Raw genomic sequence first — 57,671 nt, forward strand, 5'->3', positions numbered from 1 at the left:
TTTCGTTCGCCTCTTCCATTATTTTTTTGTGGCTTCCTCCCTGGTATCCGCAGTGAGCGATTCCCCCTGCATACCCCCTTTTACCCAGCGGCTGATATTTGGAATAGCCTGCAAGCTTTTCTGCAAGTTCTCTTGTATCTGTCATTGGAACCATAACGCCTGTAGCCCCCTGATCCAGCGAACGGGAAATCCATTCTTTTGTACCTTCCGGCACCCTGAGAAAGTTTTCAACGCCTGAGAGCTGACCGGAAAGAAAAAGATCGTGAAGCATGGACATATCGTAATCCGCATGTTCACAGTCATACATCACAAAATCCAGTCCGCAGTTTTTTGCCAGAAAATTAATCGCCGGATTCCGGGAAATCCGTATCATCGTCCCATAAATTTTTTCACCGCTTTTCAGCTTCTGTTTTAAATTCATAAATTGTTCCTCCATTTTAAAGTTTTCCAATCACTCAGATATGATCAGTGTAGAACATCTTTTAAATATAGGGAAATGCCTTTTTATTATCGGCCGGCATGAAAAAAACTTATGGCTGAAGATTCTTCAGAAGCGCAGCCAGCTTTTCGAGCTAGTTTTTCGTCCTTTTTATTCGTTCGATATAATATTTTTCTCCGTTGAAGCATTCCATCGCAAATTCCAGGAACGAATGAATCGTTCCGATCTGCTGCATATCCGGCCGGTAAATCATATAATGTTTTCGCAAAACGGGTTCTCCGCTTTTATATACCATGGGAATTTTGTACAAATCCGTCTTATCTGCAATAAAATCCGAACTGAGAAAAATCCCATATCCAAGTCCGTTTTTTACCATTTCATAGCAGGTATTTCCGGTTTTGACTGTCATTGCCACGTAGGGCGGCCGGTTAAAATTTTCAAACCACCAGCGGTCGATAATCGCATTTGCCGTCTGGTCCGCATAAAAATCAATTCTCGGCAGGCCGGGAAGCTCGTCCAGCGAAAACGGCCTTGTATAGACGATCTGGGCCTGATCCATACCTATAAAATACTTTTCATAAGGCCAGTCATGTTCTCCTCTTATAAACCCAACCTGCGCCTTCCTCTCCAATACAAGCCTGGTCACATGCCTGCTCAAATTAGAAGATACGTCAAAATTGATCAGAGGATATTTTTCTTTATACTCTCTCAAAAGGGTGGGAAGGAGATATTCCGTCAGCGAATACGAAGCTGCAATCCGCAGCGTACCTGCCACCTGCTTTTGAGACATCGCAAGCATACTGGTCAGCTCTGTAAATTTTTCCTTCATTTCCTTTGCATACTGAACGACCAGCTCACCCTGAGGAGTAAATTCCACGCCTTTTGCATTTCTTAAAACAATCGTGATCCCCAGTTCCTCTTCCAGCTGATGTATCCTTCTCGTCAGCGCCGGCTGCGTAATAAAAAGCAGCTCCGAAGTTTTTGTTATACTCCTGCATTCATACAGCGTGCATATAAGATCCCAGTCCCCCTGTTTTATCAATCCGATTCCTCCTCTGTGCTTTTGCATAGCCGCTCTGCATGTTGTGTCATTCTCTTTATAAATAATCATACCATAATCCCCGTCCGATTGATTATAATAATTTCGTATGGTTACTGATGTTTAAACGGCATTTCTGTTTTTTCAGAAAATATGCAATGATAATGGTACAATAAATTTCAGACTTTTCAAGGAGGATAACATGAAAATTGGTGTTTTAAAAGGAAATGGCATTGGGCCTGAAATTGTACAGGCCACGCTGCACGTAATCGACGCCTGTGGTCTTGATATTGAATGGATGAATATTCCAATTGCGGAGGAAGCCATAGAAAAATACGGCCACCCTGTTCCCAGCGAGTCCATTCAGATGTTGAAGGACGTAAAAATTGCAATAAAAGGTCCCATTACCGTAGAAAAGGGGAAAGGCCGGGTCACTTGCATTCATGAAGACGAAAGCGAACACATCTACCCATCCTTTAATAATGCAATCCGCAGAGAACTGGAACTTTTCGTATGTCAGCGGCCTTCCCGCGGAATTCCGAACATATCGGGGACCCACGAACATATGGACGTAATCATCATGAGAGAGTTAACAGAAGGTGTATACAGCGCGATCGAGCACAGAATCGATAATGTGGCTGCAGAATGTACAAATCTGGTGACGCGCAAAGCCACGGAGCGGCTGGCTCATTACAGCTTCCAATATGCCCGTAAAAACAACCGCAAAAAAGTAACCTGTGTCCATAAGGCGAACGCAATCAGCATTACCGACGGATTTTTCCTGGAATGTTTCCGCGATGTGGCCGCTCAATATCCTGATATCGAATCGGACGACTATTTTGTCGATGCAACTACTTATTATCTTTTAAAGAAGCCTGAAATGTTTGATGTGATCGTAACGACAAACCAGTATGGCGACATCCTTTCCGATCTGTGCGCCGGCCTTTCAGGCAGCCTGGGACTGGGTGCAGGGGCCAATATCGGTCATGATAAAGCCGTTTTTGAAGCAGCTCATGGGTCTGCTCCCGATATCGCCGGGCTGGGAATTGCCAATCCCACCTCTCTGATTCTTTCAGGCGCCATGATGCTTCGTCACATCGGTGCTCCCAGACAGGCGGATCTCATAGAAAACAGCGTCAGAACCGTTCTCTCTGAGGGCCGTATTCTGACCCGCGACCTTGGAGGTACAGCTTCCACCATGGAGTTCGCCGAAGCCGTTGCAAAGCTGGTTAAAAAAAATAACGCCGGATAAACGCTCTGACCTTACTTATTTCTAATCCTTATTTTACTGATACTTAAAACTATATGCAGCATGTACGAATGGAGGGTGCTTTATGCTTGTAGTGATTGGATTTCTATTAATTGCAATTCTTATGTACGTTTTAATCCGCGGGAAAATGACCCCTATCACTGCGTTCATCGTTCTTCCTGTAATCGCAGCGATCTGCGCAGGATTCGGCGCCGACAGATAGGTGAATTTATTAACAGCGGACTTAAATCCATGCTCAGCACAGCCGTGCTGTTTACATTTTCAATAACTTTTTTCAGCATTATGTCTGACATCGGGCTTTTTGATCCCATGATAAACGCCCTTACCCGCAGGGGAAAAAACAACGTTTTTCTTGTCCTTTTATGTGTCACGGGCGCTACATTCATCGCTCATCTGGACGGTTCCGGAGCCACTACCTTCCTGATTGTAGTCCCGGCTTTTCTGCCCGTCTGCAAGCGGATTAATATCCGTCCGGAAGCTCTGCTCTGCACCATGTGCGGCACTTACGCAGTCAATAATCTCCTGCCATGGGGCGGCCCCACCATGCGCGCCGCTTCCGTTATAGAAATGGAAGTCGGCAGCCTTTACCGCTATATCGTTCCGTCTCTGGCCATTATTTTAGTACTGGCTGTTGCCCTTGCATATATTGTTTCCAGAATCGAAATCCGCAACGGCGCCGGAGCGGTTTCTGTAACGGTTCCCCAGGAAACCGTTTCCGGCAGTATGCCAAACCCCGAAAATGAGAAACTTGCTGTTTCAAAGACGATGTATTTCCTGAACGCCGTTCTCACCGTTTTCATCCTCGTAACCCTGTTTACAGAAGTACTGCCCACATACGCCTGCTTCATGCTCGGAAGTGCAGTCGCTCTGCTCCTGAACTTTCCTAACGCCAAAGAGCAGTCGAAGCGAATCAAATCCTATGCGGCACAGGCCATGGTTATGACCATGACCCTCTTCGCAGTCGGTATTTTCCTCGGAATCATGAAAGACGGTGGTTTCATCGACGCCATGGCAACTTGGCTGATCCATCTGATCCCGGCCGCTCTGGCGCCTCACACTCACTGGATTCTGGCAATTTTATCCGTACCGCTGATTATGATGCTCTCTACCGACGCATTTTATTACGTTTTGCTTCCAATTGTGCTCGGTGTAGTAGCGCCTTATGGACTCACGCCTCAGTCCGTCGCCGCAACGTTTCTTGTTACCGCAACCTTTGGCACTGCAATCAGCCCGGGCGTTGCTGCCGTGTATGTAGGGCTTGGCCTTGCAGATGTGGATATCGGCACACATATCAGGTATTCCTTCCGGCTTCTGTGGCCCCTGAGCCTTATATGCCTGGTGCTGTCTACCTTGATCGGAGTGATTAAATTCTAACATTTTAATTCTTAAATATCTTAAATTCATCTAAGAAGAAAAAAAGAAAGCGCCGCGATGGGAATCATTCGGCGCTTTCTTTTTATGTAAAATTACAGTATCGGGCAATCGCCACTTCGTTCATACCTAAAATTTCAGCTTTTGTCTTTTTTCCATTCACGGTTTCTTCTATCATCCGAAACAGCTGTCTGCCCATCTCATCCGCCGTCCTCTCTCCCATGATAACCGGACTGGCGTCAAAATCCATGTTGCATTCCATCTTTTTATACGTTCCCCTGTTTCCCGTAATCTTGATTACCGGCATAACCGGATTTCCCACAGGAGTTCCCCGGCCCGTAGAAAAGACCGAAACGCAGGCGCCTCCCGCGGCCATGGCGCAAAGGGAAGCCGTATCGTTGCCCGGCGTATCCATAATCACAAGTCCTTTTGCTGAGATTTCTTTCCCATAGCCTATCACGTCCTGAACTGTGGTTGTTCCGCCCTTATAGATACATCCAAGAGACTTTTCTTCCAAAGAAGAAACGCCGCCTTTGATATTGCCGGGAGATGGATTAGACTCTCTCAGGTCCGTCTTCAGCACTTTCATGTAATTCTCCCACTCCCTGACAATCGATAGGATTTTCTCTGATATTTCAGGCGTCGCGGCCCTGGCCGCCAGAAGATGTTCCGCCCCGATAAATTCAGGAGTTTCACTCAGAATGACCGTCCCGCCCGCCTTCACCAGCAAGTCTCCGGCAGCCCCAATCACAGGATTCGCCCCAATACCGGAAGTAGCGTCCGTTCCGCCGCATTCCGTGCCCAGAATAATATCCGACCACTCCACCGGCTCCCTATTTACACGACTCGCTTCCTCTGCCATTAAAAGAGCAGCTCTGGAAGCTTTTTCAATCGTTCCTGCAGTTCCTCCGTCTTCCTGAATGACGAATTCTGCCAGCGGCTTGTTCGTCCTCTGTCTGATTAATTCCCCAATCCTGGCAGCAGAACACACTTCACATCCAAGTCCTACCAGAATCGTCCCAAAAACGTTTGGATTCGCGGCAAATCCCACCAGGGTATCGATCGTATACTGCACATCCCTGTTTGTCTGGGAGCAGCCGTTCTGGTTCGTAAAGCTTACCGCGCCTTCCACCATATCCGCTACTTTTTTGCATGTTTCGGAGGAGCAGGCACATGTAGGCAGAATCAGCACTTTATTTCTGATCCCCACTTTTCCGTCGCTTCTTTTATATCCCGTCAATCCCATCCTGTCAGCTTCATCCTTTCTCCCTTTCCTCCATACGGCCCAGATTATGTATATGAATATAGCCGCCGCAGCCTACGTCTTCCAAAAGCCTTCCGATCGCTTCCCCGTACTTGATCACGGACTCGCCCTTTTTCATGTCCCTCAGACTGATCTTGTGATAGGCGGGAATATCCTCCAACGCAGGGATTTCCAGGATTTCACTGCCTCTCCTGCAAAGAACCACATCTCCTTTTTTCACCTCTTCAGCGACAACCGCCGCCGTATCCTTATCCTGATTGATAATCAATCCCGTGACCGTCATAATCTACCTCTCCATCCAGTCTAAATATCATACCCGGCCAGCCGGATAGCAGATCTCATATTCTCCACAACCATACCTTCACTGCTCCTGTTCGGCCGGTAAGGTTCACCGGGATTTAATCCCATCAGGTCAGCCATATCCTTTGTTCCCACAGGGAAACTGGCCTTATCCATCTGCAGCCGGATCGGAGTCAGCCGGTACTGTTCTTCCAGCGCTCCCTTATAATCTCCTGAGCAGCATTTATCATAAATGGACACGACAAGTTCAGGAAACATATTCGCCGTAGTAGCCACACAGCCGTCCGCTCCATATGCCATCGCCCCATAAATCAGAGAATCCTTACCGCCTAAGACCTTAAATTTCCTCCCCCGCGCCTGACGGATAAACTCCGATGTCATGGTCATATCACCGCTGGAATCTTTGATTCCCACAATATTTTCACATTCGTCACAAAGACGCATAGCCAGAGAAACGCTGATATTATATCCCGTTCTGGCCGGGTTGTTGTAAAGAAGCACCGGGAAATCAGGCACTGCGCCTGCGATCGTCATAAAATGATCATACAGCTCGTCATCATTTGGTTTAATAAACATGGGCTGTAGCACCGAAATCCCGTCCGCTCCCATCGCCCTGGCCATCCGCGCAAGACGGACTGCCTGTTTCGTCGTATACTGCCGATTCCCATGTATACGGGGACGCGTCTGTCGGCCTGATCTACGATGATCTTCAGACCTCTTTCCATCTCCTTTTCTTCCACGCCGTAGAACTCCCCGTTGCTGCCATACGCCAGAATTCCATGGACGCCCCCGCCGATCACGTGGTCCACCATCATCCTCAGCTTTTTCTCGTCTATGTTCTCGTTTTCATCGATAGGGGTCAGTATCGGAACGATAATTCCCTTAATAAAATCAATGTTCATGCCAGCCTCCGCATCATGCCGCGGCTTTTTTCAGCCCGGCTCTTTTCTTTTCTTTTTTTACGGTCAGTGTAACCGAAACAATTGTTATGAGCCAGAATACAGCTGCTATGGGGCTCGTAATAAACGGCAGAAAATCCCCCTGGGAATACTGCATTCCTCTCATCAGATTCGTTTCAATGGTAGTCTCCAAAATAAATCCCAGAAGCATAGGAGACAGGGAGAAACCGAATTTTTTCAGCCCATAGCCAATCAGGCCAAAAAACAGCACCGTCCACACATCGAACATTCTGCTATTGGTTCCGTATGCCCCCACGCAGCATAATGCGATTACAACAGAGAGCAGAATCCATCTGGGAACCGACAGCACCTTAACAAACGCCCTCATTCCCAGGTATTCGAAGATCAGCATAGCCACAGTAGCCACGATAACCGCTCCAAAGATGCTGTAGACCAGCACTCCGTTTGTCTTAAACAGCAGAGGCCCCGTAGAGATTCCTTTAATCATCAGCGCGCCCAAAAGCATGGCTGTCGCCGTATCCCCAGGTATTCCAAGAGTCAGGAGGGGAATCAGCGCGCCTCCGATCGATGCATTATTGCTGGTTTCAGAAGCGATAATGCCGTCAATACAGCCTGTGCCGAATTTTTCCGGCTCTTTGCTGGAATTCTTTGCCGCCATATAAGCAATCATATTAGACGTTCCGCCTCCGATGCCCGGCAGAATTCCGATTCCTATGCCGATTGCCGCCGACCGGAACATATTTCCAAGCTGTTCTTTAAATTCTCTCCGGGACAAGCCGATCCCCTTCATTTTATACTGTCTTGTGTTTCCCTTGTCCGCGCTTATGCCCTCTTCCGCCGCCAGGAATACTTCCGTGACCGCAAACAGGCCGATCAGCACCGGCAGGAGTGCAAAGCCACTGTCAAGCTGATGGTTTCCAAAGGTAAACCGCAGCGCCGACGTAAGAGGCGCCGCCCCTACCTGGGCCACACACAGCCCGATCGCGCAGCTGGCAAGACCTTTAGCCACGGAGCCGGACACCAGGCTGCCAACCATGGTAAGCGAAAACACGCCAATAGCAAAATATTCATACGGCCCGAATTTAATCGTCCACTCCGCGATCGTCGGCGCCAGGAAAATCAGCACCGCCACAGACAGCATAGTGCCGATGAACGAATAGAATACGCCGATTCCAAGGGCTCTTCCTGCCTCGCCCTTCTCCGCCATGGGACCGCCGTCAAAGGTTGTGGCGATGGATGAGGGAGTACCGGGGATTTTCAGCAGGATTGCCGAAATCAGTCCTCCTGAAATTCCTCCGATATAGAGCCCCATAAGCAGGCTTAGACCTTCAATTGTATCAAGCGTATATGTGATCGGCAGGCACAGCGCGATCGCCATTGTGGAAGTCAGTCCCGGCAGCGCTCCGAATATAATACCTATCACCGTGCCTGCGATGATCAGCCCCAGACAGGCGGGGTTCGCGATCGCTGCAAATCCTTCTAAAATCATATGTCTCCTCCTCGCTTATCCCAAAAACTTCAAAATTCCTGCCGGAAGCATCAATACGAAAACATTTCTGAAGATATAGTAAATAACCGCTGATGCGATGATTCCGACTGCCGCAAACTTTGCCAGGTTCCGTTTTTCCCTGGGAGCCAGTACCATTGTCTGCGCCGTAACATACAACGCGGTCATAATGACAAATCCTACCGGAACCAGCAGAAGCATATAGAAAAACAGCATTCCTATGGAGGCCAGCAACGCTTTATAGTGCTTTGTTTCCGGCTCCGTTCCATTTTCTTGAAAGGTTTTGGCCGACCGCGCTCCATTCCACATGATGAATAATCCCAGTACTGTCATAAGTCCGCATGTCACTTTAGGCATAAAATCAGAACCAATGGTTACGGCCGCCCCCCGCGGTACGCTGAAAGATGCTGCAAAAAGAGCGGCTCCCAGGATGAGTATGAACGCTCCTGCGTATATATCTTTATATTTTTCTTTATGCATGTAAATTCATCTCCCAATTATTTTATTTCCCTTGAAACTGCGCCGTATATTTTACGATTTCCTCCCGTGATTCATCCAACAGCTTCCTGCCTTCTTCTCCGTCAAAGTAAGTAGGAGACTGCATATAGGCATCTCTGATTGCGTTCGCGTACTCCTCATTATTCTCAATGATATTTTTCATAGCCGCCGAAACCTTCTTCGGCAGTTCCGGATCGGTTCCCTTAGGGAATGCAATAAAGAAATAAGTGGGGAACGCCACGTTAAAGCCCTGTTCTTTCAGACACGTATAATCCGGAATATGTTCAGCATTAGAAGTTCCCGTAAGCCCAAGCCCTACGAAATCTCCTGATGCGAGATAGTCTTTTACCGAGCCGTAAGCGTTGATAATTACGTCTACATGGCCTCCCAGAAGAGCCGCGATCCTGTCGGATGACCCGCCCGCGTCCACAAGGGTGGCGTCCACGCCCGCGTCGAGAATCTGCAGCGCGATCGCGTGCGTCGTAGCGCCTGTGTTATAAGCCATTTTCAATTTCCCCGGATTCGCTTTTGAATAGTCGATCAGCCCCTGAAAATCAGCAATTCCAAGGTCCTTATTGACACAGATGATATTTCCCGGATTTTCCGCGCAGATACAGGCAAATTCAAATTCGTCGAGTCCAAAATCAATGGCCCCGCTCAGCTCGTTGGTAATAAACGCACTGGATGAGATCAGCGCCGTACTGCCGTCGTTGGGCGCGTCCTTTGCCGCCCTGGCCCCTACGGCCCCTCCGTTGCCATCCGTGTTTACCACTACCACGTCGATGCCCAGTTCCTTTGTCAGATACTGTGCCGCCCACCTGGCATTGGCATCGCTGTCGCCTCCTGCCGCAAATGGGCAAATGAGCTGAAGCGTCTTCGTCGGCCACGCAGTGTCGGTTGTCTTACTTCCTCCTGCCTCTTCTGCTCTCTCCGCTTCCGTCTTGGCCGCCTCTGTTTTTCCAGCCTCCGCCTTTGCGCCGCCTTCCGTCTGCGCCGGTCCGGAACATCCCGTCAATGCCGCTGTAAGTAATAATGCTGCTGCCATAACCCCAAAATGTCTTTTCATGTAATTTCTCCTCCTTTATTTTGAACCTTTTTTGTTTTCAAACACGTATTTCTGTACCGTATGGGCATCCAGCCAGTCCCAGTCGTAGGCGACTCCCAGACCAGGGCCGTCCGGAATCGCAATCATGCCGTTTTCATCAATGGAATCCAGTTCATCCTTATAGCCGTCCGCGTAACAAGGCGGGATAATATTTTTGAGCTTCGGCCCTACCTCCGCCAGCTCATAGTAATTCGTGTTCCTGATCGCTCCAAGCACTTGTCTGTGCGCCGGGCCGCATGCATGTACTTCCACATCGACGCCGAAGGCTTCCGCCATTCTCGCGGTCTTAATCACTCCGGTGATCCCCATATCGTACTCAGGATCGGCGCGGAGGAAATCGGTTCCTCCTGCGCGCAGGAAGTCACATTTCGCTTCCAGCGCCCTTACGTGTTCTGTGATCAGAAGGGGCGTTTTTATCATGCCTCTCAGTTTATTATGTGCAAATGCCGACATAGAATTATCCCTGTAAGGATCTTCATACCAGAACAACCCCGCATCGTCACACGCCTTACCTACATAGAGGGCATCCGCGAAATTGTTCAGGTCGGAAGCGCCGTCATACATCAGCACCATCTCATCTCCTACCGCTTCTCTCAGTTTTCTGATCAGAGTCGCTTCCGCTTTTGCATCTCCGTCAAACCATCCGTGATGTTTAAAGGCTTTATATCCCATATCCCTGCACTGGACGGCAAAGTCGCAGAATGCCTCGTAAGAATCCAGCATACCTGTATGGTCTCCATGAAACGTACTGGCGTATGCAGGAATTGTTTTTCTGAACTGGCCGATCATCGCCGCTATGGATTTCCCTGCCTGTTTTCCGGCCAGATCCCAAAGGGCGATGTCCACCGGCCCGTAACCCATATGGTCCATATGGCAAAGCCTTCTGTTCGCTTCATTAAACAGGGCTTCCCTCATATCGGAATCTTTTCCCGGCAGGTCGCTCACTACCATCAGCGTCTGCGCCAGCGCAGGCTTCGTGCCTCCCCAGTGCGTTACATATTCTCCTCTGCTTCCATCTTCACATTCGATTACAACTGCATATTTTGACATGGGCAGCACTCCGCCCTTCAAATACCCCACGTGATTATGGGCGTTCTCTACCGCCGCTCCCATATCTTTCAGCTCATACTTAAAATCAATTACTTCTACTTTGCTTATTACGGCCATCCTTATGCCTCCTCCTTTATTCTGTTTGATTATATATAAAGCAAAGTCTGTGCCAACTTTCCTCACGGCCGAAACAGGCAAAAAAAGCGCTTTTTTGTTTAAAACTTATCTATTATGTTCAAAAAAAATGTTCAATACGTTAAATCCAGGCTGAACGCCGAACATTTAACGTATTGAACACTCTTAACAATTCCAAATTTCATATGGCCTTCTTCTATTTATCATCCAATCCCAATTCCTTGAGATACTTCCATAACGTAGTCCGGCTGATCTGAAGCTCTGCAGCCGCCTTTGTACGGCTGCCTTTATATTTTTTCATCAGCTCCCTCAGCTGTTCCTCAGAGACCTTTTTCTTACTCCCGGCCAAAGGTTCCCTGCTGCCGGACGATCCGTCCTTCCTCCCTTCTGCTGCCGGAGACATATCCAGCTGGTCAAAGGAGTAGCTGCTTCTGTAATTCTCATATATAAAATCAGCATCCGCTTCTCCGTCAGGACAGACGGCGCTGATACGTTCGCAGAAATTGCGGAGCTGTCTGATATTGCCGTCCCATTCCAGCTGTTCCATGGCTTCCTTTGCCTCTTCCGAAAGCCGGACCTGTTTCGAAAACTTCTGATTATATCCCTTTATAAAAAACTCCGCCAGCAGGCCCACGTCTCCCTGCCGTCTCCTGAGCTCAGGCAGCTGGAGAACCAGCACGCTCAGCCTGTAGTACAGGTCTTTCCGGAAGCGCTGTTCCGCCACCATCTGTTTCAGGTTCGTATTACATGCGGCTATGATTCTGACATTTACCGGAATCACCGTATCAGAGCCTACCCGCCTCACCTGCTGTTCCTGAATCACCCTTAAAAGCCGGACCTGCCCCTGAAGACTCATCTCCGATATCTCATCCAGGAAAATCGTGCCATTGTGGGCCAGTTCAAAAAGCCCCATCTTTCCACCCTTTTTCGCTCCGGTAAACGCGCCGTCCACATATCCGAACAGTTCGCTCTCAATCAGGCTGTCTGGAATTGACCCGCAGTTAACGGCCACAAACGGCCCATCTTTCCTGTCGCTCTCATTGTGTATGCTTTGGGCAAACATTTCTTTTCCCGTACCTGTCTGTCCGATGATCAGGACGTTGGACTGAAGCGGCGCGAATGTCTCCGCCAGCCTGACGGCTTCCTTCAGATTTTCAGACCGGCCCTGTATATCATCAAAGGTATAATCTGCCGTATTTCCCTTCAAATACATACCTCTTCTGATTTTTGTCTCCATCTTCTGAAGCTCATGCACGCTGGAAAGAGTTACCGCACATCCTTTATTCTTTCCGTCCACCTGGACCGGCACCACGTTCATGGCGTATGCTCTGTTTCCAAAGCTTATGGCAATGCCTGTGTTTTCTCTTCCCGTATCCATCACCTCGCGGATCAGTCTGGATTTCTCTGCGCCGAAGACCGTATCCATCGTCAGCACCCCCTGCTTTCCCCCAGTCCTGTCCAGAATGGCCTCGGCCCGCCTGTTCATTGTAGTAACAGCGCCGTCTTCGTTCAGGCTCACGATACCATCGGTTACCGTATTGAAAATCGTATTGATTTCCTCATTTTTTTTGCGTTCTGCCTCTATCGACCGCTGGAGGTCCACCGCGCTGTTATACGCTGCCTCTACAAGTTCATACGTAGTACCCGTCATGACACATTTCATGCCTGCCGCTTTCGCCAGCCTGCATGTCAAGTCTCCTCCGATCACCACGTCGATTCCGTCCTCTTTCGCCTTAGCAACCATGGCCTGTACGTTCTTTCTGTCTTTCGCCGTATATAAGACAACCTTTGGACGCAGGATGTTAAAAAAAGACCTGACTCTGGCAACGAAGGATTCCAGCCCGATAATTCCGATCGAAGGATTTTCCGTTCCGCTGATCTCTTCAGCCGCAATAATGCTCCCCACGATACTTTCATCTGTGATCCCGATGTCGATTACAGGAAACGGAAGGTTGGACTGTTTCATAAGTCTGGCCGTATCTCCCCTGGCGATCAGCACGTCCACCTCTTTTTTATCCATGCCTCTGGCATATTCGACAGCCACGTCCATGTGGGCGACACGGATTTCCAGATTGTCCTTGTCCTTCAGCGTACTCTTCAGTTTTTCTGCCTGTTTCCTGATATGCTCTCCCTGAGCCAGCAATACGATTTTTCCCATTATGTACCTTTCTCTGCCTGATCATATACCGTTTCGATTTGCTGCGTTTACCTGTTTTTCGAATTTTCCGGGCAGTTCACCGGGGTATCCGGCTGTTCACCTGACAGCACCTTATGAATCTGTTCTGCCGCGTGCATGGCCATAATCACCCTGCATTCCTTCGAGTAAGAGCCCATATGAGGCGTAGCCAGCACATTTTCCATTTTCAGAAACGGGTGTTCCGAACTCACCGGTTCTTCTTCATATACGTCGGTAAACAGCCCCGCGATTTCTTTCGACCGCAGCGCTTCGATCAGTTCGTTCTCTGCTACGACCGCCCCTCTAGCGCAGTTGATCAGCTTTGCCGTCTGTTTCATCATCCGAAATTCTTTTTTCCCTACGGAACGCCTCGTTTTATCATTCAACGGCATATGCAGTGAAACAAAATCCCCTTCTCTGAACGCAGTCTCCCAATCCACAGCCGTCACATAATCCTCCGTTTGCTCTTTGGTCAAATGCGGTCCATAAGCCAGTATCTTCATATTCAGACCATAGTAGGCCTTCTTCGCAAGCAGCCTTCCGATCCTCCCATATCCGATTATGGACAGCGTCTTTCCGCACAAATCCTCTCCCAAATGGTCTTCCTTATAAAAAAATTCCCCTTCCTTCAGTTTTTCGCAGCACAGCACCAGCTTTCTGGACAAGGCAATCATTCCACACAAGATGAATTCCGCGACCGTGTTCGTCGTAGCGTCCGGTGCGTTTGTCACCCATATCCCCAGCTCATCTGCTGCCTTTACATCCACATTGTTATATCCCGTACCCTGGCGTGATATGATCTTCAGCTTCGGAGCCGCCTCCATCTCTTTTCTTCCAATCTCAGGAACGCCCAGCCATACGGCAGAACAGTCCTTTATGGCCTCTCTCACCTCTGCTTCGTTGCTGCCGTCCGCATACATGATCTCATATCCTCTTTCTTCCAGAAAATCCACGCCTTCCCTTGCCACCGGCTGCGGTATTAATATCTTTTTCATCTGCATAGTCCTCTCCTGATATTATTTTTATAAACGAATTAGACAAAATTGTCTTATAGATCGCCAAGCCTCTAATTTATTGCTCATTCAATCGCAGACCATTCATCCGTTACATCTTTAGAAAATTGTGTAATTTCTTTTTCGGAAATCATATCATTCAACGAAAGAATGTATTCTTGTATGCGTTTCTCAACGCGTTGACACCTTTTTATATAATTCACAACTACCGCATTTGTAACATAGGCATGAAGCCATTTAAAATATTCTTTGTCGCGCATAGCACAATATCTCCTTAGCAGCTTTGTTTGGATTATAGCATATAAACGCATAATTGCGGTATAATTTTGCAGCGCGAAACATTCTCCCCATAACGGCAAACCGGAGGCATCTCCATAAGATGGAAACGCCTCCGGCCTGTAGGAATAAGGTTATTTAAAATTTTTAGAAACTATTCAGATTAAACCTGCCTTCTGCATCTCCATTTTAATCTTGTCAAGCACCGGTCCATTTGGTGTCGGCAGATTTGGTTTATACGGCAGCCCGATCGCTCTTCCTCTCAGGTTAGCCATATCTTTTGCAGCTACAGGGAAGCTTGCCGGATCCATGGAAAGTCTGACAGGATTCAGTTTAAACTGCTCCTCCAAAGAGCCCTTGAGGTCTCCAGCCATAAACTTGTCATAAACAGCGACGATCAGTTCAGGCATGTAATTACCTGCCGTACATACGCCGCCAACTGCACCGTGGCACATGGAAGCGTAAAGCAATGTATCTTTTCCGCCGAATACTTTGAAGTCCACATCGCGGGTCCTTCTGATAAATTCAGCCGTCTGGGTGATATCACCGCTGGTATCTTTCATTCCCACAATATTCGGAACTTCATGAGCGAGGCGGTCTACCAGGTTTCCGGACATCGTATATCCTACGCGCCCCGGGTTATTGTATAACAACATCGGTGTCTCCGGGACGGATTCTGCAATCGTTTTAAAATGTTCGAACAGTTCTTCCTCCGTCGGCTTTAAAAACATAGGCTGAAGCACGGAAATACCTGCCGCACCGTTGGCCGCTGCCATTTTTGCAAGACGGCAGCACTTCTTCGTGCTGATTGCGCCGATTCCAAAGTATACAGGAACCCTTCCTGCCGCCTGGTCTACCATGATCTTCAGGCCGCGCTCCATCTCATCCTCTTCGATACATAGAACTCACCGTTGCTTCCAAAAGCAAGGACTCCAAGGATTCCGCCTTCAATAACATAGTCCACCTGAGCTCTTAATTTCGCTTCATCAATCAGTTCATTCTCATCGATCGGAGTGAGAATCGGCACGATCACACCCTTAATAAAATCTGTATTCATCTTTTCTATCCCCCGGCAGCTGATTATTTATTCTCTGGCTCAACAGTAACGTTGCCAATCTTCTCATAGTACTTAACAAGGCTGGAATGATCTTCTTTCTCGTAGCCGTCAGCCTTTAAGCACTGCATCATTTCCATCAGCTGGCCTGTTAACGGCACCGGAGCAGAGATTGCATGTGCTGCATTCAGGGCATTGTTTAAATCCTTGATATGAAGTTCGATACGGAAACCTGGCTTAAAGTTTCTGCCTAACATCATCGGAGCCTTTGCGTCCATAACGGTAGAGCCTGCCAGTCCGCCTCTGATTGCCTGGTATACTAATTCCGGATCCGTACCTGCCTTCTTAGCGAAAGAAAGAGCTTCGCCTACTGCTGCAATGTTACATGCAACAACAATCTGATTTGCCAGCTTTGCAACGTTTCCGGATCCCAGATCACCTACATATACGACTGAACCAGCCATGACCATCAGAAGATCGTAGTATTTGTCAAATAATTCTTTCTTTCCGCCGACCATAACAGATAATGTTCCGTCGATAGCCTTCGGCTCTCCGCCGGATACAGGAGCATCCAGCATATCGATGCCCTTTGCCGCCAGCTCTGCGCCGATCTTCTTGCTCTCCACTGGATCGATAGAACTCATATCGATGACTACCGAACCTTCATGAGCGCCTTCCGCAACGCCGCCTTCTCCTAATACTGCTGCTCTTACATGAGGAGAGTTTGGAACCATTGTGATTACAACTTCACATTTCTCAGCAACTTCTTTTCCGCTTTCTGCTGATTCGGCGCCGCAGGATACGAGATCTGCAACCGCCTCTTTATTGAAATCGAATACGACTAACTGATGTCCCGCCTTTACCAGGTTCTTGCACATTGGTCTGCCCATGATTCCTAATCCGATAAAACCTACTTTCATTTTTCTTACCTCTCTTTTTCTTTTAATGTTTTCCGTAACGAGTACCGCTGCCGGGAAGTCATACCCATTCCTGTTCCCATCAGCTTATGGACATATTATAATCAATTTTTCATCCGGCTTTCTATTGACGGTTTGCACGAAAGTACACCGTTTTCTTATGCAAATCTTGCAAAGTTTCATTTTTATGAAATAATATCGTTCCATTATTTCAAATATGTTTCAATTCTCATGAAATGAAATTACCAGTAATCGATCAATATAAATAAAAGAGGGTATTGCAAAAAGAATCAATCGTTGCTGCCGATACCAGGTGTAGTGACTTGTCACCCCGGAACAGAACCCGGTATCGTTGGCGCAGCTGATCTGTCTTTTGCATTGCCCTCTTTCAATGTTTTTTAATATGAATTACGCCGCCAGTCTTCTATTGCGTTTTACGGCATACTGATGAAGTCCGAAGAATACGACCACAATACTGATTGCTGTCACTGCGAAACCGAGAATCGGCGATACCATACCACCGACCAGGAATCCCAGCGCACTGCAGCCACCTACTGCCAGGCTGTAAGGAAGCTGTGTCCTGACATGCTGGATATGATCCGCACCTGCTGCTGTGGAAGCCAGAATCGTCGTATCTGAAATTGGAGAACAGTGGTCACCGAATACGCCGCCGGAAAGGCATGCGCCGATCATAAGCTCGATCGGAACGCCGAAGCTGTGTGCGATCGGAAGTGCGATCGGCATCGTAATGGCCCATACGCCCCAGGAGCTTCCTGTAGAGAAGCCTACGAAAGCGCCTACCACGAAGATCAACATCGGCATGATTCCAGGAGCCACATTATTTGCTTCCAGAAGGCCGATCAGATAACCTTTCAGATCCATCATTCCAGTCAGCGATCCAATGGACCAGGCCAGTATCAGAATCAGCGGAATATCAGAGTTTAAAGATACACCCTTGCAGAACTGCGGAACCACATCCTTGAATTTCATAACGCCTGACCTTACTCCCATAAGTCCTGCAACGGCTGCAGAAATAAGGAAACTCAGGGAAATACAAAGCGTGATGCTGGAATGCATGAAGGCGCCGCCGATTCCGTTTGTCTTGGCATCGCCCGTCCACATAATCATCGCAATCAAAACGACGAACAATGTAATAATCGGAGCAAGGAAGTTCATAATCGTGATATTTTTTCCCTTGAACATGGCGTCTTCATCCATATCGTACTTTGACATGGGGATATCATTCGGTCCGATCAATTCGCCCGTCTCCATAGCTCTCTTTTCCGCATCGTACATCGGCCCGATATCCAGCTTTGCAATGATTACAAAGAGCAGGGCAAGCATGCCGAATAATGCATAAAAGTTAAATGGAATCGCCTTGACAAAGGTAACCCATGGATTACCCGTAATGGCAAGCGCCGCAAACTGAGCGGCTATGAGGCTCGTTGCATACGTACTGTAGCTGGTAATCGGGGAAAGGGTTGCAAATGGACAGCCCATGACGTCGCAGATATATGCCAGCTTTACCCTTGAAACTTTCAGTCTTTCAGAAATCGGTCTCATAAGAGAACCAAGTGTCAGAGTCGGTTCCGTATAAATAAATGCAAACGCGCTGAAATAGGTAACAAGCTGAGCCTGTGTTCTCGTCTTGACCTTTTTTGACGCGATGTCGCCGAACGCCCTGGAAGCGCCGGATACCTTAATCATGTACACAAAACCGCCGCACGCTGTAATCAGCACCAGCATTCCTGCGTTGCCTTCATTGGCAATCAGAGGAATAAAGAAATCTGAAATCATTCTCGGCAGAGCCAGGATCGGATTCCATCCGCTGAGAATTGTGACACCGGCCCATAGTCCGATGATCAGGGAAAATACCGTCTGCTTCGTAATAAGAGCCAGTGAAATAGCAATCAGAGGCGGAAGGACAGCCAGAATCCCATAACTTGTCGTTACTGTTTCCATACTCATCTTCTCCTTTTTTGTATAAACTTTTCTAATCGTATAATAATGCAGTGGTTTTTTCAACCTTTTTCGCAAAATTTCATCAGGAAATGTTATGAAATCCCATATTTTTTCATTTTTCTCCACAAAGTCGTCTTGCTGATCCCCAGTTCAGCAGCCATTTTCTCTCTGTTTCCTCCAAACTTTTCCGAAGCAGCGGCGATCCTTTCCGCCTCTCCTCTTTTTCCATCCGTTCTCTGCGGCATGGAGGCGGGCGGCTGCATTCCCAAAGCTGCAGAAGGGAGGTAATATTCCGGATACAGTTCGTCCATCAGATCGCTTACATTTCTCTCATCCAGCGTCCGTTTACCGGCCGTAAGCACAAGCCGTTCCACGAAGCTTTCCAGCTGCAGGTTATTTCCGGGCCACGCATAATCCATCATGTATTTCCATCCGCCTTCCGTTAGCGTGTGATACCGGGAATACTTCTCGCATGCATATTTAAGGCAATCGGAAATCTTCTGCTTCAGGTCCTCTTTTCTGCTCCTTAAAGGAGGCACTTCCAGGCTGAGTCCTTCCAGCAGATAGAACAGATCCTCCCGGAACGCTTTACTTACCGTTTTCTCCGCCAGCCGCGTCGATGTAGAGCATATGATCCGGATATCCAAATGGCCTGTGCGCAGAAAATGATCCGACACGTTCGTTCTGTATCGGATCAGCTGATACAGGCGGTACTGGCAGTCAGAAGTCAGGAGTTCTCCATCTTCCAGAAACAAAGTTCCACCATTCACGGCAGACACGGCCCCCTTTTCTCCGAATATCCGCTCACGCTGTTCCTCCGGTGTCATTTCACCGCAGTTCACTGTGAGAAACGGGCCTGCGCTGCGGAGGCTGCTGTTATGAATTCCCTGAGCCAGCAGGCGGACTTCCGTTCCCGTCTCTCCCATTATAAGTACCGGCCGCTCTGACATGGAATACAGCCTCGCTTTCCTTATGCATTCCTGCATGTTTTCAGAAAGCTGCAGAATATCACGAAAATCTCCGAGGGCAATCAGACCGGCTTTCCGTTCCCGGTTTTTCGTCCGGTCGGGCGCTTTTTTCTTCATTCTGTGGCACGTAAAGATCGCGCCTTCGGCCCTTCCTTCCACTATTACCGGAGCGAGCGTAGCCAGTACGGCGTTGGATCCGGCCTGCAGAAACCAGGAGCAGTTTTCTTCTCCCCCCGCCATGACGCCTGACAGATGTTCCCTTGTTATTTCCGGAAAAATATCAGACAGCAGACGGCCCGTCAGTTCTTTTTCCTCCCTGCCCATCAGCTGTTCCATCACGCGGTTCACCGAAACAGCCGTTCCGGAACCATCCAGCCTCATAACGCCGTTTGACGCATAGTCAAGCAGTGTTTCCATCTGTGCGGCATTTTTCTTTTCCGCCTCCATGGCATAGTCCATGTGCTCCGCCATCATAAATGCGGTACGGATGGCATCCTCCGTCGTAGCCAGAAACAGAGATGGGACCTCCCGCTCCCCCGCCGTCTCGATGGCCGTATTCCCTCCGATGATCAGTCGGCGCCGTCTTCGATTGCTTCCTCCGCGGCTATACGCAGGCTTCTGTCTCCTCCTGCGTAATAAGTCCGCAGTTCGATATCATAGAGCGTATCAAAATAGGACATATCGCAGAACATATTTTTCATCCCGATCACAGCAACCACCGGATGTGAACGTTTAACAATCTGTTTCGCTTTTGTTACGAGAAGAGCCATTTCCTGGGCAGTCATCACGATTTCCACCACCGGAACATCCGTGTATTGCTTAATCAAAGACGCCTGCAGGCTCTGGCAATAATTATGGAAGCTCCGTCTGCAATCGCATGCCTGGCCTCCACCACCGCATCCTCTGTACGTATGGCCTTCATCATCTCGATCTTATACTTCTTCTCCTGAAGAATATTATGGGCCTGGTGGAGCATCTCGTCTCTTGATACCAGCAAAACTATTTTGCCCATGGAAGCCTCCAGTTCTTTATCTTTTCTTTCTTCTCTTCAGCCAGTTTCATACCGTTGAGAGCAGCTCCCTTGAGTCTGTCTCCGTCATATTCCAGCTTCAATGAGAAAAACGGCACTTCATCCCTCAGAAGCTCCATAAACAGCCGGTCGCCTTCCCACAGGTTCAAATCCTCAATGGCCGATTTCTTTACCCATTTCAATTCGCCTTCATCGCATTCGATAAGCTCTCCCCTGTAGCCGTCAGCCGTATAGAGGCACATATATTCCACAACGCCTGGTTTCGGTACAAAGGTGATAATGCCGCGGAACTGATATGAAAAAATAGTCAGCCCCGTTTCTTCCTTTACTTCTCTCACAAGGCACTCTTCCGGGCTCTCCGTGCCTTCGAAGTGACCGCCGACGCCAATCCATTTTCCATGATTGATGTCGTTCTCTTTTTTGTTACGATAGAGCATCAAGTACTTCCCGTCATGTTCGATATAACAAAGTGTCGTCATTTTTGCCATCGTTCTTCCCTCCATATATGAAAAGCCATCTCATCAAATATGATGGATGGCTTTCCAAGCTTAGGATTATTATATCTTACAAGAGGAATTTTGTAAATATGGGCATTTTGTATAATTCATATGGAACTGCTGCATTTACGCCGATACTTTTCCGGCCGAAGCCTCTGCAGTTCCCTTTTTCTGCAGCCTCTTATGCAGCCATGCCGTAAGAAGAGGACAGAGCAGTGCAGTTATAACGCACGCAGCTGCTACCTGTGCTGTCGCTGCTGCCGCATACGGTGCCAGCGCCGGATCTGCCGCGCCGATAGCCGGAGGAGTAGCAACAGCATTGCCTGCCGTATTTCCTACGCCTGCGCCGACAGCTGTCTTCTTTTTTCTTCCAAAGAAGAAATTGTATACCCAGTAGCAGCCAAAGCCAGTGGAAATCATAGATACCAGACCAAGGATAATTCCAGGTACGCCAGCGTTGATTACATCCATCAGGTTCATTCCAGCGCCAAGGCAGAAGCCGTTAAAAGGAATAATAATCGGCATACCTTTTTCACAGAGCTGCCTTACATCTTCATCCAGATTGCCCAACAACATGCCAAGGCCAAGCGGAATCAAAACGGCTACAATAGCCATGAACGGAATATCTGCCATACCGGTCAGCCCCAGGGCGATCATGGTGAAGAACGGACCGTCGTTCAGAGATAAGACAGATACTGCACCTACGTCCGTCGGAACGCCATACTGTTTTGCCAGAATGGAGTACATAACACTGTTGGAATTGGTAATAGCTGCAATAATAGCCAGAGGCGTGATGGTAAAAATACCAGCCGGTCCGAATATTTTTCCTACAAATACACCGATGGCAACGCCAATGGCGAATTTTGTAAAGGTAAGTACCGCTCCCTTGTAAAATGGTTCTCCAATCTGCTTGACATTAATAGAAGCGCCGCAGCAGAAAATGAACATTCCTACAAATGTAGCTGCCCCCTTATTGGACAGAAGCGCTGTCGTAAATCCTCCGATTCCCAGAAAACCTGGAAAGAATGTATTGACTACGCAGCCCAGCAGTAACGGAATAACCATCATTCCTCCGGGAAACTTTTCTACTGTTTTATGATCTTAACTGACTTCAAGCTTCATCCCCCTTTCGTCTTTCTATCCCTTGTTGTTAGTTGATGCCATCCCAGAAATAAGCTGAGAATTCCTGAGGAGGATTTGCAAATTTTCTCTTCTTGCTATGGCAGATTCCTGTTTCCACCATCATCTCAGCCACTTTTACTGTAACGGTAACAGGATCGAGTACCGGAAGTCCTACCAGTTCCTGAAGTGCCTCGTCATATCCGCAGAGTCCTGCACAGCCGAGAACAACTACTTCCGCTCCGTCTTCATCTACGATCTTCAGAATCTCATCCTTCAACTGATTTAATGTAACATCACGATCAGTAACACATTTCTCAACGTTCACGTTGATTCCTCTTACGGAAGCACATTTGTCCTGCAGACGGTACAGACGAACCAGATCCTCCTGATATGGGATAAACTGTTTCAGCATGGTAAGTACCGTATACTTGTGTCCAAGAAGGCATGCCAGTGTCTGAGTCGTCTCAGAAATGCTGAGTACTGGGATAGATAACGCCTCTTTCAGTGCGAAAACGCCTACATTTCCAAAGCCTGCAAGCACAAGGGCATCTGGATGAATCTCATCAACCTTTTCCAGAATCGCACGGATAAAACTCCATACGGACTGATAGTCTGCAAAACCGCAATCAATATTTTTCGTTCCCTTCGGATTTGTCAGCGGAATCAGTTCCGTATTTGGATCTGTCACCTTTCTTTTGGCCGACTCCATAATAATTCCTGTTACGATTTCTGAGCTGTTTGGATTTGCTACTAAAATTTTCATACTTATTCTCCTTTTTTATATGATTTTTTATAGTTTCTTTTCGCCCTGTCCGCTGCTGTTTCCGATCTATACAACGCGGTTTGTGATTTTTCCAACACCTGGTATCTCAACTGTGACTTCGTCTCCCGGCTTCACCCCTTTGCCGTATCCCCCTGGAGTTCCTGTCAGAATGATGTCCCCTTCCTCCAGCGTCATAATTCTGGATATGTAGCTGATCAGGTATGGAATGTCAAAAATAAGGTCTTTTATATTACCCTTTTGAACCATTGTTCCATTGATATAGGAATAAATCTCTATCTGAGAAATCGGTGTTTCCATTCTTGTCTCTTCACTTAAAGGCAGAAATGTATCATATGACTTTGCCCTTGTCCACTGTATATCTTCTTTTTGGGCGTCCTGAGCCGTCACGTCATTCGCTGCCCGGAAACCTCTTACGTAATCCCATGCCTCTTCTGCCGGAATATTTTTTCCCATTTTTCCAATTACAACTGCCAGCTCTGCTTCAATCGCCAGTTTATTTATGCCCTCCGGCCTGACGATTTGTTCCCCGTCCCCAATCACTGCTGTATCCGGTTTTAAAAACAGCAGCGGTTTTTCGGGAAATTTAGCCCCTTCTTCCAGAACCGTATCTTTGTAGTTCAGTCCGCTGCAAATGATTTTTCCAGCTCTTACTTTCATAAAAAAGCACCCCCGTTTATCTTTTATTTTTCTTTCTATTACTTTTTCTATTTATTATCTTTTTCTGTCTATTATTTTTTTCTTTCTATATATTTTCCCCATCCTGGCTGTTCTGTTATATTACCGTCTTTTGCAACGAGATTCCCCCTTACGAACGTCATCACCGGCCAGCCTTTAAACATCCTGCCCGTATAAGGGGACCATTTCGCCTTACTCTTGATATCAGCCTTTGTATATGTATGTTCTTTCTCCATATCCACAATGACAAAATCGGCGTCTTTTCCGATTGTAAGAGACCCTTTTCTGTAATCCAGCCCATAAATTTTAGACGGATTCCAACTCGTTACTTCTACCATTCGCTCCATGGACAGAAGCCCTTTATTCACACCGTCTAAAAGTACCGGAAGCGTTGTCTGAATGCCCGGAATTCCATTCGGTGCGGCCCAGATGTCCATCATGCCCCTTCTCTTTTCTTCTTCCGTATAAGGGCTGTGATCGGAACCGATCGTCTGAATATATCCGTTCTCCAGCATCTTCCACAGTTCTTTTCGATTTTCCTCATCTCTCATCACAGGAGAAAATTTCAGATACGGCCCGTATTCCGCCATGTCTTTATCCACAAACGTCAGAAAATGAGGACAGCATTCCGCATATACCTGAACGCCCCGTCTCTGTGCGGCCCTTATTTCTTCCAGCGCACTGCACATTCCACTGTGCAGGATAACTGCTTTCGCGCCTGTAAGCTCAATATAATAGAGTGCACGTTTTACAGATTCCAATTCACCTTCCGCGCAGTGGGACTCGTGGTATGCCATTGGATCCACCCTGCCTTCTGCTTTCAGGCGTTTTTCATTCCAGTCAATCAGCTCATTATTCTCAGCATGAATCATGGCCAGACCATCCACTTTTGCAATCTTTGTAAGGATTTCGAAAAGTGCATCGTCCTTCACATATGGAAATTCCGCTACGGAAAAACACATAAACATTTTTATGGATGTCGCACCTGTATTCTGCCACAGTTCTTCGATACAGCCTGTGTTGGATGAAGTTCCTCCCCCATGGATTCCGTAGTCGATGATTCCCCGTCCTTCATATGCTTTAATCGTAAATTGATAGCTCTCTTCATCTACAATCGGCGGATTGTTCATGGGATGGGATATGGCTGTCGTCACTCCCCCTGCGGCTGCCGCTGCTGTAGCGCTCTCAAAATCTTCCCGCTCTGTAAACCCCGGATCCTGAAAATGCACATGGGAGTCGATCAAACCGGGAATGATATATTTTCCGGAAGCGTCAATCACTTCCGCAGCCTTCATATCTTCGTCCACACCCGTAACTGCACAGATCTTACCATCCCTTACTGCCAGATTCCCCTGAAACCTTCCCGTATGAGTTACAATCATGCCGTTTTTGATTAATTTATCCACCATATGTCCTTCTCCTTTCGACCGAGTTCGCATTCTGTTCACGCGAACATTATCTTTCAAAAAAAATTTCCTTAATTTTTCCAATTAACAGTATATAATATAATAGCTTTTACATAATTATTCTTTGATAATTTTCGAATAAATTTTCACATCTTCTATATGTTCACGAGAACATCATAGAGGGAAAATAAATGTAAAACATTCACATGCTTTACATTTATCACCTCTGTTGTTTATGAACTTATACTAACATATACCGACATATATGTAAAGTTAATTTTGTTAACCATGTGCACTTTTTACATTTTACACAATTTTAGTCTCTTAATATGAGCATATTGCACATATCTTCAGGCAGCTTTTTCCTTTATTTTCAGCAGGTACGGTTTAAGATGGCTGCCAGTTTTTCCGGAAGGCCCTTATTCGGCTTTAACGGAGGTTTTGCAAAGCTGCTTTCGGCTGCAATGCCAGGCTTTAATGCAACCAGTGATTCACAATGCTTTACGGCGCTGGACACTCCGTCTACTACCGGAACCGGCAGCTTTCCTTCCAGGTTTCTGGCCAGTCCTGCCAGAGGAGCTCCTGCCAGAATAATTACATCTGCCCCATCTGTATGTACTGCTTCCTGAGCCAGCTCGATCAGACGGTCGGAATAATCTTCCTGCACCGTACCTACGTTTCTCAGTGGGTCTTTCAGGGAACGGATACTTGCAAGGCGCGTTGACAGGTGGCTTCTCTCAACCGTTTCTCTGTACCAGGCAGTAATCCGGTCGGAAATGGCAATGATGGAAAATCTCTGTCCCAGCAGGCAGGCAGAGGCAAGCGCTGCTTCTGTCATTCCTACGACAGGCACATCCAAAAGTTCTTTCATTCCCATCAGCCCCGGATCTCCAAAAGCTGCTACAACCATCCCGTCAAATTCTCCATAATGCTCTGCAGCAACACATGCTGTTGCATAGCCTGCAATTACGGATTCCATTCTCGTTTCAATATATTCTACTCCGAAGGGGGCCGTATCCATGAGAATCTCTGTATCTGCGTTGGCTGCCCGTTTCGCTTCTTTTTCGATTAAGTCCGTAACATCCTGGGATATATTCGGGTTCACTACTAAAATCTTCATTTCTGATCTCCTCTTAATTTTTTATATAAATCTATTTTTATTCCGCCCCTGTATGCAATTTGAGGCTAGCGATTATTTTTCTTACCACTCCGGCGACTCTTCAAAATCACTTCTGTCAAGTTCACCGTACTTTTTCGTTATCATTTTATCCACCCATGTTGTAAGTACCGGGCAGAGAATTGCTGTTACAACACATGAGGTTGCAATCTGGGCCGTCGCTGTTGGAACGATGCTCTCCAGTGACGGATCTGCTTCTGCAACAAACTTCGGCGTAGGAATCGCATTTCCTGCCGTATTTCCGACCGCAACGCCTGTTGCAAGAGGACGCTGATGTCTTCTGAATACCATATTGAAGATGAAGTATGTGCCAAGTCCTGTCGTAATCAGCGTTACGATACCTAAAATAATTCCAGGAACGCCCGCTTTGATAACTGCGTCCCATGTCATGCCTGCTCCCAGTGTCCATCCATTGAAAGGAATCAGGAACGGTGCTGCGTTGGAACACATATCACGGATTTTTTCATCCAGGTTGGCAAAGAGCATACCGAGGAAAAGCGGTACAAGTGCAGCTACAAGTGATTTGACAGGTATATCCGCCATACCGGATGCACCCAGTGCGATCATAGTCAAAAACGGTCCATCGTTCAATGCCAGCGGAGCGATCGCGCCTACGTCATTCGGAACACCATACTTCTTTGCCAGCGTTCCATACATTACGCCGTTTGAGTTCGTTGTTGCGCCGATCATGGCAACAGGAGTGATACCCAGGATACCAAGCGGTCCAAAGGCCTTACCAAGCAGGATTCCAAGCAGAGTGCCGATTACGTACTTTGCAGCCAGCATAACGAAGCCTTTTGCAAATGGTTCTCCTGCCTGTTTGATATCGATTGTAGCACCGGAACAGAACATGAACATTCCGACTGCTGTAGCAGCTCCGGCGTTTGAAAAAAGTCCTGAAGTGAAACCGCCGATCTTTAATGCTTCCGGTGCAAATGTATTGATCGTACAGGCCATTAAAAGCGGTATTACCTGCATACCTGCAGGAAACTTTCTGATTGTGTCAACTATCCTCATAATGATTCCCTCTCTTCTTTTTAATCTCTAATTCCCCTTATGGTCTAAATGGTATACCGTATATTGTCGACAACTTCATTATAGGTATACTGTCGACAATTGTCAAGCACTTTGCATGATTTTTTTTTATTATTTTCCTCTTCTTTATCCATTTCGACCAAATCTTTATGAAAACGCTTCCATTTCCTTGCAAATCCGGCATTTCCAACCTATAATAATCTTAATATCTCAAGAACTGGAAAGGCCTTTTATGAAAAAAATAGATAAAAAAGTAGCTTATCATTTACAGGTATATAATATTTTAAAACATCAGATTATCTCTGGTGCGCTCGCCTCGGGCGATAAAATCAGTGAAAATAAAATCGCACAGGAAATAGGTGTCAGCAGAAGCCCTGTCCGTGAAGCGCTCCGCATGCTGAAACAGGATGAACTGCTGCTTTCAACAGATTCCGGACTCATCGTCAATCCTCTGGACTCCTCTACCCTGAGGGAAATTTATCAGTGCAGAATTGCTCTGGAATCATTTGCCGCAGGCCTTGCTGCACAAAATATTACGGAAAAGCAGCTTTCTATTCTGGAAGAGAGCGTTTTGCGCAGCCGTTCCTACCACAAATCAGGGCAGTATGACAAAGTACTGGAGGCCAATTCTTCTTTTCACAGCACAATCAACAATCTCTGCGGCAACCACTCGCTCATTAAAATGATCGATAAATACAGTTCTCTCGTGGATCTGACGAAATCTCAGATCTTCACAAAGTACAAGAGGGGCGAGGAACCGTATCTGACTGAGCATGAGGAGATTATTGAAGCGCTGCGAAACCGTGACTGCGTGTTGGTGGAAGCGCTCATGCGCAAGCACATAAACGGTGATTACTCCATTCATGTATCCCTGTTGAACCAGGCTGCTTCCTCCGGTGACAGCGGGAATTAAGCTACTCAGACAAAAAGAGCGGGCAGCGATATCAAATTCTTTGGAATTTGCATCGCTGCCCGCTCTTTTCCTATTTTTTCCTGATTCTGCACGATCCCATGCAGTTATCCTAATGATAGAATTTTACATCCCGGTTCTGTGCTGGATAAAACACTGGATATAGAACTCCTTATCTCCGGTAATATGTTCCCTCATAATTTCTTCTACTTTACCGCCGTCTCCCGTTCGAAAGGCCTTTATAATATCCATGTGCCCTTCCAGATAATCCTTCGGCCTGTTCATCTGTGAAAACTCCCGATTCCTGGCCAGCAAAGAGAGCGCTTTATTCCGTTCAATCATGTTTTTCAAATGTTTGTTTGGACAAAGCTCAATTATCATATCGTGAAACTTCGTATTACAGCGGATGACCTCCTGCATTTTTTCCTCATCGTGGTACTGTAGCGATCGCGCTACCAGCTGTTCCATCTGCTCTAATACCTCTTCCGTCGCTCTCTGGCACCCCAGCTTTGCCGCAAACGACTCCAATGCAATCCGACAGTCATAGACCTCCATAACATCCTCGTACTCCATAGGATTAATAATCAGGCCGCTGTCTCCATTGACTACAAATTCATCCTGTTCCAACATGCGCAGGGCTTCTCTCACCGGACTCCTGCTCACCCCCATTTCCTGAGCAAGGCCAAGTTCGTTCACCCGTTCTCCGCATTTCAGCTCACCATTCAGAATCTTCTCTTTTAAAATCTCATAAATCTGAAGATGATAGGATACGCTCTTTACAACTTTTCCCATAAAACCTCCTTCAAGCCTCTTATGTATCGTGTATAATGTCGACACTGCATTTTTATTATAATAAATCGCATCTTAAAAATCAAGAGCTGTATGTCAAGTTAATTAATCATATTGATTCATATACAGGAAAAGAGCGGTGAATTGTATAAACAATTCACCACTCTTTTCCATTCAACTCCGATTAAATTTCGTCTTTTTTCGTCTCGGAATATTGAATAACCGCGACGTACCTCAGTTCTACATCCCCGATATTCTCAATGGAATGGAAATAGCCATCCTGGCAGTGCGTCATGTCGCCAGGTCCCAGTTCCTGGATATTTCCGTTGTCGTTAACGAGGGCCTTTCCCTCGAGAATATAATATGTCTCAAAGTCTCCGTCATGCGTATGCTGCCCAATAGAGCCGCCTACAGGTATCATACTGATTCCGAACAGTCTTCCGGTACCGTGCATCTCCTCTTTTTCCAGAATGTTCAGCACTCTTGTCGTACCATTTCCACCTTTTAAATTAGGTTCCAGAGTGATGCTCATTTCATCCCGTCTTTTTATCATAATATCCTCCTTTTAATCGTAAGCCACTATTTTCTTTTCATTGTAAACATCCCGGTCCAGTTCGCCCAGCTTGTCTGCAACAAGCAATCCCAGCAGAACATCTACGTCTACGTTGTTCAGTGTACGGAACATGCCTGAGAACCAGTCGATCCCTACCAGAACGATAAAGCTTTCCGGTGCCAGTCCCATAGAGGTAGCCAGGAATGTATATGTGATGATAACTCCGCCAGGAACAACAATTGTTCCCATACACATCAGGCAGGAGAACAGAATCGCCATAATGAGTTCTTTTCCGCTTAGTACTACGCCGGAAGACTGCGCCATAAAGAGAATTGCAAGGACGTAACATGTAACTCCGCCGCTGCTGTTCATCGCCATGGTGATCGGGCCTGTAAAGTCCGCAATGCGCCTGCTGACGCCGAATTTTGTAACCATATCTTCCATCTTGGTCGGAAGTGTAATTGCTGAAGATGTTGTAGTAAGTGCAATCATAGACATTTTATAGAACTTTTTAGGCATTTTGAATAAGTTGATCTTACATTTGACTGATACAAATACACAGTATAAGAACAGCTCAATCAATACGCCCAGCAGCAAAGCTCCCAGGAATTTGACCATAGGGAAAATGACAGCGATACCAATTGCTCCGGTTACGTTGGCCAGCAGGCAGAAGATACCGATTGGCGCTACATTCATAACCAGTTTGATGATGTGCATGATTACTTCATTGAATCCCTTGATTACATCGTAGATAATGGTACTTCCGCTCTGTTTCGTATAAATTCCCGTCGCAACGCCGAAGAAAAGGGAGAATACGATACATGGAACGGTGGCGCTGGTCGCCATGGATCCGAATACGTTTGTAGAGACAAAGCCCAGCAGGGTTTCTGAAAGTGAAGCATTTGCAATTGTGGATGCTGCAACCTCTTCGCCTACCGTAAATGTGATACCGGCTCCCGGCTGGATAATATTGCCCAGGAACAATCCGATAACTGCCGAGATAATCGTAAAAATAAAAATCCATTTGAACGTATGAAGTCCCATTTTTCCGGCGCCGCTGTTCTCCGGATTCGATACTGCAACTGCAACGGCCGACATGATCAGCGCAACGACACACTGCTGTACAAGGCGCAGGAATATATCACCGATCACCTTCAGGTTCGCGCACCACGGACCGACAATCAGTCCAAATACAATACCGGCTGCCGTAGCCAACATGATCTGATTTGTCAGGGACATTTTGAATTTTTTGCTTTTTGCTTCAGACATACTCATATCCTCCTCTATTGCCATTAAAAGTAGTATGGCGTTTTTATAGATTCAATTTTATTGCTTACTTTTCCGATCTTCTCTGCTTCCATTTCCATGTAATCTCCGGCTTTTACTTTTATTCCATATCCGCTTGGCGTTCCGGTTATAATCATGTCCCCTGGAAGAAGGGTCATTACGTGCGATATATAAGAAATAAGCCATGAAATCCCTTTGATCAGATCCTTTGTCCTGCCGTGCTGCCCAGGTTCTCCGTTGATTCTGGAATTCAGCATGAGGTCAGAGGGATCGATCCCGGAAACGATGTACTGGCCAATTGGAAGAAATGTATCAAACGATTTTGCCCTTCCCCAGAGAATGTCCTCCGCCTGCAGATCGCTGGCAGTCATGTCATTCGCTACGGTATATCCCCATATGTACTCGTTCGCTCTGTCCTGAGGAACACATCTGCAGGTCTTTCCAATTACGACCGCCAGCTCTACTTCGCAGGAGAGATCTTTTACCATCGGAGGCAGAATCACGCTTTCCCCGTCTCCAATCAGGGTCGTAGGCGGCTTAATAAATAATTTCGGTTTTTCCGGCAATGTTTCTCCCGGCTTTAACACCACGTCCTTATAGTTCAGCCCTGTTCCGACAATCTTACTAGGAACACAGGGAAGAAGCAAATGGTCCGGGCAGTCCGCCACAACTGTGGTCTCCTGAAAATTTTCAGGCTGTCTCCCTTCAAAATATGGATCTTATGATCTTCTGTAACCACTCCATAGCAGATATCATCATTCCATTTTACACGTGCATATTTTTTCACTCTATTCACCTCCTGTCTTTTTACTTGTTCTGTGTCGACAGTTCACATTATACTATATTACGTCGAATTTGTAAATAGAATTTTTGTATATTTTTTATATTTATTTTGCTTTCTTTCCTTTTCTTTTATGATTATTTGCACAAAATGCGGCAGAGCACGAGGTTTTTATCCCTTTTACTCTGCCGCATTGTACAGCTTGATCATTTTATATTTATAATCCTGTTGCTTATAAAAAGTATCTTTGTCCGGTGACGTTCTTAATAATGTCCGCCGTCTTTTCTGTTCTCCTCTAGGTCAAAACGCACTTCGTCGAAGTACATCTTTGTCTGTCCCCAGTGCTTCTTCTTCGGCCATGCAAACGGGTGAAGATGCTCCGCTCTCTCCGCCGTTTCCAGCGCCTCCTGTTCTGCTTTCAGCAGGATTTCTCTCTCATCAATTCCCACTGCCTTTCCGTCCTTCAGCCTTATTTCACCATCTACCACTGCGAGATCCACGTCAGAAGGATGGCCGTTTCCAACCAGAGTATCGATGATATTGATTCTCGGCATAAGGCGTGGATTCATCAGATTGATTGCGATGATATCTGCCCGTTTTCCCGTCTCCAGAGAACCGATTTCCTTTTCCATTCCGATACATTTTGCCGCATCGATCGTAGTCATTTCCAGCACCTTCTCAGAAGGCAGATAGTAGTCGTCATTCATGGCTCTGCGGAAAATACTCTGCGCCCTTTTCATGGCGTCAAACATGTTAAATCCGGAAGTCAGCATGGAACCGTCCGTCGTAAGGGCCACCGTCACGCCCATATCCAGAAGCTCAATGACAGGCGTACGGTTGACCAGCTGGCGCATCCCGGGAGCCACGCTGATGTGCGTATCCGTTTTCTGGATGATCTGTGCTTCGTCAAAGGAAAGTCCCGTACAGTGCTGCAGATGAACATCCGGTCCCAGAAGGGCATGCTCTTTGTCCTGGCTGGCCAGATGAATCATCCCTCCAAAGGCATCCGTATGAATGCGCGTATCATATTTTTCTGCAATCCTTCTCATATCCCTGGCCTGACAAAGATCATGCTCCGTCAGTTTCACGCAGCGGTCAGCCGGCGTAGGCGCCGAAGGATCGATGGATGTCACGGCTCCAAAAGGGGCCACGTACGCTCTCGTCCTGTCATTATTTGCATGGTTCAGTTCAGAGATCACCGTCTCCAGGCTATCCAGAACCGTTTCATAACTGATTTCGCTCATCTGCCTCTGTCCATCCGTATAACGGCTGAACCGGTGAGGCCACGGGCCATGGCACGGGCCTGTGCATACGATGTCTTTGACGCCGACTTCTGCATACGCTTTTGCATTGTTCATGGCCGGAACGGGAGAATCGCATCTGGGCTGTGATCCCAGCACGCATACGCCTGTGGTCACTCCAGCATGCAGCCGCTCCAGGGCGGACAGCCTTCCTTCGTTATACCAGAACTCATCCGTAATGTAATTTTTATATGTATGGGTCATGACCGGCATCCAATAGCTCGTATTTTCAACAATGGACTTAAACGCCGAATGGCCGCCGTGTCCGTGGGCGTCTACAAATCCCGGCATGATCACGTGATCCTGACAATCGATCACTTCGCCCGCTTCTGCCGTTTCCACATCTTTACTCTCTCCTACAAAGGCGATTCTGCCGTCCTTTACGCCGACGGCCCCCTTGTCAATTACACGCCTCTTTTCATCCATGGTAATCACCACTGCGTTCGTAAGCAGCAAATCGTACATGGTGTATCCTCCTTTATCCTGTCTAATATAAACTGTTAACGAAAAAAATATCAAGTATTACCGCGGCTCACTAACGCACGACTCGAAATGACGGGCGGAACAGCTCGTCTTCCGGCAGATGACGGTAATCCCGTTCCAGGTAGCCGAGCCTCATCTTTTCATAGTATTTCTGCCCCTTTGCTTTCAGCTCTTCCAGATCGATTCCATCCAGCTTCCTGTCCTTCATGACCACCCGGCCGTTGATGACGGACAGTTTGACGTCCCTTCCGGAACCGCACATAAATATGGTACGGATCGGATCGTCGGCAGCTCCCATATGAAAATCATCCAGGTCGACCGCAATCATGTCTGCTTTCGCCCCTGCGCACAGACGGCCGAGATCGTTCCGCCCAAGAAGGGAAGAACCTCCCAGCGTGACAGCGCGGTAGACATCGGCAAAGGAAGAACCTTCCACCTTTTCCTCTGCCATCTGTGAAAACATGGAAGCTGTTCTCACATTCTGGAAGAAATCAGGCGGGAATGTATCCGTTCCCACTGCCACATTGATCTTTCTCCTGCGGTATTCGGCAAAAGAGTCCTGATAATGGCCGCTTCTTCCAATGATAATCGGGCAGAAAATCGCTGTTGTGCCTGTGCGGGAAAGGATTTCAAGATCGTCTCCGTCATCTTCTACCCATCTCGTTCCTTTTACAATATAGCAGTGAGGAATTCCCACATTTTTTCCAAGGAATCCCAGGCTGTCCAGGTATTCAATTGGACTTTTTCCCGTTTTCTCCCTGATAAAACGGTATTCAAACGGTCCCTGCGCCGCATGGAGCTTAATCGGGCAGTTCAGCTCTTCGGCAAATTTCTTTGTACGGATCAGGTTTTCCTCTGTCTGTGTCTCGATTCGCTCCGGCAGAAGCGCACCTTTGATCAGACCGTCATATGCACCGTCATATTTGCCGATAAATTTCACGGCACGTTCCAGCCCTTCTTCCCCCGCTCCTTCCAGATACCGTACAGTCATTGTGCCGTCTGAACGGACTACATTCAAACCGCACTGATAACTGGGGGATGTATACAGCCTCAGCCCCAGCCGGCCGGCGTGATGAACGCCTGCCTCTTCTTCCTCGTATGTATCCGCCCATTTTTTGTAGTAAGTGGATGTAATCGGCATCGCTGTCGTTATGCCGTGCAGAATTAGCTGCGCATATGCATAAAGGGATTTAAACGCTTCTTCTTCTGCAGTCATAACCTCATGCGTCCCTTTATCGAAATACTCTTCCGACGGGTTCAGGCTGCTCCGCACATTGCCGTACGCTTCCGTATGAAGAATGTCGTGATCGATGTCGCCCAGAGCGTTCAGGTCGATGAATCCCGGCATAATTACGGCGTTCCCTGCATCTTCCGTCTTGTCCGTACGGCCTTCATAGTGCCTGCCCGTATAAATAATCGTGTCGTCTTCAAAAACGACTTCTCCGTCCGGTATGATCACATGATCCGTACCGTCGAAACCAATGACATATTTTCCTTTTACCTTTGTAATCATTTTATCTCCTTTTCTGTTAATACCCGAAAAGAGGGCCATAAACAAGACCTTATCGTCTATCGTCCATAATCCCTCTTTTCCAGATTCTCAAATTATCCTACTTAAAATAAGCCTTGTCATAGAAGTGGCTCGCCGCCGGAGTTGGCAGGAATCCTTCTACGTTGCTTCTTACTCCTACTACCTGCTGTGTATTGGCCAGCGGAATTACCGGGATATTCTTCCTTAAATATTTCTGTATATCCTTTATAATCGCTTCGCGTTCCGGCCCGTCTGAAGTCGCACGCTGTGCGTTCAGCATATCGTCCAGAGCGGGGTCGCTGTAAAAGCCCATGTTGTTGGTCGGAATCTGTTTGCTGTTGAACGGACCGTAAATATTGTTGTCCGGTTCCGGGAAACCGACCGCACCGAAGCCTACGAGGAACAGCTCCGTCTCTCCGCTGTCCACAATATCATAGAACGTACCGGATTCATAGCTCTGGATCTCTACGGTGATTCCTACTTCTGCCAGCATGTTCTGAATGATGGTAGCGATATTCAGCCTGTTTTTATTTTCTGCCGTCATGAGTTTGAGATGCAGATCCGTTACTCCTGCTTTTTGCAGCAGTTCTTTTGACTTTTCTGGGTCGTACCGGCAATCCGTATCGCTGTCGTCATAATACTTCATGCTCGGCGTCACAAGCGTCGGTGCATATACGGCATTTCCCCGGTAAATCGCATTGATAATGGCATTTTCATCAATTGCGTAATCGATTGCAAGCCTTACGTCTGGATTGTCCAGAGGCTTATGAGTCACGTTGATATCCAGAAATTCCACTACCGTACTGTTGCGCCTCAATACCTTTACTTCCGGGTTCTTATCCAGTGCGACTGCGTCATACGCCGGAATGTCAAGGGCAATATCGATGTTTCCGGATTCCAGTTCGATCACGCGGCTGTTTGATTCTACAATCGTACGGATAATCAGGTTCTTGTACGCCGGCTTTTCTCCCCAGTACTCTTCATTTCTCTCATAAACACATCGGTCATTTTTCGCCCAGGAAATAAACTTGAACGGTCCTGTTCCCACCGGGTTGAGAGCCGCATGCTCCGGATCCTCCGTAAACTCTTTTTCGCTTACGACTACGGCGCCGATGTAGGGTAAATATCCAATCAGTGGGGAAAATGGCTCATGCGTTGCAATAATCACCGTATAATCGTCCACCATTTCACAGTTGTCGTAATCGACTGCCGACATGATATAAGAAACCTTGGCGCCGTCCGGTCCCGTAGCTCTCTTTAAACTGAACATGACATCTTTGGCCGTCATGTGTTCTCCGTTGTGAAAATACACGTCGTCCCTCAGCTTAAATTTCCAGCGCAGATCGTCGATTCGTTCCCACTCTGTTGCCAGAAGAGGCTGTATCTCACCGTTCTCGTCATAGCGCACCAGCGTTTCATATACCGGGTTTAAGTTGTTTACGCTGCTGGATGTGGAAGATGCATGAGGGTCCAGAGTAGGCGGATCTCCTCCGATCGCAACTGTCAGCGTATCTGCTTCTTTTCCTGTAGCAGCTTTATTCTTTCCGCAGCCTGTCATTGCCGTCGTCACAAGGACTGCGGCCAGTACCAGGCTTACGGCACGTTTCCATTTTTTCATAACACGCACGTTCCTTCCTTTAGTCTTCAGCGAAGTGGCAGGCTACAAACTGCCCCGGCTTCACCTCGCGCAGTTCCGGCTCATCTTTAAAGCAGCGCTCCACGGCATTCGGGCATCTTCCCGCAAAACGGCAGCCGCCCGGAAGATTCACAGGGCTCGGCACATCTCCCTTTAAGATGATGCGTTCTCTCTGAGCTCCGACCTTTGGAATCGGAATTGCAGAAAGCAGGGCCTCGTATATGGATGAAGCGGATTGTCAAAGATGCTCCTGTAATCGCTGAGCTCCACAATCTTTCCAAGATACATCACTCCAATCCTGCTGCTGATATGTTTCACGACACTTAAATCATGGGAAATGAACAGATACGTAAGTCCCATATCCTGCTGAAGGCGCTTGAGCAGATTGATAATCTGAGCCTGAATACACACATCCAGGGCCGATACCGGCTCATCCAGTACGATGAAATCAGGGCGTACGGACAGGGCACGGGCGATTCCCACACGCTGTCTTCTTCCTCCGTCCAGCTCATGAGGGTATGCGTTGATCAGCCTTCTGGAAAGCCCTGCGATGTCCATGAGTTCGCGTACCCTTGCATCCAGCTTTTTCCTGTCCGACTGGTACTCCTTCATATTAGTCAGAGGTTCCGCGATCAGTTCAAACACGGAAAGGCGCGGATTTAAGGATGAATAGGGGTCCTGAAATACCATCTGTGCGTGTTCCCGGAAATTTTTCATTTTATTTCTGTCGAAATTCAAAACGTTTTCGCCGTTAAAAATCACTTCGCCGCTGTCGGCTTCCAGCAGGCGGATGATGGTACGTCCCGTCGTGGACTTGCCGCAGCCTGATTCACCGACCAGGCCCAGCGTCTCACCGCGGTTAATCGAAAAACTGACGTCATCCACTGCGTGAAGAAGGCCTTTATGAACCTGAAAATATTTTTTCAGGTGGTTTATTTCAAGCAGTTTCTCTGGTTTCTCATTCATTTTTCATGTCCTCCCCTTCTCTTTTTTCATAGAGGAAACATCTCGTATAATGTTCTCCGTCAATATAGGTGACATCTGGTTTTTTATGTTTGCAGATCGCCATACAGTTAGGACATCTCGGGTTAAATACACATCCTTCAATCCTCTCTGTCGGCTCCGGCGGAAGTCCGTGGATTTCTTCCAGCCACTCCTCTTCCGTGTCCAGCTTCGGTATGGAATGAAACAATCCCTTTGTATACGGATGACTGGGATTTTCATAAATCTTTTTCACAGGAGCATATTCCACTACGTTCCCGGAATACATAATGGCAACCTTATCGCAGATTTCAGCTACGATTCCCAGGTCGTGAGTAATCAGAATCATGGAAGTACCCAGCTTCTCTTTCAGGTCTTTGATCAGGTTCATAACCTGTGCCTGGATGGTAACGTCGAGAGCCGTCGTCGGCTCGTCTGCAATAATCAGCTTCGGGTGGCAGGCCAGTGCAATTGCAATGACAACTCTCTGCTTCATACCGCCGGAAAACTGATGTGGATAATCGACCGCTCTCTCTTTCTTGATTCCTACCATCTCCAGCAGATTACACGCCTCTTCAAAAGCTTCTTTTTTCGATATTTTTTTATGAAGGCAGAGCATCTCTACAATCTGGTCTCCCACCTTCATAGAAGGGTTCAGGGATGTCATCGGGTCCTGGAAGATCATGGATATTTCTTCTCCCAGAATCTTTCTTCTCTCTTTATCGCTGATCTTCAACATGTCTTTCCCGTTGAACAGGATTTCTCCTGACGTAACTTTTCCAACCAGCTTTGGAAGCAGGCCGAGGATCGTCATGGCTGTCGTCGTCTTTCCTGCTCCCGTCTCCCCGACGAATCCCAGAGTTTCCTTCTGCCCAACTTCCAGGTTCAGATGGTTTACCGCATAGACGGTTCCATCCTCCGTTCTGTATGTAACGCTTAAATCCTTTATTTCCAGCAATTTCTTTTCTTCCATCTCACATACCGCCTTTCATCAGTTTCTCAGCTTCGGATCCAGCGCATCCCGCAGGCCGTCTCCGAGAAGGTTCAGACAGTACAGTGATTACAATGGCAAGTCCCGGGAACATGGTCATGTAGGCACAGTCTCTGATATAATCGCGGCCGCTGGAGAGCATATTTCCCCATTCAGGTGCCGGAGGCTGGATTCCCAGTCCGATAAAGCTCATGCCGGCTGCCGTAAGGATTGCGCCCGCGATCCCTAAGGTTACCTGTACGATTACAGGGGCTACACAGTTTGGAAGGATATGTTTAATGATAATTTTCGTATTGCTCGTTCCGGAAGCCCTGGCGGCTTCGATGTACTCCTCCCCCCGGATGGTAAGGACAGAAGCCCTTACGATACGGGCGTATGTAGGCACAGAAGAAATACCTACGGCGATCATAAGGTTGATCAGTCCCGTTCCAAGAGCGGCAACGATTGCGATTGCAAGAAGTGTCTGCGGAATGGCAAGGAGCACGTCCATGAGGCGCATGATTACATTGTCCATACGCTTTCCGTAGTATCCTGCAACTGCTCCCAGCGCGCCGCCGATCACTACGGCAATGCCAACGGATACGAAACCTACCAGCAGGGACATTCTGGCTCCGTAGAGGATTCGGCTGAAAATGTCACGGCCGAATTCGTCCGTTCCGAATATATGAGCTGCGCTCGGCTGTTCAAACGCATGCATCAGGTCCTGTTTTGCATAGTCGTACGGTGCGATTACATTTGCGAAAATACCGGCAATCACGAGGATAATCAGGATAATAAGCCCCAATACCGCCATTTTATTTCTGCTTAAAGATTTCATCACAGTCCAAAACTGACTTCTGGATTTTTTCTCTTCCATCTTATCTCCTCCTTACTCTTTCGAAACTTTCGGGTCGACTACCGCGTACAGAAGGTCAACCGCAAGGTTCACAAGCGAGAAACATGCCGCGACAAACAGCACGCTTCCCTGAACGACCGGGAAATCTCTCTGTTTTATGGATTCGATCATAAGGCGGCCAACACCTGGAATGGAGAATACCACCTCCGTCAGCATGGCGCCGCCCAGCAGCGTACCGAACTGGAGACCGATTACCGTAATAACGGGAATCAGCGCGTTACGGAATACATGCTTTAGTATAACGACGCTTTCCTTCTGTCCTTTGGCTCTCGCCGTATCCACATAATCCTGTCTGATAACTTCCAGCATGCTGGACCGTGTCATTCTGGCGATCACGGCCGTACTCTGCATTCCCAATGCCAGAGCCGGCATGATCAGCTGTTCAAAGCTTCCGAATCCGGACGGCGGCAGCCACCTGAGCTTTACGGAAAAGAACATGATCATCAATATTCCGATCCAGAAGATCGGGGCCGACGTTCCGATCAGGGCCAGCACCATTACGGCATTGTCAATCAGGGAATTCTGCTTAACTGCGGAAATAATTCCCAGAATAACGCCCAGCACGATCGCGATAAGAATCGCAGCCGTTGCAAGCGTCACCGTATTTGGAAATACGCTCATGATTTCAGTCAGAACGGGGCGCTTTGTCGCATAGGAAGTCCCCAGGTCCTGATGGACGATAATATTTTTCATATACCTTCCATACTGAACAAGAAACGAGTCATTCAGTCCCAGCTCTTCCCTGAGCTCTGCCTGAGCTTCCGGTGTAGCTGATTCGCCTAACATCATACGCACCGGGTCACCAGGTGTCATGTAGAGCAGCAAAAACACCAGAAAAGAGACACCGATAAGGACAAGAATCAGGTACGCCAGTCTTTTCGACGTGTACTTCAGCATAATACATTCCTCCATTATACATTTGTCTTTTATATTTATACGCTTAATTATACAACACCCTTTTTCTGAAATGAATTGGAACAATAGGATAATACTGGCGCATTCACTTTATCCTTTTGTAGCACCTGCCCTCTCTTTCATTCCGATTTCGACTATGGTATAATGTTTGCAGAAAGATAACCGTCATTGAATATTATGGATAACCAGACGGAAACAAAGGATATGTCACAATGAAAAACCTGACAGTCGCAGATGTATTAAAACTGGATATTTTTAAGAATGTTTCCATCAGGGCCGGCGCCTCCGGCCTTTCTTCTGCTGTGTCCGGAATTACTACGGCGGAAGATCCCGACCTGATCCAGTGGCTGTCCGGAGGGGAGATTCTGCTTACCACCCTCTACGGCGTCTCCACGGAAGGTCTTTCATTCAGCGCATACATCGAACAGCTGGCCCAGAAGAAAATCAGCGCTTTAATCGTAAAGCCCGGACCGAGAGTCCGAGAAATACCGGAAGAGATTATAAAAATAGGCAATGAGTACTCCATTCCTTTAATCGAGCTTTCTCCTGATACGCGTTACATTCAGGTCGTATCCTCTGTCATGCAGCTTCTCCTGGACAACAAGGCCAGATATTATCTGGAAATACAGAACGCCCTTTCCCATATGGTCGCTTCGGGAGCACAGGAACAGGAAATCCTCGATTATTTGTCTAACTATGTGCCCGCAGCCATCTATCTGTGCGACTCTGAAAAAAATATCCTTTACTGCTCCCAGTCCGACGAATTCCGGGCGGATGTTGCTGTGGCAGACCGAATCACCCTCCCCATTCTCTGTATGGGCGAGGTAAACGGCTATCTGGAGGCCGTTCTGAACCATTATCTGGATGAAAATCTGGAAGGCGTCCTGAAAAACGCCGCCAATCTGATCGGCGTATTCTTCCTGAAAAAATACTATGTAACGAAGATAGAGCAGAAATACATCAGCAGTTTCCTAAATGACCTCTTCGGAGGCTTTCTGGATGAAAAACAGATTGAAGAAAAGGCCGCCAGCTACGGCTGGAAGCAGGACGATACATATCTGACCGCCGTAATACAGTTAGAGTCTGACCGGGGCGGCGGCCGGATTCAGGAAGTATTTATGGAAATTGCGCCGCTGGTGCCTAAATCCGGTTACTATTTCTGCATCCTGGAACACCGTTTCCACCTGCTGTATCATATGGACGGCCTTCAAAATCCGGAGGTAATGCTTATCCATATGGGAGAAACCATTCAGAAATTAAAAGACTATATCGGCAAAATGTATGGCTTCTACACCTTCTACAGCGGAATCAGCACCGCAGCTTCCTCTATCCAATCCCTTCCGTCAAAGATACAGGAGGCGGATGATGCACTACAGTTCGGTCAGCTGTTTCACAATAACGTCGTCAAATATTCCGAGCTGGGCGTCCTGCGCATGCTTGCCTCTTACTCGCGCCGCGACAATCTGACGGAAATGATCCCTCCTGCCGTAAAGAAGCTGGCTGAATACGACAAGGAGAACAACACCCAGTATCTGGAAACTCTGGATTCTCTTCTGGGCAACAACCTGAATTTAAGCAAAACGGCAAAAGAGCTTTTTATCCATTACAAGACCATGCTTCACCGCATGGACCGCATCTGCGAGATTGCAGAAGTATCTTTAGACGACAGGCAGCAGCGCCTCGACATCGAACTGGGAGTTAAGCTGTATATGATGCTCCCCAAATAACCGCAGCCGGCTGTCGTACATGGTTCAGGATATCCTGAAAACGCAGAATCCCCCATAGTTTATCCCGGTTTTAAAGCCGGATACAACTATGGGGGACTCTGCGTTATTGAGTTATATACTGACGCGGGTTTTAATAGTGGCCGCCGTCTTTTCTGTTTTCTTCCAGATCAAAGCGCGGTGCATCGAAATACATCTTGGTCTGGCCCCACTGTTTCTTCTTGGGCCATGCAAATGGGTGGAGGTGTTTCGCTCTCTCTGCCGTCTCAAGAGCTTCCTCCTCTGCTTTAAGAAGAATTTCTTCCTCGTCCGCCGCCACAGCCTTTCCGTCGCGAAGCTTGACCTGTCCGTCGACGATAACCAGATCCACATCGTCCGCATTGGCGTTTCCCACAAGCGTATCGATCACATTGATCCGCGGCATCAGGCGCGGATTCATCAGATTGACTGCAATCACATCGGCCCGTTTTCCAATCTCCAGAGAACCGATTTCCTCTTCCATGCCAATACACTTCGCCGCATCGATGGTCGTCATCTCCAAAACGCGCTCTGACGGAAGATAGAAGCGGTCCTTCATAGCTCTCCTAAAGATCTGCTTCGCCCTTCTCATACAGGAAAACATATCGAATCCGGACGCCAGCATAGAGCCGTCGGAAGCCAGCGCTACTGTTACGCCCAACTCCAGAAGCTCGATCACAGGTGTCTGTTCTACCAGCTGGCTAAGCTCCGGGGCAAAGCTACATGAGTGCCCGTTTCTGCCAGAATCAGGACCTCGTCAAAGGACAGCCCTGTGCAGTGCTGTAAATGGACATCGGGACCAAGAAGCGCGTGCTCTTTATCCTGATAGGCCAGATGGATCATACCGCCAAAGGCGTCCGTATGAATGCGCGTGCTATATTTTTGTGCAATTCTTCTCATATCCTTTGCCTGCCGTATGTCATGCTCAGTGAGCTTCACACAGCGGTCTGCCGGCGTTGCGCCGGACGGGTCCACCGACGTGACGACTCCGAAGGGGGCCACATACGCCCTCGTCCTGTCGTCGTTCCCATGGTTCAGCTGGGAAATGACCGTCTCCAGACTGTCCAGCACTTCCTCATAGGAGACTTCTTTTCTGACTCTCTTCCCATCTTCATAGCGGCTGAAACGGTGAGGCCACGGCAAACTGCACGGCCCGGTGCAGACGATGTCTTTGACGCCCACCTCATCATATGCTTTTGCATTGTTCATGGCAAATACAGGAGAATCACACCGCGGCTGCGAGCCGAGCACGCATACGCCGGTAGTAACGCCGGCGTGGAGGCGCTCCAGTGCGGAAAGGCGGCCCTCATGATACCAAAATTCATCTGTAATGTAATGCTTATATGCATGTGTCATAACCGGCATCCAATAGCTCGTATCGTCTACGATGGATTTGAAAATGGAATGGCCGCCGTGTCCGTGTGCATCCACAAAGCCCGGCATGATCACGTAATTTTTCATGTCCATGACTTCCCTGGCCCCGTACTTCTCCCCTTCCTGGCTCTCTCCCGTAAAAGCGATCTTTCCATCCGTAATGCCAACTGCTCCATTTTCTATGATCCTTCTGTTTTCATCCATGGTAATCACCATGCATTTTTCAGCAGTATGTCAAACATATTCTCGTCATCCTCACTTTCTTCTTGGGAAAGACGGACGGAAGATCACGTCCTCAGGCAGATGCCTGTAATCCCGTTCCATATACCCCATCTTCATCTTGTCGTAATATTTCTGGCCTTTTTCCTGTATCTCCTGCAGGTCCACCCCTTCGATCTGCCTGTCCTTCATCACGGTTCTGCCGTTGATTACCGACAGTTTTACATCCCTTCCGGAACCGCAGGTAAAAATGGTTCGGATCGGATCATCTACGGCTCCCATATGGAATCCGTCCAGATCCACCGCTATAATATCGGCTTTCGCTCCTTTTTCCAGACGTCCCAGATCGCTCCTTTTCAGGAAAGAGGCACCTCCCAAAGTAGCCGCACGGTACATATCGGCATATGTGGAACCTTCTGCACAGTCCTCTGCCAGATGGCCGTACATGGAGCCTACGCGGATATTCTGGAAAAAGTCGGGCGGATATGTATCCGTACCCATAGCCACATTGACGCCGGCTCTCCTGTATCCTGCCACGGACTGGGGATAATGGCCGCTCCGTCCCAATATTACCGGACAGTAAATGACCGTCATACCGCTCTTGGCCAGAAGCTCCAGGTCATTGCCGTCATCCATTGCCCACTTTGTACCCTTCAGGATATAGCAGTGAGGGATTCCCACATTGTCTCCCAGAAAGCCGATGCTGTCCAGATATTCGATCGGGCTGAGTCCTGTTTTTTCCCTGATAAACCGGTATTCAAACTGGCCCTGAGCTGCATGGAGCTTTACCGGACAGCCCAGTTCATCTGCATACCGCTTCGTCCGGATCAGATTTTCCTCCGTCTGCGCTTCGATCCTTTCTGGAAGGAGCGCCCCTCGGATCAACCCGTCATAGGCGCCGTCATACTTTTTAATAAACCGCACCGCCCGTTCCAGCCCTTTGATTCCTTCTTCTTCCACATAACGGACATCCATGGTTCCGTCAGGCCTGACTACGTGGAAGCCGCACTGATAGCTGGGAGACGTATAGAGTCTGAGCCCCAGCTTCCCGGCGTGATGGACGCCGGCCTCCTCCTCTTCATACGTATCGGCCCACCTTTTGTAATAAGCAGACGTAATAGGCATGGCAGTTGTCACGCCGTTTAAGATCAGCTGAGTATATGCATACAGGGATTTGAACGCTTCTTCCTCTTCCGTCATCAATTCATGTGTGCCCTTATTAAAATAATCTTCCGACGGGCTCAGGCTGTCTTCCACATCCCGGTACGCTTCATTGTGAATAATATCATGGTCAATATCTCCCAGTGCGTTCAAATCGATAAATCCCGGCATCACGACCGCATTGCCTGCGTCTTCCGTCCTGTCCACACGGCCTTCGTAATGAGTTCCCACATAGATAATGGTATCGTCCTCATAAACCACTTCTCCATCTGTAATAATCTCGTGGTCTTCACCAGAAAATCCGATCACATACCGCCCTTTCATTCGAGTAATCATCTTCGCTTCCCTTTCTTCTTCCTTATCTGATAGTTATTCATGAAATCCACCTTATCACAGCCGTTTCTTCCTGTCAATCCCTGCCGCTTTGGCTGTAGAATCAGCTGTTTTCATAGATAACTGTCCCTTCTTTTATCGTCATAGCGATCTGGATGTCCTTGATCTGTTCCGGGCAGACCTCCAGTGGATTTTCCTTTAATACTACAAAATCCGCCTTCTTTCCCGGCGCAATACTGCCTTATGCTCCTCTTCAAACAGCTGATATGCTCCCCAGACCGTCACTGCCTTCAGTGCCTCTTTGACGGTGATCCGCTGATTTGGTCCCAGGATTCTCCCGCTTCTCGTCCTTCTGTTAACCGCATTGTGAATGGAAAAAAGCACATTCGGCGGAACTACCGGCGTATCCTGATGCAGCGTAAAGGGAATCCCCCTTTCCAGCGCCGACCGTAGCGGACTGATTCGCTCCGCTCTCTCCGGCCCCAGCACGGATTCATAATGATAATCGCCCCAGTAAAAAACATGGTCCAGGAAGAAACTGGCCATCATGCCGATCTCCTTCATCCTGTCCAGCTGATCCGGACGGACCGTCTGGCAATGGATTACAACCGGCCTCAATTCCCGTCCCTTTCCGAGTTTTTCTGCCGCTGCCTTGTAACAGCGGATCAGCTGTTCGATGGCTTCATCACCATTGGCATGAACATTGATCTGCCAGTCATTCTCCACCGCTTTTTCCAGAACCGACGTCACATACGATTCTTCCTGTACGGGAAATCCCTGGTAATCTCCATTCTCCCCTTCCGGCACCTCATAATAAGGCTCCGAAAGCCACGCCGTCTTTCCCTGGGGAGATCCATCCAAAAACAGTTTGAGACCTCCCAGGCGCAGATGATTTTCGTAAATATTTTTATCCGGAACCTGTTTTGGAAGTATGGATTCTGCCAGTTCCGGTGCGAGATAAGATACGACATCTGTCTTCAGGAAACCGGCTTCTCCCGCTGCTCTTAAGAGCTGGTATTCTCCTTCTCTCGTTCTGGCATCCTGTGCGGTCGTAATTCCATAGGAAGCGTAAAGAGCGGACGCCTGTTCCACGGCTTTTAAAACTTCCTCCTGAGATGGTCCCGTCATTTTATCCGATCCCAGGAAAGCCTGTTCTTTCAGCAGACCCGTCTTCTCAACTACGCCTCCTGCAGGAACTTCGAATCCTTCCTCCAGATATCCCATAACTTCCATCCCCTTCGTATTCACAACACAGAGATGGCCGGATACGTGGAGCGCCGCAACCGGTACTTCCCGGCTTACAAGATCCAGGTCCTCTTTTGTGAGATGCCTTCCATCCGGAAACGCGCTGTTGTCATATCCCATTCCCATCAGCCACTGTCCAGGCTGGAGCCTCCGTTTGGATAAGCCATTTTTCAGCGCCTCGATCACATCTTCCCGGCTGCTGCACGTCCCTGTGGGCGGCGGATTCAGATTCACATTCAAGATCTGATACGCTGCGGCCGTCAAATGAGAATGGCCGTCGATAAAGCCCGGCAGCACCGTCATACCATTTAAAGAAACGATTTCCATCTCCTCCGTTCCAGCCAGCCTCCTCATTTCATCCTCTGTACCGGCAGCCCGAATGATCCCATCCTCTGTCAGCACCGCTTCAGCGGTCGGCTGAGCTTCTTCCATTGTCAGAAATGTTCCGCCAGCATACAGTTTCAGCATAATATCACTCCTTTTTCTTTTTATCGTTCTCCTTTCAGTCTCTTCCATACCGCTGGAAATATGCATGTCATCGTTCTGTTCCCCATCCCAGCCGCCGGATCTTACGGAGAAATAAAAAGAGGGTCTGTAAAAAGAAAATCTGATCTTTTCAGCACCCTCTCATCATTCATTATTCTCTGTCTGTCCTATTTGCCATCATAAGCAATGACGGATTCGATATCATAACCGGCAAGGCGCTCTCTTCCTTTCAGCCCTGCGAGTTCGATGACAAAACAGATTTTCTTCACTTCTCCGCCAAGCTGTTCAATCAGCCTGACAATCGCTTCTGTCGTACCGCCGGTAGCGATCAGATCGTCCACAATAATCACTTTCTGCCCTGGACGAATGGCATCTTTGTGTATCTCAATTTCCGCCGTTCCATACTCCAGATCGTATTCTGCAGATATGGTCTCACAGGGAAGCTTCCCTTTTTTTCCTTACAGGAACAAAGCCCTTGTGCTCTGCATAAGCGACTGGCACGCCAAATATAAATCCTCTGGATTCCGGACCGACGACCACGTCGTAGTCCACATCCTTTAACATCTCTCTTATTCCGTCGATTGCCAGCTGAAGCCCGTCTGCATCCTGCAGAATCGTTGTAACATCACGGAATATGATTCCGGGCTCTGGAAAGTCCGGTATGCTTCTTACATAATCTTCTACTTTCTTCATAGCTGCTTCCTCTCAATTATTTTCTTGGATGAGCTCCTGCATATGCTTCCCTCACGGCATCCATCTGAGAATAAGCCACATAAGCCTGGGTTGTCGCCATATCGGAATGTCCCAAAAGCGTCTGTACCGCCCGGATGTCTGCCCCGTTGCGGAGCAGGTGGGCTGCAAATGAATGGCGCAGCGTATGAGGCGTAATATCCGCCTGGATTCCTGCTTTCTCTCCATAATATTTAACGATTTTCCAGAAGCCCTGACGGCTCATGGGCTTTCCGCTGCAGTTTGTAAAAAGCCATTCTGAGCTCTTCCCCTTCAGCAGTACCGGTCTGGCCTGCTCCAGATATTCTACAAGCGCCTGCCGCGCTACGCGTCCAAAAGGAACGGTGCGTTCCTTTTTCTCGTCTCTACATGTAATAAAGCCTATGGAGAGATTCACGTCCTCCAGTTTCAGCCGGATCAGTTCCGATACACGGATTCCCGTCGCATACAGCAGTTCCAGCATAGCCTTGTCCCGTGCTTCTTTGGGAATTCTGCTGTCCGGCTGGGAAAGCAGGCTGCTGACCTCGTCCACACTCAGTATCGTCGGTATCTTCTTCTCCACCTTAGGCGCCCGGAGAAGCTCCGACGGATCCCTTCTGATGATACCAATCCCCTGCTCATAGTGGAAAAAAGCCTTCATCGATGCCAGAACTCTGGAAATTGTAGTTGTTGCTTTCCCCTCTCTCTCCAGAAACAGGATATAGGAATTAAGCACCGTCTTAGTAACCTTGGGCACTTCCTTTACCCCTCTGTCATCCAGATAGGCAGCCATCTGCTGCAGATCTCTCCGATAAGAAACTTCCGTATTTTTTGATAATTTTTTTACATCCCGCAGATATGTAATGAATTCCTCTATCGCACTTTGCATTTCTATCCCCCTAACCTGCAATATCCCACTAAAACGGGCAAAAACAGGTCCATTGTTATCATTATATCCACATTTTTGCATAAAATCAAACACTTTTTCCCCACTTTTACTTGGTTTTTACTGAAATTTACATAAAAAATACAACATGTTGGAATCGTCTTTTTCATACGCTCTACATGTTGTAAATTTTTCTCAAAACTTTTCTATCTCAGATTGGCCATGCCGTGCACCAGAATCGGATTTAAAAAAACTTCTGCTGCTATTCCTGCTGCCGTCATCATAAAGCTGGCGGCTGCCATTCTAAGCGGAAACCGTTCCCTGTGCCGCTCGCCTGCCGCAGCCGCCAGAAGCCAAGACGGTATATAGAACAAATATTGCGGCATCACAGCTGCCAGATAGCAGAATGGTCCGAACACGCCTCTCTGACAGACCATAACCGACAATACGGCTGATGATGACAGACCTCCGTAAAAAGCTGCTGCACAGAAGCCTCTTTCCGAAAATACGGTTACACTGATAAACCACAGAATTGCCGTCTCGAAAATCCTCTGTCGAAATACTGCCATAAAAAAGTCTCTTCCATAGCCGTATCCCATCTCTGCCGCGGAGGCGAAGAGCCTTCCCACATAACCTGCTTCTTCCTGGATGGAGACTCCCATCAGGTTGACCGCTGCCGTGCCGGCCGTCACTCCGGCCAGAAAGAAGATAACAAGCAAGTCCTCATACTTGAGCCGTATCCTCATATGATTCCATCCATGCATTTACTTATCTAACTATATGCAGGACTGTCCGGTGCAATGCATGGAATCCGCTCTATGCGTTGTATTTTCTGGCATATGCCATCAACGCTGCAATTGTTTTTCCATCCGTAATCCGTCCGGCAAGAATCTGTTCCTGAAGTTCCCCAATCGTATAGGCGGCGATTTCAATCTCCTCATCTTCATCCAGATTCTGGTGAGACGGGATCAGGTCCCTGGCTACATAGATATCAATCTTCTCATCGCAGAACGCAACTGTTGTATTGACGGTAATCAGATATTCCATATGTTCCGTTTTATACCCCGTCTCTTCCTCCAGCTCCCTGAATGCGCACTCGATCGTCGGCTCATCCGGTTCATCCAGCTTTCCTGCGGGAATCTCCAGCGTATAGCGGTCCAGTGCGTTGCGGTACTGGCGCACCATCAGAATCCGTCCGTCCTCCCTAACCGGAACGACAGCTGCCGCACCGTCATGATGGATGAAATCCCAGTGCGCCTCATGGCCGTTGGCGATCACCGTATCCTCGTAAATCTTCAAAATTGTCCCCTGATATTTCAGCTTCCTGTCCAAACGTTCTACTGACATGATTATTGTTCCTCTCTTCCAGGCTTATCTCTTTCTTATTTTAATGAACTGCACTTTTCAAAACAGGCGTCAGCCGCTTTGATCACCGCACTTCGAAATCCACATTCTTCCAATGCCGAAACGGCCGCAATCGTCGTTCCTCCTGGGGAACATACTGCATCTTTTAATTCTCCCGGATGCTTTCCAGTCTCCAGGACCATTTTGGCACTGCCTGCTACTGCCTGGGCCGCCATCTCATATGCAGCGTCTCTTGGCAGGCCGTATTTTACGGCGCTGTCTGCCAGAGCCTCGATAAACATATACACGTATGCGGGTGAACTGCCGCTGGCGCATACGACCGCATTGATTAGGCGCTCCTCCACGATCCTCATCTTTCCGAAGGAACAGAAAAAGGCTTTGATTTCCGCTTCCTCCTCTTCCGTATAGAGCGTCCTGTCATAGCAGACACCTGTCATTCCTTCTCCTATGAGTGCCGGAGTATTCGGCATGGCCCTGACGATTCTCTTATGCTGTCCCAGCTCATCCTTCAGGTCCTGTATCGTAATTCCCGGGGCTATGGAGATGACAATCTGTTCTTTCGTAATAACAGGCGCAATTTCCTTCAGTACAACACCATAGTACTGCGGCTTCACGGCAAGAACGACGTATTTGACGCCGGAGGCCAGCGTGCTGTTGTCAGGTGCCGTCTCAACCTTCGTCTCTTCAGCCACCTGCCGCATTTTCTCCTGGCTGGCGTCAGTAATCATCAATTCCGAGGGGCTGTACATCTTCAGCAGCCCTTTCAAAATAGCATATCCCATATTTCCAGTTCCAATAAAGCCAATCCTTGCCATAATCCATTCTCCGTTTCTCTGCTCTTATTCAGTAATCATTGCTCCATCGCTTCCCAGACGGTACTGTTCGATCGTCGTATCATGAAGCATGGCTCCTGTTTCATCACAGTAATACCAGTTGTCGCCAATCTGTATCCACCCGGTCTGCATAATGCCGTTGGAATCAAAATAATACCACTTATCACCTATCAGCTTCCAGCTGCTCACAGGATAGCTGCCATCAGTGTCTCTGTACTTCCAGATGTCGCCGTTCTGCTCCCACTGGCCTCCGGACGCCACCTGGCCGGTTCGGAAAGCGATCGCCCGGTCGCTGTCTACATACAGCACTCCGGATTCTACCCAGTCGCCCTTCACATCCGTTTTCACCCTGTTAACCGGACGGACCCGCACATAGTACGTTCCCGCCTTGCCCAGATACGTTCTCACGTTACAGCTGCCGTTTGTCACGTTGATAACCGGCCCCGTAATCTTACCGTCGCGTAAAATCCTCAGTTCATAGCTCCCTGCACCGATCACCGGATCCCAGTAAGCCACCCCGTCTTCTCCCAAAGTGACCTTTTCAATATCCTCCACGGTTTCAGCAAGCGAGGGCAGATCCGCCGTGATCATCAGCATGGTGGAAGAATCCTTCTTGCTGGCCGTCACATATGTCGCGCCCTTCAGCTTCACCTTGCTGGACGTAAGTGAAAAATAATATCCGTCTTCTGCGGTAAGATAGATTTTGATCTGCGGCACATCCTCTTCCATCCATTCAAATCCGGGATTCAATATTTCCCAGGAATCGACCGTATATTTATTGCTGTCTGCATCGACCTCGATGCTGTCGTTGCTCATATCATCTCCAACCTTGATTTCTGAAGTAATTGTCAGTGAAACCGAGGTGATTTTTTTGTTGCTTGCCGCCAGGGCAGTCATGGCCGCTCCTGCCGTCAGTACTGCTGCCAGCAGAACCGCTGACGCTTTTTTCCATTGATTCATAACTTTTCAGCTCCTTTCCCCTTATACCACTCTATTATGTAATTTCTCCGCTGTCAATAGCTTTGCCAAATTTGTAAAAGAGTACAAAAAAATGTAAGATATCCCGAGACATAATTATTCACTTCAGGGACATAACAGTATTGCTTTTGACCATTTCATCCTATATAATATAAACTGAGCAAGCTTCTTTATATTCAGTATACGGCGTTTATCGTCAACAAAGGAGAATAGATATGGAATCTAATGGGGATTTAACTTTGAAAAAATGTCAAAGCCGCCCTGCAGCAGACACCGCAGCGCAATGCGGTATTTTTATGGACACAATCGGCATAAGCGTCATTAAATTTCTGCTGGATCAAGACCTTACTATCATATATGCTAACGATTGTTTTTATAAAAATACCGGATACTCAGAAGATGAATTTCATTCTCTGTTTCCAACTCTCCGCCAATATTATGAAAAACACATCGATGAATTTGAAAAGTTAAGGACTGATCTGGCCTCTTTGCAGGAAAAAGGCGACGCCGTTTTTACCGCCGACCTTCGTCTGCCAGTTAAGAATGGAAACTACATATGGCTTCGCATGAACGGCGCCATCACAAACGAAGGGCCCGACGGCCGTTTTGTATCCCATGCCGTCTGTTCCGACATCAGCGACCTCGTCTGCGAAAAAGATCAGAAATTCCATTATTTTCAATGGATGATGGATGAGTACGTCGGTAATGTATATATCAGCGATATGGATACTTATGAATTGCTCTATGTCAATCACGTATCATGTGAGACCCTTCAGCTGCCAAGGGATCAGGTGATTGGAAAAAAATGTTATGAGTTAATTCAGGGGCGTACATCTCCCTGTCCGTTCTGTACAAATGACAGGATCTGCGCAGACGAATTTTATGAATGGGAATTTTTCAATCCTGTTCTGGACCGTACATTCATGATAAAAAACAGAGTTATAAACTGGAATGGGCACAGAGCGCGCATTGAGCTTTCTCACGATATGTACAGTACGGAATATAAACTGGCTAAGAAAGACCGTGAGCGGGAGGCGCTGCTTCGAACCATTCCCGGTGGGTTTGCCCGTCTGGATGCCAGAGACATGAAAACGGTTCTGTGGTATGGGGCCGATTTCCTAAATGTAATCGGCTATACAAAAGAACAGTTCGAAAACGAACTCCATTCCCAATGCACTTACATACATCCCGACGATGCAGACCGCATACGGTCTGTGCTAAAGGAAATTCAGATCACAGGAGAAAGTTCCGTTCTGGAGAGCCGCGTCATCACTCACAGCGGTGACATACGGCTTATGACCATGACTCTGTGCTATGCGAGCGGGGAAGAGAGCTGGGATGGAATTCCCTCATTTTACAGCGTAGGTATCAACGTGACGGGAGAACGGCAGGAGCAGGAAAGGCAGCGTAAAGCGCTGGAAGATGCATACCAGGCAGCCCAGGTTGCCAACTCTGCGAAGACAAATTTCCTCTCCTCCATGTCCCATGATATCAGAACACCGATGAATGCCATCATGGGAATGGCCGCCATTGCGCAGGCCAATCTCCTGTCGCCGGATAAAGTGCATGACTGTCTGGCTAAAATCAATGTATCCAGCCGCCATCTCCTCAGTCTGATCAACGAAGTGCTTGACATGTCTAAAATAGAAAGCGGGAAAATCGACCTTATGCCGGAAGAGGTTCATCTTCCGGATCTGATACAGAACGTAACCGATATGTGCAAGCCGCTGATTGCCGAAAAGCACCAGGAATTCCAGATCAGTGTAGGACAGGTCAGCCACGAGCGGATCATTGCCGACGGCGACCGGCTGCAGCAGGTCTTCATGAACCTGTTGTCTAACTCCATCAAATATACGCCGGAAGGCGGGAAAATCACCCTTCGGATCAATGAAATACCTTCATTGATTGACAAAAAAGGGCAGTATGAATTTATTTTTACAGATACCGGCATCGGCATGGAGGAGGCCTATATTCCTCATATCTTCGAGCCGTTTTCCAGAGCAGAAGACTCCCGCATCAGTAAGATTCAGGGAACCGGCCTGGGCATGGCAATTACGGAAAATATTATCCGGATGATGAATGGCTCCATAGACGTAAAGAGCCGTCCCGGAGAAGGAAGCTGCTTTACAGTTTCCGTACAGTTTGAACTGGTCGGAGATGAAGAATCTTGTGATAAAGAGCTGGAAGGCCTTCCCGTCCTTGTAGTTGACGACGATCAGGTCGTCTGAGAAAATGCCGCCGCTCTATTGTATGAGCTTGGAATGCGGGGTTACTGGGTGCTGTCCGGGGCAGAGGCCGTAGAAAATATCGCGGCGGCCCACAACCGCAGCGATGATTACTTCGCTGTCATTCTGGACTGGAAGATGCCGGAAATGGATGGTCTGGAAACAGTTAAGGCCATCCGTGACCGCCTTGGAGAACATGTCCCGATTATTGTGATCTCAGCCTACGACTACTCCGATATAGAAGATGAATTTCTCAAGGCAGGCGCCGACGCATTTATTACAAAACCGCTTTTTAAATCGAAAATGCTTCACGTCCTCCAGCTGTTCTTATCCAGCGGCCGCTTCGATACGGCCAGCTCCATTGCAGTAGAAAAACATCCCGGTCTGGCCGGCAAACGGGTTCTTATAGTCGAGGACAATGAGCTGAACCGTGAGATCGCAACAGAACTGCTTCATATGCAGGATATGATTGTAGAAACAGCAGAAAACGGCCGGCTGGCTGTCGACCTCTTTGATTCTTCTGTTCCCGGTTATTATTCCGCTGTTTTGATGGATATTCAAATGCCGGTTATGAACGGCTATGATGCTACGAAAGCAATCCGCCGTCTGAACCGGCCGGATGCAAAAACAATTCCTATCCTTGCACTGACCGCAAATGCTTTTACTGCTGACGTGGGAATGTCCCGCAGCTGCGGAATGAACGACCACATTGCGAAACCGATTGATACAGAAAAGCTGATTCAGGTACTGCAGAAATGGATGGATTAAATACACCGCCTCAATCGAAAAAGAGAGGGTGCTGCAAAAAGTCGAATTAGCATTGCCACTGATACCAGATTCCGTTCCAGGCAGTAGCCAAGTCACTACATCTAGTATCAGCGGCAATGCTTTATTCGTTTTTGCAGCACCCTTTTTCTTTATATTTCCGTATAAATTCATCCTGTGGGATCGGCTTGGAAAAATAAAAGCCCTGTCCATAATCACATCCGATCTTTTGGAGCAGTTTAAGGTGCTCCATCGTCTCAATCCCTTCGCATACTACCTGTATATCCAGCGTATGAGCCAGTTCCACCACGCAGCTGATTACGTTTTTAGCCTTTTCCGTAACCCCGTATTCCCTGAGGAATCCGCGATCCAGTTTCAGCACCTGAATCGGCAGCATGTCCAGAAGATTCAGACTGGAGTATCCTGAACCGAAATCATCCATGGATATCAAAAAACCGTCCTCCTGAAGACGGGTAATTTTATTTACCATCACTTCCGATATCCCGTTAAACGCACTCTCTGTTACCTCCATTTCGATACAGTGGTGAGGAATTCGGAACCGTTCCACCAGTTCCATAACCGTTGGATAAAACCGCTGCTGATACAAAGTAACCCTGGAGAAATTCACAGAAATGCAAAATTCTTTTCCATATGTATCGATATGATACCTGATAAATTCACATGCCTTTTCCATCATATAGAAGTCAATATCGGCAATCGAACCATTGCGTTCAAACAGCGGTATAAAATGATCCGGAGCGATCAGCCCGTATTCCGGAATCCTCCAGCGCACGAGAGCTCGGCGCTGTGCATTTGCATATCAGCCAGCCTGATCTTCGGCTGGAGAAACATCTCAAATTCACCATTTTCCAAAGCCTTACGCATCCTGTTTTTCAGGTTGTTTTCTATCTTCAGCTTTTCAAGCAATTTTTCGTTATACCAGACCGTCATGGACTTGCCAAGCATTTTCGCCTCTTTATGGGCCATGTTGGCCTTGTCCAGTACGGACGGAATCACCTCTCCATTTTCCGGAATCTCATACCCGCCCACTGTAAAGGTAATAATTTCAGAAATATTGGCAAGAGCTCCTGATGGATAATTTCAGAAAGAACCGCATGCAGTTCATCGATGATCCCCTGCTCCTGTTTCGCCAGAACAACAAAATCATCTGCGGAAATACGGGCGCACAGCTGATCCGTATGGTATTTCTTCATCAGCCCGTCCGCCAAAGCCCGCAGCATTTTATCGCCCATTTCATAACCGTAGCTGTTATTGAGGAATTTGAAATCATCGATATCCAGTTCAATGAGCGCATATCTGTTTTCCGTATGCTGGCGCAGCAGACCGGCAGCACGGGCCTCAAATCCGGCCTTGTTCAGCATGCCTGTCAAATTATCCGTAAAAATGCTGGCTTCCAGCGCTTTGCGGCTTCTGTCGTTAAATACATTGAAGATACAGACGGAGAGTACAAGAACAGCCCCGTAAATGACAATAAACCGGATCAGTTTATTCTCCGAGCTCTGCTCCGCACGCAGGACCATCTTGTCCGCCTCGTTAAAGTGTTCTTCACTCAGTTCATATAGGAGAGCTGAAGAGTCCTTTCCCTCGCGTACCTCATATATCTCTTTCTTTATCCGCTCCCATATGTGTTTCAGATTCGCCAAACGCTGCTGGTATTCCCAGTCGCTGTTCATCCTGAGGTCAAATTCCCCTTTTCCGGTCCGGAGATTTTCTATAATTCCATCCAGCTGTCCAATCAGTGCATCATTCTGCTGCCCATTCAGTTCTTCCTTCACCAGCTTTTGTGTCGCACCGCGGACAATTCCGCTGTAGTTCACAATTCTGGCATCCCCCATATTCTGCATTAAAAGTGCCATCAGTACAGCCACTGCTGCGATCCACATACAGGTATAGACAAAAAAATCATTCTTTTTTCTCATGTTAACCCCTTTTCTACACCCCTTACCGGGAAATCCCGAAATCAGAGACTACGCCTCCGCTCCCGTCATTCCTTTTCCATACCCTGATATCTTCTATTCCGCGGTCATTTTTCATGAATCAACGGAATTCTCCAGATCACTTTCCATCGGTGAAAGTACGGATAATGTGCCTTTTACGGCAGGATTATAGAAACAATACTGCCTCTTCCCCTGTTTTTTGGCAGCATACAGGGCCTGATCTGCTCTGTGGAAGAGAATCTCATAATTTTTCCCATCCTTGGGGCAAATCGATACGCCCATACTGAGTGATATTTCAAAGCCTGCATATTCCCCGCTGATCGCATGAAACAGCCGCTTTACAATGGCTTCCACATTGCTTTGATACTTCGTAAAGATCAGAAATTCATCCCCGCCGATTCTGGCTGCGATGTCTTCCTTCCGTATATTGCGGACAATCCGTTCTGCCACGTCCTTCAGCACCGCATCTCCAAACATGTGGCCGTACTGGTCGTTTGCATTTTTAAACAGATCCAGATCGAATAAGATCAGGGCGCACTTCCCAGCACGTCCCCGTACCAGCGTATTTTCGATCAGCTCCCTGGCCGACATATGGTTGTGCAGCTTCGTCAGAGAATCCTGTTCCGCCCGCTTTTTCAATGCCTCCAGCTGAAGGCGTTCTTCATGGATATCTGAAAATTTTCCGATCGCTCCAGTCATGACCGAATGCTCTTCCCCCACCCACAGAGGACGCGCCACCGCTTTATACCATCGCGGCTCTCCCTGGATGTTCAGAGCATACGTTGCATGCACAATCGGATTGTCAGGCCCGGCTTTCTTCAGTCTGGAAGCCAGATCGTTCAGATCTTCAAAGCTGACGACCTTCTGCAGTTCCGCGTTGCTGAGAGGATGGGTAATCACCTCGGTGAGTCCCAGCTGAGCAGCTCCCCAGTCGGACAGCGTGAGAAGGTCCGTGCCCTTATTGTATTCATACTGAATCTCCTTTGACATGGACGCAAAAAACTGGTACTTCGTGCGCTCCTGCTCCAGAAGAGCCAGCGTTCTGCTGGATGCCTTTCCACTGCTTAAAAGCTGTGTGGATATATCGGAAATCTCATCCGCAGAAATCTGTTCCGGCGAACTGCATTCCATCTCTTCTGCAATACGAGGCCCTACTTCAATCAGGCACTGGCGCAGAATCGGGTTAAAACTGCCGCATTCACCATTCAGAATCATTCGCATTGCAGATTCATGAGAATATGCCGGTTTATAGACACGTTCATTCGTCAGGGCGTCATATACGTCTGCTAAAGCGACCACCTGTGCTGCAATTGGAATTTCTTCTCCCTTCAGGCCATCCGGATACCCCAG

51 protein-coding genes and 6 pseudogenes (2 of these 57 cut by a window edge) are annotated in these 57,671 nt (G+C 47.9%); 7 read left to right on the plus strand and 50 right to left on the minus strand.

The features are described 5' to 3' along the window. Window positions 1-421: the 5' portion of an aldolase/citrate lyase family protein gene (locus DXA13_RS04885; protein ID WP_181995536.1), read on the minus strand. Its footprint begins 335 nt before the window's first position; the window shows 421 of its 756 coding nt (coding positions 1-421); it begins with the start codon at window positions 419-421; its stop codon lies off the left edge, out of view. Window positions 422-572: 151 nt separating this feature from the next. Next, on the minus strand, window positions 573-1,550 hold the full coding sequence (locus DXA13_RS04890) for a LysR family transcriptional regulator (protein ID WP_118242189.1): 978 nt from the start codon (window positions 1,548-1,550) through the stop codon (window positions 573-575). A 130-nt stretch (window positions 1,551-1,680) separates the two neighbouring features. Here DXA13_RS04890 and DXA13_RS04895 point away from each other — a divergent pair, with 130 nt between their 5' ends. The 3 genes from DXA13_RS04895 to DXA13_RS04900 all read left to right on the plus strand — a co-directional run bounded on the left by DXA13_RS04895 (window position 1,681) and on the right by DXA13_RS04900 (window position 4,122). Beyond that, window positions 1,681-2,730 carry an isocitrate/isopropylmalate dehydrogenase family protein gene (locus DXA13_RS04895; RefSeq protein WP_118242190.1) on the plus strand — a complete coding sequence of 350 codons (1,050 nt, stop codon included), beginning with the start codon at window positions 1,681-1,683 and terminating at the stop codon, window positions 2,728-2,730. A gap of 82 nt (window positions 2,731-2,812) precedes the next feature. After that, on the plus strand, window positions 2,813-2,950 hold the full coding sequence (locus tag DXA13_RS21540) for a hypothetical protein (RefSeq protein ID WP_243008979.1): 138 nt from the start codon (window positions 2,813-2,815) through the stop codon (window positions 2,948-2,950). Window positions 2,951-2,979: 29 nt separating this feature from the next. Beyond that, complete coding sequence (locus DXA13_RS04900; protein ID WP_243008980.1) at window positions 2,980-4,122, plus strand: SLC13 family permease; 1,143 nt, start codon at window positions 2,980-2,982, stop codon at window positions 4,120-4,122. A gap of 82 nt (window positions 4,123-4,204) precedes the next feature. On the opposite strand, the gene DXA13_RS04905 is transcribed toward DXA13_RS04900, so the two are convergent. From DXA13_RS04905 to DXA13_RS05005, 23 genes and pseudogenes are all read right to left on the minus strand, one after another. Further along, a complete protein-coding gene (locus DXA13_RS04905; RefSeq protein WP_118242191.1) occupies window positions 4,205-5,365 on the minus strand; it encodes a UxaA family hydrolase in 1,161 nt (386 codons plus the stop codon). Window positions 5,366-5,375: 10 nt separating this feature from the next. Beyond that, a complete protein-coding gene (locus DXA13_RS04910; RefSeq protein WP_118242192.1) occupies window positions 5,376-5,666 on the minus strand; it encodes a UxaA family hydrolase in 291 nt (96 codons plus the stop codon). Between the two features lie 20 nt (window positions 5,667-5,686). Further along, window positions 5,687-6,585, minus strand: a pseudogene (locus DXA13_RS04915) (dihydrodipicolinate synthase family protein). A gap of 13 nt (window positions 6,586-6,598) precedes the next feature. Then, window positions 6,599-8,092 (minus strand): tripartite tricarboxylate transporter permease, encoded by a 1,494-nt coding sequence (locus DXA13_RS04920; protein WP_118242193.1) that lies wholly within the window; start codon window positions 8,090-8,092, stop codon window positions 6,599-6,601. Between the two features lie 15 nt (window positions 8,093-8,107). Next, window positions 8,108-8,590: a tripartite tricarboxylate transporter TctB family protein gene (locus DXA13_RS04925; RefSeq protein WP_118242194.1), complete on the minus strand. Its 483-nt coding sequence runs from the start codon at window positions 8,588-8,590 to the stop codon at window positions 8,108-8,110. A 22-nt stretch (window positions 8,591-8,612) separates the two neighbouring features. Beyond that, complete coding sequence (locus DXA13_RS04930) at window positions 8,613-9,674, minus strand: tripartite tricarboxylate transporter substrate binding protein (RefSeq protein ID WP_118242195.1); 1,062 nt, start codon at window positions 9,672-9,674, stop codon at window positions 8,613-8,615. A 15-nt stretch (window positions 9,675-9,689) separates the two neighbouring features. Continuing rightward, window positions 9,690-10,880, minus strand: a complete 1,191-nt coding sequence (locus DXA13_RS04935) for an enolase C-terminal domain-like protein (RefSeq protein WP_118242196.1) — start codon at window positions 10,878-10,880, stop codon at window positions 9,690-9,692. A 214-nt stretch (window positions 10,881-11,094) separates the two neighbouring features. Further along, window positions 11,095-13,056 (minus strand): sigma 54-interacting transcriptional regulator, encoded by a 1,962-nt coding sequence (locus DXA13_RS04940; protein ID WP_118242197.1) that lies wholly within the window; start codon window positions 13,054-13,056, stop codon window positions 11,095-11,097. Between the two features lie 47 nt (window positions 13,057-13,103). Beyond that, entirely contained in the window at window positions 13,104-14,069 is a 966-nt protein-coding gene (locus DXA13_RS04945; protein ID WP_118242272.1) for a hydroxyacid dehydrogenase, read from the minus strand. An 83-nt stretch (window positions 14,070-14,152) separates the two neighbouring features. Continuing rightward, window positions 14,153-14,347, minus strand: a complete 195-nt coding sequence (locus tag DXA13_RS04950) for a hypothetical protein (RefSeq protein WP_118242198.1) — start codon at window positions 14,345-14,347, stop codon at window positions 14,153-14,155. Window positions 14,348-14,521: 174 nt separating this feature from the next. Next, window positions 14,522-15,420: pseudogene (locus DXA13_RS04955) on the minus strand (dihydrodipicolinate synthase family protein). 23 nt (window positions 15,421-15,443) lie between these two features. Then, window positions 15,444-16,364, minus strand: coding sequence for a 2-hydroxy-3-oxopropionate reductase (gene garR / locus DXA13_RS04960; protein WP_347559716.1), 921 nt, complete (start codon window positions 16,362-16,364; stop codon window positions 15,444-15,446). 378 nt (window positions 16,365-16,742) lie between these two features. After that, complete coding sequence (locus tag DXA13_RS04965; protein ID WP_118242273.1) at window positions 16,743-18,296, minus strand: Na+/H+ antiporter NhaC family protein; 1,554 nt, start codon at window positions 18,294-18,296, stop codon at window positions 16,743-16,745. A 92-nt stretch (window positions 18,297-18,388) separates the two neighbouring features. After that, a complete protein-coding gene (locus DXA13_RS04970; RefSeq protein WP_243008981.1) occupies window positions 18,389-19,723 on the minus strand; it encodes a sigma 54-interacting transcriptional regulator in 1,335 nt (444 codons plus the stop codon). Between the two features lie 110 nt (window positions 19,724-19,833). Continuing rightward, on the minus strand, window positions 19,834-20,091 hold the full coding sequence (locus tag DXA13_RS21545; protein ID WP_243008982.1) for a PrpR N-terminal domain-containing protein: 258 nt from the start codon (window positions 20,089-20,091) through the stop codon (window positions 19,834-19,836). After that, complete coding sequence (locus tag DXA13_RS21550; protein ID WP_243008983.1) at window positions 20,088-20,276, minus strand: hypothetical protein; 189 nt, start codon at window positions 20,274-20,276, stop codon at window positions 20,088-20,090. Before DXA13_RS21550 ends, DXA13_RS21545 begins: the two co-directional genes overlap by 4 nt. Next, on the minus strand, window positions 20,264-20,782 hold the full coding sequence (locus DXA13_RS04975) for an 8-oxo-dGTP diphosphatase (RefSeq protein ID WP_118242200.1): 519 nt from the start codon (window positions 20,780-20,782) through the stop codon (window positions 20,264-20,266). Before DXA13_RS04975 ends, DXA13_RS21550 begins: the two co-directional genes overlap by 13 nt. 135 nt (window positions 20,783-20,917) lie before the next feature. Next, window positions 20,918-21,874: pseudogene (locus DXA13_RS04980) on the minus strand (2-keto-3-deoxygluconate permease); the annotation flags it as partial. Window positions 21,875-21,941: 67 nt separating this feature from the next. Beyond that, window positions 21,942-22,676 (minus strand): aspartate/glutamate racemase family protein, encoded by a 735-nt coding sequence (locus DXA13_RS04985; protein WP_118242201.1) that lies wholly within the window; start codon window positions 22,674-22,676, stop codon window positions 21,942-21,944. A gap of 66 nt (window positions 22,677-22,742) precedes the next feature. Continuing rightward, on the minus strand, window positions 22,743-23,354 hold the full coding sequence (locus DXA13_RS04990; protein WP_118242202.1) for a fumarylacetoacetate hydrolase family protein: 612 nt from the start codon (window positions 23,352-23,354) through the stop codon (window positions 22,743-22,745). Window positions 23,355-23,425: 71 nt separating this feature from the next. Then, window positions 23,426-24,781, minus strand: a complete 1,356-nt coding sequence (gene pyrC, locus DXA13_RS04995; protein WP_118242203.1) for a dihydroorotase — start codon at window positions 24,779-24,781, stop codon at window positions 23,426-23,428. A 370-nt stretch (window positions 24,782-25,151) separates the two neighbouring features. Then, window positions 25,152-25,898: an aspartate/glutamate racemase family protein gene (locus DXA13_RS05000; RefSeq protein WP_118242204.1), complete on the minus strand. Its 747-nt coding sequence runs from the start codon at window positions 25,896-25,898 to the stop codon at window positions 25,152-25,154. Between the two features lie 81 nt (window positions 25,899-25,979). Then, on the minus strand, window positions 25,980-26,972 hold the full coding sequence (locus DXA13_RS05005; RefSeq protein ID WP_118242205.1) for a 2-keto-3-deoxygluconate permease: 993 nt from the start codon (window positions 26,970-26,972) through the stop codon (window positions 25,980-25,982). A 250-nt stretch (window positions 26,973-27,222) separates the two neighbouring features. On the opposite strand from DXA13_RS05005, the gene DXA13_RS05010 reads away from it, so the two are divergent. After that, complete coding sequence (locus tag DXA13_RS05010) at window positions 27,223-27,903, plus strand: GntR family transcriptional regulator (protein ID WP_181995537.1); 681 nt, start codon at window positions 27,223-27,225, stop codon at window positions 27,901-27,903. A 123-nt stretch (window positions 27,904-28,026) separates the two neighbouring features. Here DXA13_RS05010 and DXA13_RS05015 read toward each other — a convergent pair whose 3' ends face one another. From DXA13_RS05015 to nikB, 11 genes and pseudogenes are all read right to left on the minus strand, one after another. Continuing rightward, window positions 28,027-28,692, minus strand: a complete 666-nt coding sequence (locus DXA13_RS05015; RefSeq protein ID WP_118242207.1) for a GntR family transcriptional regulator — start codon at window positions 28,690-28,692, stop codon at window positions 28,027-28,029. Between the two features lie 181 nt (window positions 28,693-28,873). Beyond that, window positions 28,874-29,242 (minus strand): cupin domain-containing protein, encoded by a 369-nt coding sequence (locus DXA13_RS05020; protein ID WP_118242208.1) that lies wholly within the window; start codon window positions 29,240-29,242, stop codon window positions 28,874-28,876. Between the two features lie 12 nt (window positions 29,243-29,254). Then, window positions 29,255-30,511, minus strand: coding sequence for a dicarboxylate/amino acid:cation symporter (locus tag DXA13_RS05025; RefSeq protein WP_118242209.1), 1,257 nt, complete (start codon window positions 30,509-30,511; stop codon window positions 29,255-29,257). A gap of 23 nt (window positions 30,512-30,534) precedes the next feature. Then, complete coding sequence (locus DXA13_RS05030; RefSeq protein WP_243008985.1) at window positions 30,535-31,197, minus strand: fumarylacetoacetate hydrolase family protein; 663 nt, start codon at window positions 31,195-31,197, stop codon at window positions 30,535-30,537. Window positions 31,198-31,573: 376 nt separating this feature from the next. Further along, the gene (locus DXA13_RS05035) at window positions 31,574-33,076 is read right to left on the minus strand and encodes an amidohydrolase family protein (protein ID WP_118242210.1); all 1,503 of its coding nucleotides are present in this window, start codon (window positions 33,074-33,076) and stop codon (window positions 31,574-31,576) included. A 70-nt stretch (window positions 33,077-33,146) separates the two neighbouring features. Next, on the minus strand, window positions 33,147-34,607 hold the full coding sequence (locus DXA13_RS05040) for a chlorohydrolase family protein (protein WP_118242274.1): 1,461 nt from the start codon (window positions 34,605-34,607) through the stop codon (window positions 33,147-33,149). Between the two features lie 97 nt (window positions 34,608-34,704). Continuing rightward, window positions 34,705-36,243 carry an ABC transporter substrate-binding protein gene (locus DXA13_RS05045; protein ID WP_118242211.1) on the minus strand — a complete coding sequence of 513 codons (1,539 nt, stop codon included), beginning with the start codon at window positions 36,241-36,243 and terminating at the stop codon, window positions 34,705-34,707. Window positions 36,244-36,262: 19 nt separating this feature from the next. After that, window positions 36,263-37,227 (minus strand): annotated as a pseudogene (locus tag DXA13_RS05050) (oligopeptide/dipeptide ABC transporter ATP-binding protein). Then, window positions 37,220-38,215 (minus strand): ABC transporter ATP-binding protein, encoded by a 996-nt coding sequence (locus tag DXA13_RS05055; RefSeq protein WP_118242212.1) that lies wholly within the window; start codon window positions 38,213-38,215, stop codon window positions 37,220-37,222. The pseudogene DXA13_RS05050 and the gene DXA13_RS05055 overlap by 8 nt, the downstream one beginning before the upstream one ends. A gap of 1 nt (window position 38,216) precedes the next feature. Then, window positions 38,217-39,089 carry an ABC transporter permease gene (locus tag DXA13_RS05060; RefSeq protein ID WP_347559705.1) on the minus strand — a complete coding sequence of 291 codons (873 nt, stop codon included), beginning with the start codon at window positions 39,087-39,089 and terminating at the stop codon, window positions 38,217-38,219. A 12-nt stretch (window positions 39,090-39,101) separates the two neighbouring features. Next, window positions 39,102-40,025, minus strand: coding sequence for a nickel ABC transporter permease (nikB, locus tag DXA13_RS05065; RefSeq protein WP_118242213.1), 924 nt, complete (start codon window positions 40,023-40,025; stop codon window positions 39,102-39,104). 230 nt (window positions 40,026-40,255) lie between these two features. Between nikB and DXA13_RS05070 the strand changes: the two genes are divergently transcribed. Continuing rightward, a complete protein-coding gene (locus DXA13_RS05070; RefSeq protein ID WP_118242214.1) occupies window positions 40,256-41,770 on the plus strand; it encodes a PucR family transcriptional regulator in 1,515 nt (504 codons plus the stop codon). A 130-nt stretch (window positions 41,771-41,900) separates the two neighbouring features. Here DXA13_RS05070 and DXA13_RS22335 read toward each other — a convergent pair whose 3' ends face one another. From DXA13_RS22335 to DXA13_RS05115, 10 genes and pseudogenes are all read right to left on the minus strand, one after another. Further along, window positions 41,901-42,464: an amidohydrolase family protein gene (locus DXA13_RS22335; RefSeq protein WP_278287027.1), complete on the minus strand. Its 564-nt coding sequence runs from the start codon at window positions 42,462-42,464 to the stop codon at window positions 41,901-41,903. An 11-nt stretch (window positions 42,465-42,475) separates the two neighbouring features. Then, window positions 42,476-43,363 carry an amidohydrolase family protein gene (locus DXA13_RS22340; RefSeq protein ID WP_278287028.1) on the minus strand — a complete coding sequence of 296 codons (888 nt, stop codon included), beginning with the start codon at window positions 43,361-43,363 and terminating at the stop codon, window positions 42,476-42,478. A gap of 51 nt (window positions 43,364-43,414) precedes the next feature. Further along, entirely contained in the window at window positions 43,415-44,875 is a 1,461-nt protein-coding gene (locus DXA13_RS05080; RefSeq protein ID WP_118242215.1) for a chlorohydrolase family protein, read from the minus strand. Window positions 44,876-44,975: 100 nt separating this feature from the next. Continuing rightward, window positions 44,976-46,651, minus strand: a pseudogene (locus DXA13_RS05085) (amidohydrolase). 119 nt (window positions 46,652-46,770) lie between these two features. Continuing rightward, window positions 46,771-47,296 (minus strand): annotated as a pseudogene (locus tag DXA13_RS05090) (adenine phosphoribosyltransferase). Window positions 47,297-47,312: 16 nt separating this feature from the next. Next, the gene (xerA, locus tag DXA13_RS05095; RefSeq protein ID WP_118242216.1) at window positions 47,313-48,200 is read right to left on the minus strand and encodes a site-specific tyrosine recombinase/integron integrase; all 888 of its coding nucleotides are present in this window, start codon (window positions 48,198-48,200) and stop codon (window positions 47,313-47,315) included. 203 nt (window positions 48,201-48,403) lie between these two features. Further along, complete coding sequence (locus tag DXA13_RS05100) at window positions 48,404-48,943, minus strand: stage II sporulation protein M (protein WP_181995538.1); 540 nt, start codon at window positions 48,941-48,943, stop codon at window positions 48,404-48,406. Between the two features lie 70 nt (window positions 48,944-49,013). Then, window positions 49,014-49,544 carry an NUDIX hydrolase gene (locus DXA13_RS05105; protein ID WP_118242218.1) on the minus strand — a complete coding sequence of 177 codons (531 nt, stop codon included), beginning with the start codon at window positions 49,542-49,544 and terminating at the stop codon, window positions 49,014-49,016. Between the two features lie 35 nt (window positions 49,545-49,579). Further along, on the minus strand, window positions 49,580-50,380 hold the full coding sequence (gene proC / locus DXA13_RS05110; RefSeq protein WP_347559717.1) for a pyrroline-5-carboxylate reductase: 801 nt from the start codon (window positions 50,378-50,380) through the stop codon (window positions 49,580-49,582). Between the two features lie 21 nt (window positions 50,381-50,401). Next, the gene (locus DXA13_RS05115) at window positions 50,402-51,355 is read right to left on the minus strand and encodes a hypothetical protein (protein WP_118242275.1); all 954 of its coding nucleotides are present in this window, start codon (window positions 51,353-51,355) and stop codon (window positions 50,402-50,404) included. Between the two features lie 233 nt (window positions 51,356-51,588). Between DXA13_RS05115 and DXA13_RS05120 the strand changes: the two genes are divergently transcribed. Both DXA13_RS05120 and DXA13_RS22810 read left to right on the plus strand, forming a co-directional pair. Further along, on the plus strand, window positions 51,589-53,601 hold the full coding sequence (locus DXA13_RS05120) for an ATP-binding protein (RefSeq protein ID WP_347559708.1): 2,013 nt from the start codon (window positions 51,589-51,591) through the stop codon (window positions 53,599-53,601). A 33-nt stretch (window positions 53,602-53,634) separates the two neighbouring features. After that, window positions 53,635-54,366 (plus strand): response regulator, encoded by a 732-nt coding sequence (locus DXA13_RS22810; protein WP_347559709.1) that lies wholly within the window; start codon window positions 53,635-53,637, stop codon window positions 54,364-54,366. Window positions 54,367-54,487: 121 nt separating this feature from the next. Here DXA13_RS22810 and DXA13_RS05125 read toward each other — a convergent pair whose 3' ends face one another. From DXA13_RS05125 to DXA13_RS05140, 4 genes are all read right to left on the minus strand, one after another. Further along, window positions 54,488-55,156, minus strand: coding sequence for an EAL domain-containing protein (locus DXA13_RS05125; protein WP_118242220.1), 669 nt, complete (start codon window positions 55,154-55,156; stop codon window positions 54,488-54,490). Beyond that, the gene (locus tag DXA13_RS05130; protein ID WP_147347988.1) at window positions 55,126-55,380 is read right to left on the minus strand and encodes a hypothetical protein; all 255 of its coding nucleotides are present in this window, start codon (window positions 55,378-55,380) and stop codon (window positions 55,126-55,128) included. The genes DXA13_RS05125 and DXA13_RS05130 overlap by 31 nt, the downstream gene beginning before the upstream one ends. Continuing rightward, window positions 55,377-56,303, minus strand: a complete 927-nt coding sequence (locus DXA13_RS05135; protein WP_118242222.1) for a diguanylate cyclase — start codon at window positions 56,301-56,303, stop codon at window positions 55,377-55,379. Before DXA13_RS05135 ends, DXA13_RS05130 begins: the two co-directional genes overlap by 4 nt. Window positions 56,304-56,414: 111 nt before the next feature. Further along, window positions 56,415-57,671, minus strand: partial view of a diguanylate cyclase gene (locus tag DXA13_RS05140; protein WP_118242223.1) — the 3' portion only. It continues 816 nt past the right edge of the window; 1,257 of the gene's 2,073 nt are visible here — the last part of the coding sequence; its start codon lies off the right edge, out of view — the gene reads right to left on this strand; the stop codon is at window positions 56,415-56,417.

It is taken from the genome of Clostridium sp. AM58-1XD, assembly GCF_003464085.1.
Taxonomy (GTDB): domain Bacteria; phylum Bacillota; class Clostridia; order Lachnospirales; family Lachnospiraceae; genus Lachnoclostridium_A.

Excerpts from the sequence above, each read along its gene's own strand:
- DXA13_RS04925 (WP_118242194.1), bottom strand. The coding sequence starts at position 8,590 with ATGCATAAAGAAAAATATAAAGATATATACGCAGGAGCGTTCATACTC.
- DXA13_RS21540 (WP_243008979.1), top strand. The coding sequence starts at position 2,813 with ATGCTTGTAGTGATTGGATTTCTATTAATTGCAATTCTTATGTACGTT.
- DXA13_RS05120 (WP_347559708.1), top strand. The coding sequence starts at position 51,589 with ATGGAATCTAATGGGGATTTAACTTTGAAAAAATGTCAAAGCCGCCCT.
- DXA13_RS22340 (WP_278287028.1), bottom strand. The coding sequence starts at position 43,363 with ATGGATGAAAACAGAAGGATCATAGAAAATGGAGCAGTTGGCATTACG.
- DXA13_RS05045 (WP_118242211.1), bottom strand. The coding sequence starts at position 36,243 with ATGAAAAAATGGAAACGTGCCGTAAGCCTGGTACTGGCCGCAGTCCTT.
- nikB (WP_118242213.1), bottom strand. The coding sequence starts at position 40,025 with ATGCTGAAGTACACGTCGAAAAGACTGGCGTACCTGATTCTTGTCCTT.
- DXA13_RS04985 (WP_118242201.1), bottom strand. The coding sequence starts at position 22,676 with ATGAAAATTTTAGTAGCAAATCCAAACAGCTCAGAAATCGTAACAGGA.
- DXA13_RS04935 (WP_118242196.1), bottom strand. The coding sequence starts at position 10,880 with ATGGCCGTAATAAGCAAAGTAGAAGTAATTGATTTTAAGTATGAGCTG.
- DXA13_RS05100 (WP_181995538.1), bottom strand. The coding sequence starts at position 48,943 with ATGAGGATACGGCTCAAGTATGAGGACTTGCTTGTTATCTTCTTTCTG.
- DXA13_RS05080 (WP_118242215.1), bottom strand. The coding sequence starts at position 44,875 with ATGATTACTCGAATGAAAGGGCGGTATGTGATCGGATTTTCTGGTGAA.
- DXA13_RS05000 (WP_118242204.1), bottom strand. The coding sequence starts at position 25,898 with ATGAAGATTTTAGTAGTGAACCCGAATATATCCCAGGATGTTACGGAC.
- DXA13_RS04895 (WP_118242190.1), top strand. The coding sequence starts at position 1,681 with ATGAAAATTGGTGTTTTAAAAGGAAATGGCATTGGGCCTGAAATTGTA.
- DXA13_RS21550 (WP_243008983.1), bottom strand. The coding sequence starts at position 20,276 with ATGGGCAAAATAGTTTTGCTGGTATCAAGAGACGAGATGCTCCACCAG.
- DXA13_RS04945 (WP_118242272.1), bottom strand. The coding sequence starts at position 14,069 with ATGAAAAAGATATTAATACCGCAGCCGGTGGCAAGGGAAGGCGTGGAT.
- DXA13_RS05005 (WP_118242205.1), bottom strand. The coding sequence starts at position 26,972 with ATGAGGATAGTTGACACAATCAGAAAGTTTCCTGCAGGTATGCAGGTA.
- DXA13_RS05105 (WP_118242218.1), bottom strand. The coding sequence starts at position 49,544 with ATGTCAGTAGAACGTTTGGACAGGAAGCTGAAATATCAGGGGACAATT.
- DXA13_RS05025 (WP_118242209.1), bottom strand. The coding sequence starts at position 30,511 with ATGTCTGAAGCAAAAAGCAAAAAATTCAAAATGTCCCTGACAAATCAG.
- xerA (WP_118242216.1), bottom strand. The coding sequence starts at position 48,200 with ATGCAAAGTGCGATAGAGGAATTCATTACATATCTGCGGGATGTAAAA.
- DXA13_RS04950 (WP_118242198.1), bottom strand. The coding sequence starts at position 14,347 with ATGCGCGACAAAGAATATTTTAAATGGCTTCATGCCTATGTTACAAAT.
- DXA13_RS04975 (WP_118242200.1), bottom strand. The coding sequence starts at position 20,782 with ATGGCAAAAATGACGACACTTTGTTATATCGAACATGACGGGAAGTAC.
- DXA13_RS05035 (WP_118242210.1), bottom strand. The coding sequence starts at position 33,076 with ATGTACGATTTGCTGCTTACGAACGCAGTGGTGATTACCATGGATGAA.
- DXA13_RS04970 (WP_243008981.1), bottom strand. The coding sequence starts at position 19,723 with ATGGACTATGCCATGGAGGCGGAAAAGAAAAATGCCGCACAGATGGAA.
- DXA13_RS05055 (WP_118242212.1), bottom strand. The coding sequence starts at position 38,215 with ATGGAAGAAAAGAAATTGCTGGAAATAAAGGATTTAAGCGTTACATAC.
- DXA13_RS05010 (WP_181995537.1), top strand. The coding sequence starts at position 27,223 with ATGAAAAAAATAGATAAAAAAGTAGCTTATCATTTACAGGTATATAAT.
- DXA13_RS04920 (WP_118242193.1), bottom strand. The coding sequence starts at position 8,092 with ATGATTTTAGAAGGATTTGCAGCGATCGCGAACCCCGCCTGTCTGGGG.
- DXA13_RS05040 (WP_118242274.1), bottom strand. The coding sequence starts at position 34,607 with ATGATTACAAAGGTAAAAGGAAAATATGTCATTGGTTTCGACGGTACG.
- DXA13_RS04910 (WP_118242192.1), bottom strand. The coding sequence starts at position 5,666 with ATGACGGTCACGGGATTGATTATCAATCAGGATAAGGATACGGCGGCG.
- DXA13_RS04905 (WP_118242191.1), bottom strand. The coding sequence starts at position 5,365 with ATGGGATTGACGGGATATAAAAGAAGCGACGGAAAAGTGGGGATCAGA.
- DXA13_RS04990 (WP_118242202.1), bottom strand. The coding sequence starts at position 23,354 with ATGAAAGTAAGAGCTGGAAAAATCATTTGCAGCGGACTGAACTACAAA.
- DXA13_RS05060 (WP_347559705.1), bottom strand. The coding sequence starts at position 39,089 with ATGGAAGAGAAAAAATCCAGAAGTCAGTTTTGGACTGTGATGAAATCT.
- DXA13_RS05020 (WP_118242208.1), bottom strand. The coding sequence starts at position 29,242 with ATGATAAAAAGACGGGATGAAATGAGCATCACTCTGGAACCTAATTTA.
- DXA13_RS05135 (WP_118242222.1), bottom strand. The coding sequence starts at position 56,303 with ATGAGAAAAAAGAATGATTTTTTTGTCTATACCTGTATGTGGATCGCA.
- DXA13_RS04965 (WP_118242273.1), bottom strand. The coding sequence starts at position 18,296 with ATGGAAACAGTAACGACAAGTTATGGGATTCTGGCTGTCCTTCCGCCT.
- pyrC (WP_118242203.1), bottom strand. The coding sequence starts at position 24,781 with ATGGTGGATAAATTAATCAAAAACGGCATGATTGTAACTCATACGGGA.
- DXA13_RS04940 (WP_118242197.1), bottom strand. The coding sequence starts at position 13,056 with ATGGGAAAAATCGTATTGCTGGCTCAGGGAGAGCATATCAGGAAACAG.
- DXA13_RS04890 (WP_118242189.1), bottom strand. The coding sequence starts at position 1,550 with ATGATTATTTATAAAGAGAATGACACAACATGCAGAGCGGCTATGCAA.
- DXA13_RS04900 (WP_243008980.1), top strand. The coding sequence starts at position 2,980 with ATGCTCAGCACAGCCGTGCTGTTTACATTTTCAATAACTTTTTTCAGC.
- DXA13_RS05115 (WP_118242275.1), bottom strand. The coding sequence starts at position 51,355 with ATGAATCAATGGAAAAAAGCGTCAGCGGTTCTGCTGGCAGCAGTACTG.
- DXA13_RS05070 (WP_118242214.1), top strand. The coding sequence starts at position 40,256 with ATGAAAAACCTGACAGTCGCAGATGTATTAAAACTGGATATTTTTAAG.
- DXA13_RS22810 (WP_347559709.1), top strand. The coding sequence starts at position 53,635 with ATGCGGGGTTACTGGGTGCTGTCCGGGGCAGAGGCCGTAGAAAATATC.
- DXA13_RS04930 (WP_118242195.1), bottom strand. The coding sequence starts at position 9,674 with ATGAAAAGACATTTTGGGGTTATGGCAGCAGCATTATTACTTACAGCG.
- DXA13_RS05015 (WP_118242207.1), bottom strand. The coding sequence starts at position 28,692 with ATGGGAAAAGTTGTAAAGAGCGTATCCTATCATCTTCAGATTTATGAG.